Raw genomic sequence first — 45,572 nt, 5'->3', positions numbered from 1 at the left:
TTATGGTCTACGTTGTAATTTGTTGTCAGCAATTTACAATCATGAGTTAGCTCTAGCCGATTAAAATTAAAACTTCTGATTATAACATATATCTTTTTTGCAAGAGGTCTATTAGAGAACCTTTAACAGAAATGGAATCCTTAATTCCCGGACTTGCCCCAACTTTCGCCCCACAACGGCCGGGAATTCAGACTAACAAAACCTTATTAGATCAAACTCCGGGCTCTTCTCAAAACCCCGAACAACTTAACTTAATAGAACCCGCAAGCGGGCCCGCATCCGAATTCAGTCGAACAGAAGCTGATGCTTTTATTATTAATAAAGCCTCCAATATTAACAGCATACCGGAGGCTAACACCAGCCCTCTGATAACTAACAGCACTCTCAGGGATACAACAAATTCTGAAGTTGACCCCCTAATTGGTAAACTCGACTCGGACTTAGGAGACCCCCTAACCAACCCAAATCGAATTGCCTCAAATAACGTTTCTTCTGATTCTAATAAATCTGCGACTGACATACCTCCAGTCAACTCGTCAATCAGCAGCTCAGAACTAAATAAAACCACAGCAGCTACAACCGCTGTTCCCGATCAATTGCTGGAAAATAAAACACAATTATCGCCAACCGCCTCCACAAAATCAGAACAAGATTCGGACAAAACATTACCAGTTGTAACTGCATCTACCACGAGCGAAAAAGCTTCCGACAAAACGCCATTACCCGCTACCGCTGAAACGACTTCAAAACCCGAAGAACACCAAACGCCTTTATCATCAGAGACTACACTCTTCTTCGAGTCATCACCAAACAAAATATCATCGGCAACTGCATCAACGTCTGACAATTCAGGAGAAAATACAACATCACCCGCAACTGCCTCAGCCACTGAAAACCCTGAACTAGATCGAACATTACCTGCAACTACATCAACGACTGATAAATCAGAACCAGATCGAACATCACCTGCAACTGTATCAACGACTGACAAATCAGAACCAGATCGAACATCACCTGCAACTGCGTCAGCTTCTGATAAATCAGAATCCAACAAAACCTCAGTTGCGACTACATCAACCACTGACAAATCCGAACCCAACAAAACTTCACCTACCGAAATCTCCACCACCAAAAACTTAGATACAGCCACTAATCTAGAACCCAATAAAACCTCAACCCCAGAACCAGATCAAACCTCAACTCCCCCAACCAACATCAACTTTGACTCAAACGCATTCAGTGTCGATGAAAAAGGAATAATCGGCATACAATTCACATCCGACGGCGGCTGGTATAGCGGACAACTAGCCATCGTCAGCCTACTCGGAATGGAAAAATTCGTTCCCGGTTCCGAGGCGTTCATCAAAGAAGCAGCAAGTCGAGCTTTAAGCAACTCGACAAAGGGCTACATCGCAATGGATGACGATTTAGAAGGAGCATATTACACCGATCCTAACAGCTCAGAAAACCTCAATTCCGGGCAATACCTCGGCACAAAAACATTTGCCATGACGCCTGGGGACAAATTCTTCTTCATGCTAGTACCCAACGGCACCGTACAGCAAGTATACGACAACCCCGCAATCGGCGGCGACAAAAAACCCCTATTTTCAATAGCTACAGACAATCCCAGCGACGGCTTCAGTATCGGTCAAATTGCCGATATTACAGGCGAAGGTCAACTCTTCGTCATGGAAGACATGGGGCTGATTCAAGGGAGCGATCGGGATTACGATGATATCACATTCCGAGTCACGGGCGCTATATCTAAAATCATTCCCCTCAGCCAATTAGTTGACCCCTTCTCCGCATCAATTCACTCCCAGTTAATTCAAAAACTGAAGGGTGAATCGGATAAATCCGATCCGAAATTTACCCGAGAATCAACTGTTACCAATTCCGGTGATAAATCCCAGGGAGAAACACCATCGATAACTGCTGATAACGACCAACAAAAACCTCAGCAAACAGAAACATCAACAGTTGGTAAATCCGACAGCCAAGAATCGCCAGCCACAGAAACATCAACAGTTGCTAACTCAGACAGCCAAGAATCGCCAGCCACAGAAACATCAACAGTTGGCAAATCTGATACTCAAGAATCGCAACAAATAGAACAAACAGCCTCTCCCCCAGAGACACCCAGTGTTAGCCCTAATGAATTAAATTCGGAAATAGAACGGCCAGTATCAGCAGAATCAATTGTCAGCGAGTCAGCAGATGCTGAATTAATTAAAACCGACACAACTGCAACTAATCGCATTCCTAAATTGCCGGCTTCAGCCGACTATGCTGTAAATAATGCTGCTTCCCCACCAACCGCTGAAACTCTGCTAATTCCCACTCCCATCGCGTCACAGCCTCCTGCAAAAACATCTGAGATTGCCGATAATTGGGGCGAAGAATTGCCAAGAGAAACCAATGACAATCTTCCTAATACTGCGTCACAATTGCCGACCCAAATTTCTGAGGTTATTCCCGCAGAAAAGGCTGCTGGTACTCAGGAAAATGACCGGGCTGTTACCGAAAACGCAGCCGAATTTGAAACTGAACAATTTTCCACAACAACCGCTGAGATTATTGCTACAGAAAAGGCTGTCGATTTAATTGAACATGATACCGCTTTCCCTGAAATAGCAGCCGAATTAGAAACAGAAAAATTGGCAACAAAAACTGAGTCAATTGTTGCCGCACCCGAAGCGGATGATACGGTTGAACGCGATATCCCTGTTGCTGAAATAACAGCAGAATTTGAAAGCAAACAATTGCCACCAAAAACAGACGACTTCGCTCTTGCAGAATTTACTGCGGATACAATTGATACGGACATGGCTGTCACCTTCACAGCAGCAGAATTAGAGACTGAAAACCCCCCGGGAATTGTCGTTAATTCTCTCGATACCAACCCGCTAATTTCTCACTCAAACTCTAGCGTACAAACCGATTCTCTAATATCGGCACTTTTCTCAACTCCATCAGAAACAGCAGCAGGTACGGCACAGATAGCCTCAGTCGAAACCAGCGTTTCACCCTCAACTCTTAAATCCCCACCCGAACCAAATTCAAACACTTATAATAGCAATTCAACTCCCACAGAAACTACCGTCGTCCAGCCCACGTATTCTGATACCGAAATTGCGCCAAAACCCGCAGATGTATCGAGCGGTTTGCTGCCGTTAGAGGCAGAAGAATCGGCTCAATTTTCGGACGGTATTGCAGACAGTCAATCTTATTCCACACAGAGTACAGGCAACTTCCAAAGCAATATCAATCCCCCAACAAATTTATCAATAACAACAACAGCCAATTTACCAATCCCCGGTACTTTCCTTGTAGATAACCAAGGAAAAGTCAAATTTGACTATGTATTTGATGGCGGCTCCTTTGAAGGCGAACTCGGAATTTTCAGCCTGGCCGGAATGTCCGCATTCACACCCGGTACTCCAGAATTTATCGCCGAAGCATCCCGTAGAGTTTTAAGCAATTCCACCGACGGACACATTGTAATTAGCGACTCTACAGAATCCGCAAAATTTACTGGTGCGATGCCATTCGACGGGGATTGGGGCAGCGGCGAATATCAGGGTATCAAAACTTTCTCCATGCTACCAGGCGACACCTTTGCCGTCATGTTAGTCCCCAATGGTACAGTACAGTCATCGCTTCAATCCTCGTATTCGGGAAATTTGTTCCCCGAAAACCGTCCCTTATTTAGTATCGCCACAGCCAATCCCAACGATACCGCTCATCTGCTACAAATAGCCGACATTACCGGCAGCGGCAACACCTTTGCCCTCGAAGATATGTCGCCTCCTAACTCGGACAGAGATTACAATGACCTAATCTTTAAAATTAGCGGCGCGACCGGAAACGCACCGCTGCTGGATACAGTCATCAACCCTGACAAAGAGTGGCGCAATACTCCGCTAGGACAACAATTACTCGCCGAAGCCAATCCCCCGAATTCTGACAACAATCCGCCCGTTGTTTCGCCGACAAGCGCTCGAACTTACACAGAATTAGAGACAACTATTTCATTAGACAATCTAGCCACAGATGCAGAGGGCGACCCTCTGACAATTAGCGTCCTCAATCCAGTAAACGGTACTGTAATTTTCAATCCCTTAACTAACAAAGTATCGTTTAAACCGGCACCCGGTTTCTCTGGAATTGCCAGCTTTGATTTCCTTGCCAGCGACGCTTTTGGGAGTTCAACTCCCGCGCGGGTAACAGTCAATGTCAGCGATGTTCCGCTGCTGAATCTAGATTTTGTGAAGCGAAATCCCCGACTGGATGCGGGAGAAAGTACGGAATTGATTGTGCTGGGAGATTTTGCCGACCAACAGAATGTCGTGCTGCCGGATTCTTATTTAACTTACACTTCATTCAATCCAGAAATAGCGCCAATAGATGCTGCTGGAAATGTAACGGGTTTGATCAACGGTACTTCAATTTTGAGCGCGAGTCGAAATAACTTGCAAGCAGTAACAGCAGTGCGAGTAGGAGAATTGCCAGCCCCAACCAACGATGCAGAATTCAATCAAGCATTAGCAGAGATTTATGGTTTGAATGTCTATCCCAAGGCAGTCACGATGACAGCCGGAATGGGGCGAGCGCTTTTAGTAGGAATTGACAAGATCATCCAATCCCCCGATTTGAAATTCGGTTCCACAGGAACTCGCTATTTCCCCGGAAACTCCAACTTATTGCAAGTGAATTCAGACGGCATTATTACTGCAATAGAAGAAGGAGTTACTAACGTTACCGTCATTCACGGAGCAGCCGAACAAGTCGTGCCAGTACGAGTCTCCCTGCCTGCCGCCGCCGGAACAATTTTAGGAGTAAATGGCGGTGCAGTTACTGGCAGTGACGGTTCAATTGTGATGGTGCCGCCCGGTGCTCTTGCCGAAAATACAGCTATTAGCTTGACATCTCTAAGCAGCAATGCTCTATCCCTACAACTTCCCGACGGTTTGCAGTTTGCCGGAGGCTTCAATTTAGACTTGGGTGATGAATCTCTGAAATTGCCCGCTCAATTAGCAATTCCAGCCCCCGCCGGCTTATCTCCCGGTACCGAAGTTTTATTCATGCGAAAAGGTTCGCTGCCGGATGCTAACAATATTCAAAACCCAACTTGGCTGATTCAAGAATCCGGCTACGTCGATGCCAACGGCACCATCCGAACCAATTCCCCACCCTTTCCTGGTGTTTTGGAAAGCGGCCAATATGCGATGTTTGCATTGCCCCTGGGGTTAGTAGGCGCTCCGACAGTTCAACAGTTGGTCAATCTCGGCATTTCGCAAGCCGCCACCGGTTCGCTGGCTGCTAGTGGCGGTACAGCAGCAATTAATCTTTCAACTAATTTCGGTCTCCAGAACACATTTTTAGCAGCAAATGCAGGTTTAATCGGTATCGCCGCCGCCACCGGAGCTCAATTCGCCGCGACAATCTTACTCCTTGCTTACTTAGCTAAATACCTGCAATCTGGATTGAAAGTCATCGCCATTCCACAAGTCGGTTTACCTGTAGTCACTCCTGCGGGTGTCGAACTCGATCCTGAAGGGATTCCCAGCGTCACAGCGACTTTAAATGTACCGACATTATTCCCAGCAGACCCCTTCGCACCTCCAGTGCTTCAAGGAGCTGAATTTAAGTTGGAAAATGGCTCCCCAGCAGTCGTCCTGACAGGCAGCAATTTCCTAAATAACTCCAATGATTTGGGCGGTAAATTTGAAGATTTAACAGTCAGTTTCCGCGTCGGTGACAAAACTTATCCCGGCATTTTGATACCGGATAAAAACACCGATTTAGGAGAAAATCTCTACAGAATTGCTGTCAAAATTCCGATTACCGTACCTGTCGGCGAATCCACTATTGTAGTGTCGAGAAAGCAGAAAAAACGCTTCGGAGTGGGTGCGGGAGATTACTCCATTGTGGAACTAGAAAGTGAAGAAAATATCCGCCTCGCCCCTACCTGCGTTGAATTGGCGCTGGTAACAGAACGTACGGGCGACAAAATCAACGTTATTAACCTCAAAGAGCCTTTATCAACTGTTGAAACCCAGACCAGCGATAAATTGGCGGTTGCTATTGACATTCCTGTAGGTAATCCCAATACATCAGACCGACCTGAGTCGATCGCGCCTACCAACAATGCTACCCGCGGCTACGTGACTCTGCGCGACACCGGCCGCGTGTCTGTGGTGGATTTGATAGCGCTGCGGGAGATAGACACTACTCCTGAAACGGAGACTGTAGATGCGATTAGCTTGCCCTCTGGAGCCAGACCGCAAGCTATTGTTATTGACCCCAAAGACAATTACGCTTACATTGCCGACCAGAATCGCCCCAACATCTACGTTCTCGACATCAATCCGAATTCGGCAACTTATCACACCGTTGTCCAAACAATTAACGTCACATCGCCGCTGGGACTGAGCCAGTTAGCTATCAGCAGCGACGGGCGGCGGCTGTTCGCCACAGGTTCCGACAATAACGAACAAACACCTAACCGCCGCATTTACGCTGTCAACATTGACCCCGCCGACAAACCAAGCGCTGAGGGTGCTAACGAGCGTCTGTGGCACCAGCAGATTGGAGTAATTCCCACCGCATCGGAGACAGAGGGCATAGCTGCTACTTCCGACCCGAGGAAAATGGTGTTTACCAACGGATTTGCTAGTGTCCTTGCCATAAGTAATGGGGAACAGATAAAGCTTCAGGATGACGGCAAGGGCTTCGGAGTGCTCGAAATTGAGTCTGATGACCCCCTCAACTTTAGTGCTGAAGTTCGCTACGCTCCTTTGTCGCTGGGCGCGGCTAATGACTACTTCGATGTCAACGAGGCAGTGGCTGTAACAGTAACGCAAGACGGGAAATATGCGTTTGTTGCCGGCCGCAACTCTAGGGCAAATGTAAATACGCGCGAGGGTGGAAATATAGGCATTATCGCAAACCCGCTGGGGCCCAATCCTCAATTGGTGGCTGCAACTCGACCGATTCCTGGCAGCTCAACTAACAACGTAGCGCTTTCGAGCGACGGCAAATATTTGATTGCTTCCTATCCCACCTTCGGTTTGGGAGGAAGTTCCTACGTTTTCGATGTTGAGGAAATGATTAAGGCTATAGAGAATCCGGGTAATTACAAGCTTGACGCCCGCGACAGGGGTGTGGGTAGCGTTGGTTTCGTGACTAACACTGAGCGAAATGCGACTGTTGCTGACCTCGCCCGCGTGCCGATCGATGATATCAACCCTCTTGTCAGTATTGCGGCTGATTACGAAATTACTGGGGGAAATTGGATTAATAACTTTGACTTTAGCGTCCCGGATGGCACGAAACGCGCTCCCATTGGTATCGGTGGAAATCCTAAAGGTTTGGCAATAGCGAATGCTAAAAACTGGTTGGAATTAAAAGGACCGATCGGGGATAGCAAGAATGATAGCAATCCTTTAACTCCTACTTTTAAGTGGGATTTGAAGGGTGAGAATGAACCCTGCGGTCTTCCTGGTTTTAAGCCCGATACTGATGTCGAGAAGGTCAATCTTTATGTAAGCGTTTTTCCGCAAGGGAAGGGCTTGTTGCCGGGCGATCGGTGGGATGGGTTAAATTCGGCTGGCGACAAAGATTACAATCCGAATCGGGTTCTGACTGCTCAATGGAAAAACGGTACGTGGACTTGGGATGGCGGGACTAAGACTGGTTCTTCAGAGGAGTTTACTCTTTCTAGCGATCGAATGTTGACAGCGGGTCAGCAATATCATTGGGCTGTGGAAGCTGTGACGAAGAAAGGGGAAAGAAAAGTCATCACCGACAAGTTTAAAACTTTACTGCCGACTCCCATTTCTGGTAGCAATACTTTCAGCAGCGTTACGGTGTTAACGCGAGGCTTAGAACCTCAACCTAATTTGATAGACCGCCAATTCGAGCAGATGGCTTCTCACCTGACTAAAGAAAATGGTTTGGTCATGCGTTACGATCGGGCTACTAACAAATGGGGGTGGCTGAATTTTGATGGCTCCACAACCTTCTCCCCTCCAACTCATAAATTTGGCGCACCACTGACACTAATCCCTGGATGGGAACAGCCACCAGAAGCAACCGCATTTAACTCTGGCTTTACTGAGGCAGCCGCAGATGCCTTTTTTGCTTCACTGGTAGCTTTAAATCAAGGTTTGGAAAACACCCTTTTCAATTCACCTATGCACTTTATTGGGTTTGGTCAGGGTGCAGCGATCAACAATGAAATTGTCCAGCGTTTGGGAAGTTATTTTCCCCTCGCTGGTGGTATTAGCCTTGTAAACCGCGACCTTCAGATGACAACGATCGATCCTCATGCTTTCGACCCAAATGAGTCGGTAACCTCCTTAAACAGCTTCCGCGATCCAGAAGTGCGAATCTGGGAAAATGTTACCTATGCCGATAACTATTATCAAGACGTTCCCGCTGTAGATACACAGGCAATTAATACCCCTGCTGGTCGGCGAATTGCGGAGGCGGATTGGAACGTACACCTTGGTGGTTCTGATGGCTTGAGCCGGATTGGATTTACTGAAAATAGCACGGATGGAAGGCCTCACCAAGCTCTAACTTGGTATGCAGGAACAGCTAACCTTAGCGGAAGTCAACTTCCCTCAAGGAATGGAGAGAGGATTTACCGTCGGCTTGGAGATCTGGAACTAGATAGTTCAGGCAATCCAACTACACCTACGTGGTACACACCCGACCATACTGATGCTAATTTTACTCACGGCGAACAGCAAGCTCCTTGGGAAGGTATCGGTACTGGCTGGTTTTACTCGGTACTGGGTGGTGGCTCTCAATTACGCCCCTATGATGCTAACGTAAGTAACCGTGTCCCCGTAACTGAGGACAATACCTACACAGACGAAATTATAGGTAACAAGATGCGAGGTGACTATGCAGTTCCCACCCTTTTCAATGGTAATTTTGACGCCAGCAAACGTTTTACATATCAGAGTGTTCCAGGCTGGTCTTTTTACAACTCTTTAAGTGTATCCGACAATCCTAATGTGTCGCAAAGACATCTGCACGAACGGGATGAGATTGATACCTTCTTAACCGAAGAGCAAAGAATATTAAACTACGGTTTGGCTGGACAAAACTATACCTTGAAGATGGGAGGGAATGATGGAGTTAAAGAAATAATTCATAATCTCTTTCTTGTCCCCGATCAAAACAGCTTACACGATAGTTTGAAGTTCAACCTGCACGTACCTGAAGACCAACTCGCTGCGGGAAGAAACATTACGGTTTCTATGCGAGCAGACGTAGCTGGTTACGAACAGTTTAGTTCAATAGGAACTATCAATTTAGAGCGAGGATCTGGAATAAATAGCTCTCCTACAGAGCTCGACAGCAATATTCGCAAGATCGGTTATGGTACTGAAGGCTTGGAAACTTTCTACCTAAATCTCCCGGAAGAACTGCGCGGTAAGGCAGCTTTACTCAAGTTTGAAATCAATGACGGCACTGTTTACCTTGACGATATTTCTTTTGGCAAGAAGTGGGAACCTTCTATGACTCTGGCTGAGGCTGAAGAATATACAAAAAATAGCTACTACAGCGGACGCACGCTCTATCATGGAACTAGCCCAGCGGGTGCTAGTAGTATTACGAATATTGGTGTAAATCCTGGTAGGTTCACAAGAGGTTTCTTCGGAGAAGGTTTTTATTTGACAAATCTGGAGGAGAGGGCTAAGGATTTTAGCAGTGATGAGAATGGCAATCCAACGCAGGGTCCGATATTAAAGATTATGCTGAACGTAAAAAACCCCAAAGTTTATCAGGATTTAACTGAATTTGATGAGCGGGTAGCTAATTACGGTCAGGAAACTGGTCTACAAGAACCAGAGCGGACGGTTAGATATGTAGAGGATCTCAAATCTCAGGGGTATGATGCGATCGCGACTAGAAGCCCAGAAATGATGCAATATCATTTAGTTTTTGACCCCAAACAAGTTGTTGTTGTTGAGGATTAATCAAATGGCTGAATATGCAGGATGCCGTGGCTGCCGTCACTATCTTCGCGTGTATGTAAACGGTATTCCAACTTGTCGCGCCTTTCCTGAAGGAATTCCACCAATTATTATCGTCGGAAAAGAACATACAAAACCTTTACCCGATCAGGACAATACAATTGTTTATGAACCAGCCGAAAAACCTTTTTGGCTGACGGAGTAACAACAAGAGTCAAAAGCCCCACCAAATGATGCAACATCATTTAGTTTTCGACCCCAAACAAGTTGTTGTTGTTGAGGATTAATCAAATGGCTGAATATGGAGGATGCCTTGGCTGCCGTCACTATCTTTATCGCGTGTATGTAAACGAGATGCCAACTTGTCGCGCCTTTCCTGAAGGAATTCCACCAATTATTATCACCGGAACTATACAACATACAAAACCTTTACCCGATCAGGACAATACAATTGTTTATGAACCAGCCGAAAAACCTTTTTGGCTGACGGACTGACAACAAGAGTCAAAAGCCCCATCGGTGGCGGATTTTGACTCTTGTTATTGGCGAGGAAAATATAGAGGAAAACAGGAGGATGAAGGTTGGTATCTTTTGACCAGTGTCGGCACTTTAAGACAATCAATGTAAAACTTGAAACGATCGACGGTCAAAGTAAAGATGTAACCGTCAATCTTGCAGAAGATGCAAATTTTTTGATCGACGCAAGTAACTACAATCAAATTTAGAATATTAAGGATATCTACTCGGATATCGAAAACAAGATTGGGTTTGGCAGAAAAGGATTTGAAACCTTCCAACTTAAGTTAAACCTCACTGATTCAGAAATCGCAGAGTTTCGAGGTAAGCCAGCGAAAATAACTTTTTCTTTAGACGGTGGCGATTCCGTTTACATAGATAATGTTTTCTTCAAGAGCGACCATCTCAAATTTGGCAATCCCACTGAAGCTAGATGGAATCCTAGCAACAGTACATATCAAAACAACTTGCTGCTTGAAAAACCCCAGTACGCAGTGTCTTACAATGCTGACACCAAAATTGCCAACTGGGTTGGTTGGAAAGTAGACAAAACATGGGTTACAAGACCAGAAACACAACCAGGAGAGTTACTAAAAGGATTAAGAGAAAGACCGGAATTTATAACTGACCCCGATCTATTAGCTAGTGGCTTGTCTACCTATGATGGAAATATCTTTACGGGGTTAGGAATGAATCGAGGTCATTTGTCTCCTGACAGAGATAGATTGAGACATCCTAAAGACCAGTTAGCAACTTACCTCACAACTAATTTGATTGCCAGTCAATGGATAATAATCGATTTTTTGTTCAAGGAAGCAACAATGCAGCAGATGCTTCAGCTTGGTTCAATATAGAAAATAAAGTGGTAGCTCCCAGGGTTACTCAGGGGCAAGAGCTTTACATTTTCGCTGGAGCTATTGGTAACGATCCAAATCCTCAAAAGAAAACGAATGTTCCTGAATTGCTTGATGACATTCTAAATGGAGAGTATATCAATCAGGGAAATACAAGCCCTAGCAATTTGTCAAACCGACAAATTCACATCCCTAGATGGACGTGGAAAACAATCATGGCTGTGGAACAACCAGGAGCCGAAGTTACTTCGTCGAACATAGAAGCTTTCGCATATATGACGCCTAACGTAGCCGAACCAGATTGGAATAATGTATCCTCAGATGGGGTTCCAAATCCGCTTAACAATAATGTGTTTTCTCCCTTTTTGGACAGCGCTCGCAGTAACATAACTAATGCAGCGACTTGGAGGAACCCAGATACTTGGCGAGTTACTCTTCCAGAACTCACAAAGATTCTTAACGAACGTAACAAAGTTCGCAACTATGCGTTTGATTTTGATTTGTTTTCAAATCTGCCATAAAATGTTCAAAATGCCTTGAAGGAGCGAGGTAGATAATCTCCTCCTTCTTGACATTTTGCTTCTTTTAGTGGCAGAAAATCATCCTCTAACAACTTTTGATAACCTTGTTATAATTTCATACTTCTCTGTTAGTGTTGTGAGAATAGAGATAGGGATTGAAGGTAAAACCCGGTATGAAAACTCCGTCTTGCCGAATAATGTCCCGAAACTCGCAAGGATCTTCTCCAAAGCCATAGAGCTTAGCACCTTGAAGATTAACTCGGGTGAAATGAACACAAGTTAGATTGCAGCCACTGGTGTTAATTCCACTGAAATCGCAATCAAAAAACCTAGCATATTCCAAATGACTTGAGGTAATTTTAGCTTCCCGGAAGTTACAGTACCAAAATTGAGCCGATCCCAACTCGCACCTATGCAAATTGAGTCGGCTCAAATTAACGTAGTTAAATTGAGCACCACTCAAGTCGCTCTTTTCCAGTTCAACTCCGCTCAAGTCAGCATACTCCAAAATGATGTTTCTAAAATCTCGATCGCCAGCAGCATAGCGCCTGAGCAATTCTTCTACAGTTATTCTTTCTTTTTCCATAACTCGACTCCTGCATCTATTCGCATTTTCAATAATAGCAAACTCATCCCCAAATACCACACAACTCTAGCTTGGCGCTCGGCAGCCGCAGATAGTTTATTTGTCTCAATAGTACAACTCGATTGTTACTTCGTCAAACATAGAAGCTTTCGCATATATGACGCCCAACATAGCAGAACCAGATTGGAATAATGTATCCTCAGATGGGGTTCCAAATCCGCTTAATAATGATGTGTTTTCTCCCTTTTTGGACAGCGCTCGCAGTAACATAACTAATGCAGCGACTTGGAGGAACCCAGATACTTGGCGACTTACTCTTCCACAACTCACAAATATTCTTAACGAACGTAACAAAGTTCGCAACTATGACTTTAAGTTTGATTTCCTGTCAAATCTGCCAGAAGATATTCAGTAAGCTCTGAAGAATCAAGGGAGATATTCTCCTCCTTCTTGATATTTTACTTCTGGGCTAAACGGAACTTAGCCTTACAGGAAGAAGTTCCGTTTAGCCCAGAAGTAATCATACTCTCATAACTTTTTAGGATATTATTATAATCTCATACTTCCCTGTTAGTATTGCTGCAGGAAGAGCGATACAGATTGGAAGTGAAACCAGAAATAAAAACTCCGTCATGGCGAATAACGTCCCAGTAGTTACAAGGGTCTTCGCCAAAGCCCCCAAGCTTCGCACCTTGTAAATTGACTCTAGTAAAATTAACCGAGCTTATGTCGCATCTACTGCTGTTAAATCCTCTCAAGTCACAGTCAAAAAACCTACTGTATTCCAAATGACTTGAGGTGATTTTAGCTTCCCTGAAGTTACAGTACCAAAATTGAGCCGACCCTAACTCGCACCTATGCAAATTGAGTCGGCTCAAATTAACGTAGTTAAATTGAGCACCAGTCAGGTCAATATTTTGCAGTTCAACCCCGCTCAAGTCTGCATACTCCAAAATGATGTTTCTAAAATCTCGATCGCCAGTAGCATAGCGTCTGAGTAATTCTTCTACAGTTATTCTTTCTTTTTCCATAACTCAACTCCTGTATCTATTTACACAATCAACAATAGCACTTTTTTTAATGCTCTATATCCCGACCGCATAACTCATGCAACGGCTTGGAGAAATCCTGATACTTAGAGAGTTACTCTCCTAGAACTCACAGGTATTCTTAACAAACGCAACCGAGAGCGCGATTATAATTTTAATTTTGACTTTCTGTCAAATCTGCCATAAAATATTTCAGATTCTCAACAACCGCCGACTACACAGCCCCCAACAGCCCCATTAATTCCAGCCACATCTAACCCAGTTTCACCTGACACTAATATCAGCGCAGAAGTCTAATCAACCGATTTACAAAACCCAGTACAAACCGCGACTCAATCTTTAACAGACAAACAGAATGATTCAGGAAAAGTTGACCCCCTAGCATTTTTTGGCATCATTGACCCCCAGGGAAACATCGGTCAGTTAATCGACCCGGACAAATTCGTTACCACCCCAGCCTTTACCGTAACTCGCGACATATCTTCAGTACAGGTAGTAGCAATTCCCAAGGTGGGACTTCCCGTCATAACAGAGGTAGGCGTGCAGCGAAACGACGACGGCACTGCAACATTTAAGGCAGCTTTGAATATGCCAGCCCCAACCACCTCTGACCCCACAGCCCCTCCTGTCCTCCAAAAGGCTGAGCTGAAATTCAAGGATGATTCCGGTCAAGCATTTGAGAACAATGAGCCCCTCTTATTTCTGACCGGGGGCAACATTCTGGTCAACAACGCCAGCGACTCCAAAGGCAGTAACTTTGAAGATTTGACAGTTAAATTCTATGCAGGCAACTCTATGTATGAGGGCACTGTAGTACCGACACGCAGCCGCTCTCTTGGGGGCAATCAGTATGAAGTAGCAGTTAAAGTGCCTGATACAGTAGTGCTGGGCGCTTCAGGCGTCGTGCTCGAGAGGAAGCAGAACCAGATCGTCGAGCAAAAAGGCGTTACACCAGTATACAAAGAAATCCAGTACAACAGCAATCCAATTCGGCTGCCACAGGGGGCAGAGTACGTCTTTGCAGCCTTGGGCGGTTCTGACCGAGTAGCGGTTCTCAACGGTAAAAACCCCGAATCAGTGGTTGATACTACAAACAGCAAGGACTTGCTGTTGGCTCAAATTCCTGTGGGGACTAGCAGTGTCACAGATTGGGCAGAATCAACAGCCGTGACTAGCGACGGAAATCGCGTTTACGCAACCTTGAGGAATTCAGGTCAAGTGGCATTGGTCGATCCAATGGTACTGCGACAGGTAGATACTCAGCCAAATACTTCAGGCGTCAATCCCATTGTCCTGCCGGCGGGCGCTAGACCCAAGTCAATAGTCATCAGTCCTAGAGACGATTATGCTTACATTGGCGACTTGAATCAAGCGAAAATTTACGTCCTTGACATCAACCCTAACTCGGCAACTTATCACAAAGTAGTTGAGACTATTAACGTCACTTCACCATTAGGGTTGAGTCAGTTGGCAATTAGTAGTGACGGGCGGCGGCTGTTCGGCACGGGTTCTGATAATAATGAGCAAGTGCCTAATCGTCGGATTTATGCAATCAATATTGACTCTAAGGACCGACCGAAGGATGAAGATTCTAATCCTCGTAAGTGGCATCAACAAATTGGAGTTATTCCTACTATTTCGGAGACCGAGGGAATAGCAGCTACGAATGAGCCGACGAAAATGGTGTTCACGAACGGATTGAATCTGATTAATACTGACCAGAATGACGGGCCTGGTTTTGGGGTGTTGGAAATTACTTCGGACGACCCTCTTAACTTTACTGCTTCTGTGAGTTATGCCCCTTTAAGTTTGGGTTTTCCTACTGATTATTTTGATGTGAATGAGGGGGTATCTGTCACTGTAACGCGGGATGGGCGGTATGGGTTTGTGGCTGGTCGCAATTCTGGAAGTCTTGGCCCTAATGCAGATGTGCGTTCTGGGGGAAATATTGGGATTATTAAAGACCCCTTGGGCCCGAATCCTCAATTAATCGGTGCTACCAGACCGATTCCAGAGGCTCTTACTAACGATTTAGTGCTTTCTAATGACAACAAATACCTTTATGGCTCTTATCCTTCTCTGACTGGTAGCGGGAGCGTTTATGCTTTCGATGTTGAGGAAATGATTAAAACTCTGGACAATCCCGGTCAATTCAAAATTGATAGTCTTGACAGGGGTGTTAAGTCTCCTTTCTTCAATGCTACTACGGCGAGGTCTGTGACTGCGGTTGATTTCACAAGGGTTCCTATTGATGATATAAATCCGGCTATTAGTATTGCTGCTGACTATGGGATTCTTCAGGAGAATCGACCTGCTAATCAGTTTACTTATGGGGTGCCGTTGGGTACAACACGCGCACCAGTCGGTACTGGAGGCAATTTACGGGATTTGAGTTCTGCACCGACTGACTGGCTGGATTTGAAGGGGCCTGGTGCAACGACAAGTGACCTGACTCCGACTTTTCAATGGCAGTTTGCTCCGGGTTGGGAGGATGTAAAAGAGGTCAATCTTTTTGTCAGTACGTTCGAGCAAGGGAAGGGTTTATTGCCCTGGGATAAGGTTGTCGATTTATCAGATTCGGCACTCCTTCCCGGATTCTCGGAAACACAAAAGCGTCAACTTCTTTCTAAGCCTTGGAACGGTTATGACGATTTCAATCCAAACCGGATTCTGACTGCGACTTGGAAGAAAGATACTGGCAAGTGGTACGGCCATGACGGGATTACGCCTCTTGACCAACCTTTAAATGACCCCGCAAATACTAGCACTAACTTCACGCTACCGAGGAGTCTTACTGCGGGGCAGAACTACAATTTTGCTGTTGAAGCTGTGAGTAATAGCGGCGCTGTGACCAAAGATTTGGGGCAGTTTCAAACCATACCTCCTGTTAGCAACAGTCCTTTCAGCAGCGTGAGTGTGTTGACTCATGGTTTTACACTTTTGCCTAACCAGTCTGGGATTCCTGATTCCTTTTTCCAAATGGCCAACAAAATTGCCACTGTTAGCGGCAATACACCGGAAAACAGCGGGTTAATTATGCGCTACGACAAGCCTACAGGCAACTGGATTCCTATAGATTTACAGGGACGGGTGATAACTGATTTGACCGAGGGGCTTAAGACCAGCGAAACAGCTTATTTATCAACTTTGGCAAATAACTTAAAAGCCGGGGTAGTTATAGATGGAAAGGAGATTAAATACCTCAACCAGAACAAACCGTTAGTGTTGCTAACAGAATGGTCGTTGGACAGAGAATCAGTCATTCCTGACGTTGGCTTTTCTGAGGGTGCGGCTGATGCTTTATTTGCTTCTCTGGTGCAGTTGGATCTGGCATTAGGGGGTAAGGTTGGAGAGTATCAAGGCAATCAATTAAACCGGTTGTACAACAGCGAAGGGAAGCTGATTCGCCAGCAGGGGGATTTGTTCAATTCGCCACTACATTTCATGGGCTTCAGTCGAGGGACGGTTGTCAATAGCGAAATTGTACAGCGTTTAGGGACTTTCTTCCCCCAAGCGGGCGGCAAATCTATGGCTGACCGAGACCTCCAAATGACAACAATTGACCCGCACGATTTCTACCAACCTAGTTTGAATTTACAATTACCTGGCTTTATCAGCACAAATTTCAGCGATTTCTACGAACCCAAAATTCAGGTTTGGAATAATGTTACGTTTGCTGATAACTATTATCAGACTGTGGCTGACCCGAATGGTGGTACTGCTACTCCTAACGGTCGTTCTTTGAGTCAACTTCCACAAGAGGAGTTGGATAAGAATCCCAAACCTGCTGGACTGAATTTTCCTAAAGCGTCGGGCGATACTTTAGGGAAGGCAGACCGAGAGATTTTACTCGGTACTCGTAATGGGGAACCAGATCGGATAAATAGTCGGATTGGGTTTACTAAGGATGATAGTATTGGAGGGACGCACAAGCGAGCATTTGGATGGTATGCTGGGACGGTTGATTTAGACCTGGAGGAAGTTTTACTTCAGTATCCTCATGTGGAGGCCTCTGAGAATCCTCAAGCAGTTAACGATATGTTGGGTAAAATGGGTTTACCCGAAATGTTCGATCCGAATTTCCCGGCAGCTAAACCTTGGTATGATAATGGCAATGGTGAAGGGGTTGGTGAGGGTTGGTTTTATTCTGTTTTGGGTGGAGGTAAAGAGCAGCGTCAGTATAGCCCTACTGGGCGCGTTCCGGTGAGTTTTGATAATACTCTTTCTGCTGGTATGCGGGGGGATTATGCGGTTCCTACTCTGTTTAATGGGAATTTTGACCAGTTTATTCCTAATAAGAGTGGGGCTGAAGAATTTGGTCGGAATACTATCTCTAAGGAAATTCCTGGGTGGTCTTTTCATAATAGTGCCACATCAACTTTGGTGTCACCTATCAACAACCTTGTAGAGTGGAATGAGATAGCTCAACAATCTCCCAATTTTTCCAATTACTTGAGCTTATTAGGTATTAACTCTCAAGCTCAAGATTATCAACCCAATTATGCTCTGAAGTTAAAAGGTGGTGAAAGCATCTCCCATAATCGCTTTATGCTAAATGATTGGGGAAATTTGCGGTTTGATATTCACGCTCCCAGCAGAAGTGGAATACTCAATGTAAAACTTGAAGTAGAAGGAGTAAACATACCAATAAAGAGAATAAATCTAGCTCAGGATTCCGTTACTGTAGCTGAGGCCAACAAAGAAGATGTCGATGAAATCAGAAAAATATATAGCCAGAATATCAATAGTATTGGATTTGGAAGAACAGGATTTGAAACTTTTCAGTTACCCTTGCAATTACTGGCTTACGAAGATTTCGCAAAATCTGTAGGAAAACCAGCTAAGCTGACGTTTAGCCTAGAAGGTGATGACAATGCAAATGTTATCATAGATAATGTATTTTTCAAGAGTCCACACCTCAAGCTTGGCAACCCTACTAACGCTAGATGGGATTTAACTCAAGAACAACCAACAAATTTACTGATTGAAAAACCAGGATATGTAGTATCCTACAATACTCAAACAAAACTTTCTAACTGGGTGAGTTGGCAAGTTAATAAATCGTGGACTGTACCATCTAGTACAAGAACAGACATCCAGTTCATAGCAGATCCTTTTTTGTCGCCCACTTCAGCAAATTCTAACCTGCCTCAAATTGATGGTACTATATTTCGGCAGCCTTGGGTAGGAATGGATAAAGGTCATTTAATTCCTGATCGAGACAGAAACAGAAACTCTAAAGATGCCATAGAAACCTATATGGGGACTAATTTAATTGCACAATCTATGGACAATAATAGATTGTTTTCTACAAATCCATTGACTGCCTCTGCTTGGTTTAATATTGAACAAAAAGTACAGGATCGTGTTCAGCAAGGGCAAGAACTTTATATTATTGCCGGTGCTTTAGGAAATAATTGGACTACTCAGAAAAAAACTAATGTTCCAGCACTCTTAAATCAACTAACAAACAATGGTATTTTTATTAACAGAGGGAATACAAACCCCCAAAACTTTGAGAACAATATTCAGATTCCTGAATGGACCTGGAAAACAATTATGGCTTTGCCTAAACCAAATGGTGAAATTACCTCTGAAACACTTATGTTTACATTTATAACTCCTAACCGCTCAGAACCAGAATCTTGGCCTCAAGAACATCCTCTAAATCAACTCTTAGGGGGAAATCGTCAACCCATCGAAAGCCCTGAACAATGGAGAAACGTGGCAACTTGGCGAATTACCTTGCTACAACTTCAAACTCTTCTTAACAACAGGCCTATTCCCGGCTCGAATACACCTTTTGATTTTAGTTTTCTCTCAAATGTTACTGACAAAAGTGTACAAAAAAATCTTTTAGAAAAAGTCTAGATTTTCTGTTTTAGTTTTTGATTGAAGCAGTTTTACTGAGTTGGCTTTGGGTAAAAATAATGAGGATAAAATTTACGCAATTTATAACATTTTAAGATGTGGTAAGGGCGACAGGTCTTCACCCTTACTATATTTAGCGACCTTGCTTAAATCCCATCCTCATAACATTAAAACTCGCCATCTTTTTTGATATGAGTAGTTTTTTGATAGCAATCGCTACATCCAGCCATATATTCCCCATCTGGTAAAGTAACGTTATAGCAGAAAGGAGGTGACTGTCCATGATATAGGAATACACCGCCTTGGAAGCTAACTTCTATAAAACTGGTACAGGTTGCCTCGCCGAAAAGTTGCGCCTCTCTTAAATCAGAGTGAATAAACCTGGTATTAGTAAAATTGCCACCCTTTAAATTAGAACCTCTAAGGTCGCAATAAATAATTCGTGCCGAGTCCCAACTAAAAGGTTCCAGAATAGCATTACGCAAGTTAACTTGACTGAAATGAGCATAGGACAGATCCAGATTAGGTAGGTTAGCACCTTCTAAGTTAACTCGATGTAAGACTATTCCGGTAAATTCTCTCTGTCCATCTGCATAGCGTCTTTTGAATTCTTCACCACTTAAGCCTCGCTCCGAATCCATTTTTCGATTTCCAGAAGGCATAATAGTATGATGAAAAATTGTCGATTTATTAGTTTGAATATTATTTAACTTAGCATCAATTAAGTTAGCACCAATCAATTGAGCTGTGGTTAAATCAGCGCCTGTTAAATCAGCGCCTGTTAAATCAGCACCTGTTAGATCAGCTTGATGGAGATTAGCATCACTGAGATTGGCATTAATTAAGTTAGCATTCATTAAATATGAATCTGAAAGATTAACTTTTTTCAGGTTAGCACCAGTTAAGTTGGCATTAATCAGAAAATTTCTCATTAATAAAGAATCTTCTAAATTGGCACTACGTAAGTTGATGTCCGTTAGAAAAGTATCCATCAGACAGATGTTCCTTAAGTCAGCGCCAATAAAGTCTCTCTCACCAGCAGCATATCGTCCGATTAATTCTTCCGCATTCATAACTTTTACCCTTAATTTGTAATCGTTTTATAGTAATGTTTTCCATTCATCGATCCGTACAATTATCATTTCGGATCGTTCCATCTGGCATTATAGTATTGCACAAAGTAGCGTCTTCCCATTTTCCGCACAGATTGATTGTATTTGAGTCGTCATATTCAGGATCGGGTCTAGCTCCCATCAGATTAGCATTGCACAGATTTGAACCATCAAATGATGTTTCATCCATAATTGCACCACTAAAGTTAGCTCCAGTAAGATCGGAATTCCAAAACCCAGTTTGATGTAGTTTGGTATTACTTAGATTCGCGCCAATTAGAGTTGCTTTATGAAAACCAGCTTCACCGAGGTCTACATCGCTGAGGTCGGCTCCAGTGAGGTTAGTATTTTGGCAGTTGAGCCTAGATAAAAAACCATTTTTCAAATTAGCTCCACGCTCGGTTGGCATCAGTCACGTCAGCATAGTGCAAAGTTGCGTTTTCTAAGCAGGCATTACTTAGATTAGCTCCCGTCAAGTCAGCCCCTTGTAACCAAGCTCCTTTCAAGTTAGCACCACTAAAATTAGCCTTAATCAACTCAGCGCCATCCAAGTTAGCCTCGGTCAAGTTAGCCTCGGTCAAATTAGCGTCGCTCAAGTCAATACAATCCATGTTAGCATCGCTTAAGTTAGCACCACTCAAGTTAGCATTCATCAACTCAGCAGAAATCAAGTTAGCACCACTCAAGTTAGCATTCATCAACTCAGCACCACTCAAGTCAGCATCTGTTAAATTGGTCTTGGTGAGATTGATATCAATAAGCTTGCTTTTCTTCAAATTGGCATTGCTCAAGTCAACCTCAGCAAAGTCTCTCTCGCCATTGGCATATCTTCTAAGTAATTCTTCAGCATCCATAACTTTAACCCTTAATTTGTAATCGGTTGATAGTGTTAATAATACCGCTTTCCCAGTCAAGAATCTATTGGAAATACTTGGGATAGCCTTCCTTATTGAATGTCATCAGCTCAACAGACGGCACATCAACAGTAATGATAGCCCCCGGTGCCTTAAAGCAAGACACAACCGTCAGCATTGCCCCAGTCAACCAACAAAACTTCTCCCTACCGCTGCCGGCGGGATTTGAATTTGCAGGAGCCTTCAACTTAAACTTTGGCGATAACTCCCTGAATATACCCGCCCAGTTGGCAGTACCAGCACCCGCCGGATTAGCACCTGGAACGGATTAAGAAGGTTCCTTTTGAGCGCTTGCTATAAAAGAATGACTTAGGGATTTATTCCTCTGGTCAGTGAGTGGTTCAAATTCAACATTCACTGACCTTCTATTTCTCTAGCTATTTAGAAAATAGAAACTTTCGTGCAGGCATCAAAAACTTACATTTTCACCAATTCAGCATCTGTAAAATTACACCGAATAAAATTCGATTCTATTGCACCGGCTTTCCTAAAGCTAGCCTTGGTAAAATCGCAATCGATAAACGTACACCGTTGAATACACCCTCGATTCCAATTGGCTTTGGTAAAGTTGCATTGCTTGATGGTAGCTGGTCCTATACCTACCTCTCTTAAATCAGCACTGGTAAAATCAACGTCAATAAAGCTAGAAGTCTCTAAACCAGCCCCCTTGAGCTTTGCTTGTTTCAGAATCGTCCCTATGAATTCCGCATCATACGAGACAGCTCTTTCCAAAATAGCCCCACTCAAGTTAGTTTGATGCAGTCGAGCCGAGCTAAGGATAACTTCTCTGAGGTTAGCTCCGCTCAGGTTAGCTTCATTGAGCCTCCCCACCTGCAATATAGCTCCAGTCAAGTTGGCTCCACTCAAATTGGCCCCCATAAAATCAACGGCTTCTAGGTTAGCCCCTTCCAGATTAGTGCCGCTCAGGTTTATACCGCGCAGGTTGACTCCTCCAATTCTGGTGTTTTCTTCAGTTTGATATCGTTTGATTAACTCATCAGCGTAACGTCTACCCAAAAGAATTCCACTTAGGTCAAGACCTGCAAAGTCTCTTTCTCCAGCAGCATACCGTCCGATCAATTCTTCTGCATCCATAACTTTAATCCTTAATTTGTAACCGTCAACCGCCAACAATCAAATAGCTAAAACTGAGGTTTTGCCACCACCCCGTCGCAGAGACGCCGATCGCGATCGCTCACATTAGGATTAGTTCTCAGATAATCTCCCACCCAGTCACAGCCCCTCACCAGCAAATCGTCAAGATCCAAATTCCACAAAATCACCCGATTATCCCGGCCCGCAGAAGCCAGAACCTTCCCATCCGGGCTAAAACTCACACTCATCACACTATCCTTGTGACCCGTCAAAGTTTTCAGCAAAGTCCCGCTGCGACTCCACAGTTTCACCTTATGATCGTAACTACCCGAAGCAACCAACAAACCATCCGGGCTAAAAGCAACGCTAGTCACGCTGTCGCTAGAACCCTTCAGCAGCGTCGCCACCAAAGTCCCATCTACCTTCCACAATTTCACCGAATTGTCGTAACCAGCCGAAGCCAGCATTTTGCCATCAGGGCTAAAAGCAACCCCCAACACAAAACTGTTGTGAGCTCCTTCAAACGTTCTTAGCAAACGACCGTCCCGATTCCAGAGTTTGAGAGTACCATCATCGCTTGCAGAAGCCAGCATCGAGCCGTCGGGACTGAAAGTCACCCCAGTCACCCAGCCTGTGTGTCCCGTCAAAGTCTTAATCAGCCTGCCGTTTCTAGTCCAGAGTTTCACAGTCTTATCCTTGCTAGCCGTTGCCAGAACCTCGCTGTCGGGGCTAAAGCTCACGCTCATCACGCTGTCGGCGTGGCCGTCGAGAGTCAACAGCACAGAAGGCGAACACGGGAATAGCGGAGCCGAAGGACAAGGGAGAATATTATTCATGCCATCTTCTGTCAAACTCCAGACTTTCACCGTTTTGTCGTAACTCCCAGAAGCAAGTAGCTGGCCGTCGGGGCTGAAACTGACGCTGGCGACTCTCTGAGTGTGTCCTTCCAAGGTTTCCAGCAAAACTCCCGTGCGGCTCCAGAGTTTGATAGTGTTGTCCGTAGAAGCAGAAGCCAGCCTTTGGCCGTCGGGGCTAAAAGTAACGCCTTGCACCCGGTTTTGGTGTCCGTCGAGGGTTTTGAGCGGCACGTCATCGAGTCGCCACAGCCTGATAGTTTTGTCAAAACTTGCCGAAGCCAAGGTTTTGCCTTCCGGGCTAAAACTCACCTGAGTAACTCGATCGGCGTGTCCCTCAAAAGTTCTCAGTAAGCGACTCTCTGGTTTAATGTTGCTAGCATCGGTTGGGCGTTTGTCGCCAACACCAGCAAGATTCCAGAGTTTGACAGTCCCGTCTGCACTTCCCGAAGCAAGTGTTTGACCATCGGGGGAGAAACTGACACCAAATACCCACTTGCTGTGTCCCCGCAAAGTTGTTAGCAGTTCACCTTTTTTGGCTTGTGTGGAATTTTCTGTTGGTGGGTGTTTGAGTGCAGCGATGCTCCAGATTTTCACCGTTTTATCTTCACCCGCACTGGCGATCGTTTCACCATCGGGGGAGAAACTGACGGTGTAAATTTTCGAGGGTTGTCTGTTTTCGCTGTGCCATAAATTAGCGATTAACTTACCGTCAGAACTCCACAGTTTCACACTACCGTCATCGCTCGCCACAGCGATTATTTTGCCGTCGCGGCTGAAGCTTAGCCAATTTACGGGAGCAAATTGTTCGATCGTCCGCAGCAGCGTGCCGTCGGTTTTCCAAAGTTTGATAGTTTTATCAGTAGAGCCAGTGGCGATCGTTTGACCGTCAGAACTAAAAGCAACGCTGGTAACGCTATTAGTATGCCCTTTGAAAGTAGCTAACAAACGGCCGTCAGTTTGCCAAATTTTGACAGTTTTATCTAAACTTGCCGACGCTATGGTTTTGTTGTCGGGACTGAACGCGACACAGGAGACACTGTTAGTGTGGTCTTTGAAAGTTGCCAGCAAACTGCCGTCGCGCCGCCAAAGTTTGACGGTTTTATCTACACTGGAAGAAGCTATTGTCTCGCCGTCTGGACTGAAGCTAAGACCCCAAACTACATCGCCGTGTCCTTCCAAGCGGTTGCGTTCTTTGACTCCATAAACTGCCTGCTGGAGGGCTGCAGAAATCAGGATTTCGGTGTCTTTGAGAGTATACATTTGTTGGGAGTGTTCGATCTGTTTCCACTTTTTACCAGCTCTCAAACTTTCCATCATGGCGTCAAATTTGTTATTTGAGAAATAAAGTGCTTCCGAAGCTGCTGTCAGGGTACTGATTTCGGCTCGCTGAGTTTGAGCGACAGCTAGCTGTTTTTGACCCACAGCCCGCCACCAAAAATTTACGGCTGCGATCGTGGAACTGGTGAGCAGCATGACGCCGATCACTGCTACTCCCAGCAGTTGTTTGAGAAAAGTATTGGCTCGGTAGAGCTGTGCTTGACTCATTTTTTTGTCCGCTTCTGCTTTGTGGAGTCTCGCTTCTAAGCCGAATCTTTGGCGAATCGGTCGCACTAAATAGTCGTGTACCAATTGATAGCGGTCTTCGGGCGCTTCCCGTAGCAAAAATAGCAAACCGTGACCAACTAAAATGTCTAAAATTAAGTCCAGGTTGTCGGTTTTCTTGGGTCGGCTTTCAGGGTATGCAGCGAACTGTCGCGGTAGGGAAATTCGGTTTCTGCCGATCGCCGATAATTCGGTTTCGCGGGCATCGGCTGGCTGCGGGCCTGTAACTAACGAGAGTTCGTGTTTGGTTTTTATCAGTCTTACGCCTCTTTCATCTGTCAGGGAAAACAAGATTTTCCAAGCTGCGTCTTCGTTAACGGGCCCGCAGTCAGAGATGACTCTTTCGAGCGATCGTTTCACTAATTCCGCTTTGGGATTGTCCCCCAATTGCTGGTATTGTGCTAGACTGGTAATATCTTCTTCTTGCAGTTGCGCTCCTACTACCTGCAATTCAATTGGTCGCACTTCTTGCAGTTCGTCTGCTAAATCTTCTACGAAGGCATCGATCAGTGCCGGCTCTAAATAAAATTCCGCCCGTTCTGTTAAGTGTCCAATGACAGCCCGCGCGTCTTTGATAGAAAAACTCCGCAGTTGGTAGCGGATGCTTTTGTCGAGAATATTATTGTTAATAGCATCAAGATTTGGGAAGCGATCGCAATCTAGTAAGTAGTGCAAATAATCTTCGCGCAAGCACAGAATTATCTTGACATAAGGCAAGTTCAAAAACAAACGCAAAAAATTATAAAAAAGTTGTCTTTGTGCCACAGAAGTTGAAACAAAGAAAAACTCTTCAAATTGATCGAAAATCAGCACAGTTAACAAATTATTTGTGGCATTTTCGCGCAACTGTTCTATAATAAAAGAAGAGACTTCCGAGCTGCGAGCAGGAATAACCGAGCAACTTCTTTTGTGGATTTCCTGTACTCCTTTCGAGATTAATTTACTTTCCTCTTCGGCTTGTTTGTCGTACAGTGCGCTGTTCAAAGCATTTTCTAACTCCACCAGCCAGTCGGTGTAAACTTTGACTACTACGGGCAATGTATCCCGCGCACCCGGAGTAATATTTTTCAAAGCTGGTACTAAGCCTGCATTGACTAGAGAACTTTTCCCGACTCCGCTGGGCCCGTGAATAATAGTTAATTTATGGTCGTCCCTGCTAATTCTTTCTAGCAAGCTATTGATATCTGTTTGGCGCGAATAAGCCGTCATGGAGGCTGCAATGGCAGCTTGGTTTTGAGCTGAGGGGCCTGAAGGATTGACCGCTTGGCGCTGCTGCTGCAATTGGCTGGCTCCAATAAAAGCTCTAAATCCGTATTGATATTCGATCGAACGCTGGGTTTTTTTAATCCGAAACGCTTTAAGATACTCTCCCTGCTCGAAATAAACCGCTTGCAATTCCGTCAAAATATCGATGTAAAGTCGGGGGTCGTACTTCGGCTCGCTTTGAGATTGAGCCAACTCCAAAGAATGAACCGCCGCTTCCCACTGCCCTAGCTGTCGCAAACTTCGGGCTAAAAGTAAAAGATACGAACTCCTGTCGGATTTAGGATGTTGGATTTTAGATTTGGGTTCGTTACTTAACTCGTTAGGGCCCACAAATTCTGGATAATTTCCCTCAAACCCCAATCTCAAATCTTCAATCAGCAATCTCAAATCATTAGGCGTTTGATCCAAAATCGCCAAAGCCAACTCGGCTAGCTGGCGGGCTTGACTCCACCTCGACTCTTGCAGGGCAACTTCAGCCAAAAAGCCGTAATCTTGAGCTAGTTGGCTGGGAGTACCGTAAGTGAAGTGCAACTGCAAAGAATTTTCAGCTAATGCTTGCAACTCTCCCCAAGCTTTCAAGCGCTGCAGCACTTCTCCGAGGTGTGCTGTCACCTCAGCTACCAATTCCGGGCGTGAGGCAAGGGAGAAAGCGTTTCTAGATTTTTCCAGGCTAATCCAAGCTTGTTCCCAGTGCTGGCGGTTGGCTACCGGGTTTCTGGCTGCTTGCAAGCGGTGACACAGGGCTATGTGAAACAGCACTATGCCTTCTCTCTCTAAAAATAAAATTTTGGGGACAGGATTCGACAAGGAGGAGAAGGTTTCTGGGTTTTCGGAATGTTCCAAGTTGCCGGTTTGCTGCTGCCAAAATACTAAACTTTCTTGGTAATGAATTAAGGCAGTTTCGGTTTGGTCGCTGACATAGTAATCTCTACCGAGAACGAATTCCAGGCTGGCTTTGAGGGCGGGTTCTAATTCTTCACCGCGATTTTGTAAATCTCTTAAAGCTAATTCTAGTTCTCGGCGTGGCAAAGAGCCGATCGCCAAATCGAAGGTATTGCCGGGACTCAATGGCGAATAGGAGTGGATATCTGATTGTCGTCGGTTTTGGGGCCGTGAGTTAAAAGTTAGAAAGCGTTCTCCGGGGCTGATTTCGCGCTCCAGGCCGCGTTTTTCGGACGGGGTTTCGCAGGTCTCACAATTAGTGATGGTGCTGAGGTTGCTGCTGGCGAGTTCTTGATGGAGTTCGCCTATTTTAAATATAGTATCAGCCCGCCTAGCGAGGAAATTAATTAATTCGTCAACGCCCATTTCAAATTTAATTGTGGCGGCGGCCCAACTTTTGAAATCCGGGGCCAGACGAATCATTTTGGTGACGATATCATCTGTTACCCACAAGATCACTGGGCAGGAAAAATTTTTGCGAAATTCGTCTCGCACTTGATTGGTAGAAGCCATCAGTTCGTCGATCGCTACTACTGTTTCTAAACCGAATACCATCAAAGCCGAGGTGGCATCCACAGGCGAGTACCCCTCCTGGAAAGAGCTTGAGAGCAGGGTAGTGTAGAGGGTTTTGACTGAAGCTGGCAGGACGATATCTTGAATTGGAACTGGGGACACTTCTCGCAGCCGCTGCGCTATTTGCTGCCGCAACTGCTCGTAGTTGCAGCGCACCAAAATTAGCGAGAATTGGTGTTGAGACATTGTGATTGACCTGACCAGAGTTTTGAGCGAGCGCTCGTTGTAGTTTGCAGTTTCTTGTACCTTAATTAGATCGGTCATGCGTGCACCTCTTTTGCATTAATCAATTACCTAACGCTCGCCAATCGTGACTGAAAGCGTCTCTACTTAGACATCCCCGTCTCTGTCTGACGCTTTATCTCTGTATAAATACGTAGTTTTCCGTACTTGTCCTATCAATACTTACATATTTATTAGATCCAATGTAAAGATATCATACCTCTCAATCTCAGAGAATGCTAGACTTGCGAATAAAAATTTAAGGTTATCTTAGATTTTTTGATTAAGCGATATATAAAGGACTACAGATCATAAATAGCCAAGTGCTTAGTTCACGATCATACCGACGGCTAGCTATTAGTAAACAACTTCGATATATCTGTAGCAGGCATTTAGCATAACAGCAAAAAAAATGTACTCCGGTATGGGATTATGTGAAATTAAGAGCAACAGCTAAAAACAGACATAGGGGGTCTGACATTGCAGATATGAGAGTTGAGAGTGGGCAAAGTCCTTAGTGGTGGCAAAGTTTTACAGGACAATAAAATACACCGCCTATAGCCAGCATTCAACAGAAATTAGCCAGTGGAAAAAACCGCTGACTGATTTCTGTATTGGATGGTAAGATTTCGGAGTTTTGAGCGATGAATTTTTAGTTAAATTCTTTCTAAATCCCTCGTATTTAAGGGTTTTTAGAGTCACGAAGCTATCTCAAAAATCCCAACTATTTTGGCTCACTGCGCTGCAGCCACTCCTTATATTTTCGGGTTTCTGCTAGGGCTGGATTAATCCCAAACCAACGACCTTCTTGATCGCGGTATTCAAAGACAAACATACTTCGCAACAAAATTTGAGACTCTTCTTCGCCTGTTACACTTTGTCGGTTGACAACTTGAAACAGTAATTCCCATTCCATGTCATTGATGGCTCCCAAAAGGTCATCGCGATATTCTTGAATGACGCTTTCGAGGCATTCGCGAGAGAAGGGAGGGTCTTCGTGCTGCAAACAGCTATACAAAAGCATCAGTAGATTGCGAACATGACCGCCACTAATCCGACAAAGCCTGTCTAAAGTTTCGGGAGAGTCAAACACCTGGGAAATCAAATCAATGCGTTGATGGGGAGCAACTGCGGGGAAAGCTCTGGCTAATACTAGCTGGCGCAGCAGTGCCATTCCTTCGAGGTGGTCTTCGCCCGATCGCACTTGCACTGGTACCATGGGCATCACCTTGGGCTTGACTCCAAATCGACTGGCGAGGCGGCCGAAGTCGTTGGAAAAAATCAAAGTCAAGGGAATCGTGTAGACAACATGGCAATTAAGTTTTTTCAACTGTTCGCCCCGGTCTAAAAACAGGTATTCTGGCTGTGTGCGTCCGCTGGGTTTGAGGGAGGCGTCGAGGCGATCGAGGTTGTCAACGATGACTGCGAGCCCTTTTTTACCTTGCTGCTTGAGTTCGGCGTTAGCTTTGTTGAGGAGTTCTTCGTTGATCGACTGCAAGATGCTGTTGGTGCGGGGTTCGAGATATTGCCTGAGTTGCGATCGCAGTTTGGGAGAGTCTTTAGTTTTAGCAGTCACTCTAGCAATGCCTACAGATAACTCGGCTTCCGCTGACAAATCTATGGGAGTCTGCAAAAATTCTGCCACTTCTGCAAACAGATTGGTAAAATAGCTCGGTCTGAGTTTAATTTTAGCCGATTCCATAGTTTCGCTAACTTGGCGGGCAATGCTCAGCAAAATATCGCTGATATCTACATCCCCCATGTCTAAGTCTTGGGAAGACTCGAAGTAGACGACGCAAAAACCCTCTTGCTCTAACTCAGCTTTTAGTCGAAACAATTCCGTAGATTTGCCACACCCGATATGCCCTGTAAATAGCTGACAGGTTGGCTCATTGGGGGAGATGCGGGTAATGGTTCGCTGTAAAGATTCAATGATTTTGCCGCCACGCACGGAACCAAAATCAATGTAGTATTGATAATCCCCTGGGTCTCCCGCAACAAGGGTCTTGCTGGGGTTGCAGGCTTTATAGAATCTGTCTAATTCGAGTGCGATCACAATTGAAGCCGAATAAAAGTTAAAAAGTTAATCGAAAGTCTAAACTTTCTTTACTTGAGTTTAGTTTGATTTGTAACCTTTTGCCCTGTGGGGTAATGCCCTAAATACCCAAAGAACCTTGAGCTGGTAAGGGGTTTTCCCGGCGCTGGAATTGGGAATTTTTAATTAATAATTTTTTATTACTTAGCGGGATCAGTGATATTACTGATATTGCCCGGAGGATGGGTAAATTTGCGGATATCTGGTTAAATGGTAGGGGAAAACAGGGTTCGAGAGAGAAAGATTAAACAGTTTTGAATTTGTGCTAATCGTTAATTACTATATTGTCAAGAGGTAGATGGCTAGTTTTGGAGCGGTTTCTCAAACAGAGTTAGGGCGCAGGCGCCAAAAGTTGCGGCAGATCCGTCGCGCTCGATTGGCGGCTGTGGTGTGGCAAATGCTGGCAGCAAGCGCAATGGCTGGAGGTTTGTTGTGGTGGATTGCTCAGCCGGCTTGGTTGATTGCCCGATCGGAACAAGTGAAGGTGGAGGGCAATCAGTGGCTATCGGATAAGGCGGTGCGGTCTTTAGTGCCGCTGTCTTACCCGCAGTCGCTGTGGGGGATTCAACCGCAGGCCCTGGCCCAAAAGCTGGAGTCCACCGGGCCGATCGCCAAAGCGAAGGTGACTCGTAACTTGTTTCCACCGAGTTTGACTATAGAAGTGGCAGAACGCTTGCCCGTGGCGGTGGCGCAGCCGACGGCGGTGTTGAGATCGAACAGTGACAAGGAAAAAGTGGGGTGGCTGGACGCTCGCGGAGGTTGGATGCCGTCGGATAGTTATACTGCTGTACGATCGCACAATAGTTCGATCGGGCCCGGCAGCATTGCGGGACCTCCGCCTCAGCGTTCTTTGCCAACTTTAAAAGTCATCGGGCCTTTGGAACAGTATCGCGCGTCTTGGCCGAAGTTTTACCAAGGACTCAGCGCCTTGACGGTGAAAGTGTTTGAGATTAATTGGCAAAACCCGAACAACTTGATCTTGAAAACAGAGATCGGTACCGTACACTTAGGGCCGTACAGTTCCAAGACTGCGGAGCAACTTAAGGTCTTAGACCGAATGCGACAATTGCCAAAACAGATAGATTCAAGCCTCATAGCCTACATTGACTTAAAAAATCCTGCGGAGCCGATCGTCCATTTGCCACAACTCCCCGGCAGTTTGGAGTCGGACTTAATTGCTAAATAGTTTGCTAAACTTATCTAAAGTTGATTGTTGAGAGGAATTTCCATGTTTGCCGTCAAGCGAGCGCTCAAATTGAATAATAGGGAAGCAACCTTGATGGCAAAACACGCAGGATTCCGGCGTGTAGTATTTAACATGGGATTGAGCTTGCGAGTCCAAATGTACGGTGAGGGCAATTTTTCAGACTCAAAGGTCATCAACGAAGTCAAGAAAGTTCTCACCAACCACGTCAAGAAACAACCTGAATGCGCTTGGATGAACCAGTTGTCTTCTCGTGTTTACCAAAACGCTTTGATTGACTTGAAAGATGCGTTCAGTCGGTATCGCTTGGGAAAAGCCGATCATCCGAAATTTGCCAGCCGCCGGGATGGGCAATCATTCACGGTTGATTCGTCTAATGGAAAAGTTTTACTAACTGCTGGCAACACCATTAAGATTCCCACGCAGGGAACTTTTCGACTTCACGAGCCACTGGAATGCGGTTTTGTCTCTCAAACTTTTACCATTTCACAAGAAGGAAATCGCTGGTTCGTCTCTTTCTGTGTTGATGCGGAACTTTTACCAATTCAACAACCCGAAAGCTCTGTAGGGATTGACGTGGGTATTAAATATTTTGCTACCCTGTCAAACAGTCAAGTGTTTGATGCACCAAAGCCATTAAAGCAAGCGAAAACCAAGCTTGCACGGTTGCAGCGCAAGGCATCAAGACAAATAAAAGCCTCAAACAATCAGCGCAAAACTTACAACAAGCTCGGCAGACTTCACGCACGAATAGCTTGCATTCGCAAAGATTTCCTTCAAAAGTTAACGACTTATTTAGCTAAAACTTTCAAGTCAATCAATATAGAAGACTTGAACGTAAGCGGAATAATGGCAAATCACAAGTTGGCTGGGGCAATATCCGACTTAGGGTTTTACGAATTCAGGGGGCAGCTAAATTATAAGTGCAAAATGTATGGAGCGAATTTAGTGCTGGTAGATCGATGGTTCCCCAGTTCTAAGACTTGTGCGAATTGCGGGCATAAAAAAGATATGCCACTAAGCGTTCGGACTTATGATTGTCCTGCTTGTGGCTCCTCAATAGATCGCGATCTCAATGCCAGTTTAAATATTTTAAATTGGGAACCCAAGGCTATTGGGGGATAGCCTGCTTATCTTGGGATGGCCGACCACCCAACAGCGCAGGAAGTCAACTCCGAATTGCGGCTAAAGGTGGCTTTAGCAAAGTTTGGGTAAGTTTGACAAAGCAGAGTTCCACTCCCGCACCCACTCGCGCCCAGAATTGATCCTCTGTCAACAGAAGGTAGAAGGTATCGATCGATAGGCAGAATTTTTGCCCATCAGGATCGATAGGGCTTGAAATCAGCACAGTTTTTGGATAGCGCCCCGCGTCTGGGCCTAGTATCCATTTTTTTTCCTTCTGACGCAGCTTACAATTGCCTTAATCCGGTCAAGTACCTTGATGGCGTCAAGCGAGGTCTAGGCTAGCGAGGTCGGCCAAATCCGAGATTGCTAACATTAAGCATCGATCTGTGTTAGTTTTTCGCGCAACTTAGCCTATAGTTGATTGTGAATTGGCGTTTAGTTAACAAGCTCTAATCTACCATCCCCGACTCTAATGAAGCTTAATAATAGACAGGGGTCTGACCAAGACAGTCCCCCTTCGGAAGAAGTAAAAAATTTTCCGGTGGCAGCAGATTCCGCCAATCCCTTTAGACGCAAGTCTGGTTATGTAAATGTAGATAGTATTGATATCGATCCTATGGTCAATCCCAAAGACATAATGCCCAGCAGTGCCGCCAAAATCAAAGTAATTGGCGTCGGCGGTGGTGGGGGCAACGCCGTTAACCGGATGATTGCTAGCGAGGTTTCTGGTGTCGAGTTTTGGTGCGTGAATACAGATTCCCAAGCTCTGGTTCTCTCAAATGCTCCGAAACGCTTGCAAGTCGGACAGAAGTTGACGCGCGGTTTGGGCGCGGGGGGCAATCCGGCGATCGGTCAAAAGGCTGCGGAGGAATCCCGCGATGAAGTTGCTAATGCTCTGAATCATGCGGATTTGGTATTTATCACGGCCGGTATGGGCGGTGGTACGGGCACGGGCGCGGCTCCGATCGTGGCTGAGGTCGCTAAGGAAATGGGCGCCTTAACTGTGGGCATAGTAACGCGGCCTTTTACGTTTGAGGGACGGCGGCGCACCAGCCAAGCTGAGGAAGGAATCGCGGCTTTGCAAACTCGGGTGGATACGCTGATCGTAATTCCTAACGACAAGCTGCTGTCTGTGATTTCGGAACAAATGCCGGTACAAGAGGCTTTTCGAGTTGCTGACGATATCCTGCGCCAAGGGGTTCAGGGTATTTCTGACATTATTACTATTCCCGGTTTGGTGAATGTTGACTTTGCTGACGTGCGGGCAGTAATGGCGGATGCGGGTTCGGCTTTGATGGGCATTGGCGTGGGTTCTGGCAAGTCGCGGGCTAGGGAGGCGGCGATGCAGGCTATTTCTTCGCCTCTGCTGGAAGCTTCGTCTATTGAGGGCGCTAGAGGTGTGGTGTTTAACATCACTGGCGGTACTGACATGACGCTGCACGAGGTGAATGCGGCGGCTGAGACGATTTACGAGGTTGTCGATCCGAATGCCAATATTATTTTTGGAGCGGTGATTGACGAGCGGCTTCAGGGCGAAATTAAGATTACTGTGATCGCTACTGGTTTTTCGGGGGAAGTTGCGTCGCCTCCGCCTCCGGGGCGCACGCAAAATGTTAATGCTCCTTGGCGGGCTGCAACTGTTCCGGTGACTCCTGCTCAACAGACGCCCGATCCGAAAGCGAAACCGCCGCAGGATTTGGGATTGGATATTCCTGAGTTTTTGCGTAACCGTCGTCCGCCAAGATGATTTTAGATTTTAGATTTTAGATTTTAGATTGGGGATTTGGCGATTGGGGATTTGGCGATTGGGGATTTGGCGATTGGGGATTTGGCAATATTGAATCTCCAATCTCCCATCTAAAAAATCGAAAATATCGAGCATCTAAAATCTAAAATCTAAAAAATCTAAAATCTAAAATCTAAAATCTAAAATTTCCAGGGTTTGGCCTGGTTCGGGTTCGAGGAGTTGGGTGGAGAGGCCGGATTTTGCTAGTAAATCGCGAAATTCGGGGATGCTGCCGATCGATCGCACTAACATTGGTAAAATGCCTGTGGCTCGGATGTCTCCCGTCGCTGTAGGCAGAAAAAACCGAGGTTTGAGAGTTTGGGCGAGCTTGAGGGCTTCCGAAGGCCCGATGATGACTTGTCCGAGGAATGGGAAGATTTGACCGATGACTGGGGCGATCGCTACGTCTACTGTGTCTATTTTCTGTTTAACTTTGTCTAATGGCGGCAGGTGCGGTTCGTAATAAAGTGTCTCGCCGCTGCTTAAATCTTTGAGCAAATAGCCGTTTTCTTCTTGTCCGGGCCCGATTTCGGCTCCGGGTACGGCAGTAATTTGTAACTTTTCTTTAAAATTTAACTCTTGCCAATTTGCTAAAGATGTGATATTAGTGTAGCCTAAACTGCTGAGGACTTTGGCGGCGGTGGGTGAGGCGATCGCGGGAATTGTGCGATCGAGTTGTTGGAGTGTTTGTTTGTGACAGTGGTCGTCTAATCCTTGGGAAATTAGGATGAGGTCGATCGGCGGTAAGCTGCTGGGAGTGAAGGCGACGGGGGTGTTGTGGTAGGCGGTGAACAGCCAGGGTTGACCGTAAAATACGAGGGGATCGACCAGCCAGGGATCTACGAGGATGGTTTGACCGGCGATGTGGAATATCCAAGAGTTGAGGTCGATTCGGGTGATTTTCACGGTTGTTTGCAATAATTCTTTACAATTGGTTTAATCATAGCTAATTTTGTTTGGGAATTTTAAGCCCTTCGGAAGCACAGGCGGGACGCCCGTGCCACGGGGAACCCAGATATTATTGGGATGTGTCTGTGTTTATCGGCGGTTGAAAAAAGATGATTAAATCGAAGATTCCTGTGGCTTTGACTGTGGCGGGTTCTGATAGTGGCGGCGGGGCGGGGATTCAGGCGGATTTGCGGACTTTTGCGTTTCACTGTGTGCACGGTACAAGTGCTTTGACTTGCGTGACGGCTCAAAATACTTTGGGGGTGATGCGAGTTGATGCTTTGTCTGCGGAGGCTGTGGCCGCTCAAATTGAGGCGGTGGTTGGGGATATTGGGGTGCAGGCTGTGAAAACTGGGATGCTGCTGAATCGGGAAATTATGGTGGCGGTGGCTTCACAGGTGGAAGCTTTGCGAATAGGGAATTTGGTTGTCGATCCGGTGATGGTTTCACGATCGGGCGATCGATTGATTGATGACGGGGCGATCGCATTTTTGCGCGATGTTTTGATCCCAATGGCTGCTGTCGTGACTCCCAACCGGTTTGAGGCTCAGATTTTGAGCGGTTTGCAGATTGTTTCTCTAGACGATATGCGATCGGCGGCGCAGCAGATTTATCGTTTGGGTGCGAAAGCTGTTTTGGTGAAAGGCGGCGGGATGGCGGGAGATTTGCGGGGGATTGATGTTTGGTTTGATGGTACGCGCTTGGATGTGTTGAAGACTGAGAATGTTGATACTGGGAATACTCACGGGACTGGTTGTACTTTGAGTGCTGCGATCGCTGCTAATTTGGCTTTGGGGAAAGATTTGTTTACAGCGGTGACATTAGCTAAGAATTATGTTACTACTGCTCTCAAATATGCTTTGGATATTGGGGAAGGCCAAGGCCCAGTAGGTCATTTTTTCCCCCTGTTACAGAAGTAATAAGTTATTTGTTACTTGTTGGAGTCTGCTAATAATATCAAATCCACGATTCATCGAAATTATTCCTCTCTCTCTTCTCTTCCTCTGTGTTCTCTGCGTACTCTGCGGTTAAATCATTCCGATCCAACCGGAATTGATATAACCAATCACATGAGTGAACCGCCAACAGTCAAAAATCAGTTAATTTCTTAATTTTTCAGGCGAAAGAGCGATCGCCACCAAGTCTTCAATTTTCTTAATATTTGGATCGCCCGCCAAATAACCAATCCCTCGGTGCAAGTGCAGGCGAAACTGTTTCGCTAGAGTTTCTTTTTCTGTGCCTAAATTGTCTTGGTGACACCGCTGCTTGAGGGCCATTATCAGGATATCAGCCATATCGCCGCCGAAGACATCCCAGCTTAATTCGACGTTGCTGTCGCTGGGAATTGGTACTGGCGATGGGATGCTGGGCTCGGCGAGCGATCGGCAAAATCCCCACCTGCATAGAATATTCCACTGATCGATTTTTGTCGATCGTTTCAGTTTTGATAGTTGGTCTTTGCCTGTTTGGGAGAGGCGGATGCGATCGACTGGTGGTTCCATGAGTTTGAGATTTTTTGGTATATTGTAAACAGTGTTAATGTTGGGGAAGCAAAGCCTCTAGATAACCCGAAATAATTAACATTTTTTTACACGGCGCGACTTGATTAAATCGGTTTTTTTTGGTATTCTTATTTTAGTAGGATTTATCCTTAATAATGGGATGGTGGCAAAAATAAAATTTTCGCAACCATCCCATTATGATATATATACTACCGCAACTCCCCAGCAAAGTCAAGGGGGTTGCGGCTATTTTTTTGCGCGAATTTTTAGTCCCAGAAGTAACCAGTTTCGACGGTGGTTTGGTGTTTGGCGGAGTCGTATTTGAGGAGGTAGCTGTGGGCGATCGCCTCTAATTCTTGGAGTTTTTCGTATTCTACTTTTCTAATTTCCGTGTCGGTAGAAAGCAGGATGACTTGGTGGCTGGCTGAGGGAAAATAGCGTTCCACTAGGTTGTTTCTGTGGGAGGAGTCGAGGCGGCCCAAGGGTGTGTCGATCGCCACTGGCAATTGTCTCCCGGATACTCTAGCCAATCCCCACAAAAAGGCGATCGCCAGCAATTGTTTTTCCCCGGCAGAAAGTCGGTGTTTGGGTACCGGTTTGCCTTCTGGATCGTAAATGGAGAGGCTAAATGTTTGAGTGTCGATCGCAACTCTGTGCACGAGGTCAGTTTTGTGCAACAGGTAGCGGAAACAGTCGGTAATTTCTATTTCGAGTTTGTTGAGTTTTTTGAGGGTAAGTTTTTCTTTAAAGAGTTTCAGGGTGGCTTGGGCTTTGGCGATCGAAGCGATGACGTGTTGGCTGTTTCTGATGGTGATGAATTCGCTGCTGTAGTTTTCTAGTTCTTTTTGGTTTTTGGCTAATTCTCTCTCTAATTCATCGACGCGGCGGTTGGCTGATTCCAAGGCGGCGGATGCGATAGCGACTGCTTTTTGGGCTTTCCTGACTTCTTCTTCTAGTTTTTCGTAGGCTTCGGGGGAAGCTGCGGCTGCGAGTTCTCTGTCTGTGAAGTCAATTTCTGATTCGATGTTTTTGATTTCTTCTATTTGGTCGCGGGCTAGAATTTGCTGGGCTTTGATTTGGTAGCTAAGAAGGTTTTCTAGTTGCTGGATGCTGTTGTTGTCGGCATTCATCCAGGGCGGGGCATCTGTTCCGGCTTGCTGTTCGAGTTCTTGGTTTTCTTGGCGGATGAAGTCTTGAATTTTATCTAACTGTTGGGGATTTAACGAGATTTCCGCGATATAGTTTAGAAGGCGATCGCTTCTTTGTTTGATAAGATTTTGGGCAATCTTTGCTTGCTGCTGGCTGGCTTCTGTTTCGGCTTGAGTTTTTGCTTCGCTTAGCAAGGGCGAAATTAGGGCTAGTGGTAGCGTATTTGATGCCAATTCCATCATGGTTTGACGGGTTTTTTCGGCCTTATTTCGGTAGTCATTTAGCTTGCTGTCTAGCTGACTGCGATCGGCGGCAATTTTCCCGCCTTGATAAATAAATTTGTCTGATGCTTGTTTCTGATTTTTTTGAGCTTTATCTAATTCGTTTTTAAAGCTAGCTTGTTCTTGCTTAGCTAAGTCTATTTCATCGGTAATTTCCTTAAAAGTTTGTTCGATTTTCTCTAAAGCAGCCAAGTCTTTTTTGCCAGCAATTTCTTTCCGCTTGCGGCCGGCTAATATTTCTAAATCGACGGCGAGGCGTTCTGCTAATTCTAAACCTAAAAGAGATTTAATCGCCCCGACGACAAAATCTGGCGGTGTTTCGAGTTCGGCGAGTTCTTTTACTTGTTCGCCGTCAAACAGAAATAGGTTGGATATTCCGACGGGCAAAAGGGTTTCGATGTATTCGTCCCAGGTGTTAGTAATTGCTTTGTCCGACCACCAATCGCTGACAATCTCGCTGTAAATGAGAATGCTTAGGTTGTCTTTGATATCTAATTTTTTCCAGTATCTAACTATTTTAAATTGAGCTAATTTGTCATCTTGGACTTGTTCAAATGTTAGTTCGACGCGGGTATCTTCTAATGGGGGAGTGTGGCGGTTGACGCATTGATTGAGAAAGTCGCTGTAGCTTAAATTGCCTCTGGTGGAACATTGGGCGCGGCCACCGTAGAGGGCGAGGCGAATGCCGTCCATGAGGGTGGTTTTGCCGCCGCCATTCATGCCGCCAAATAAAATGACTGGGCAGGGATTTCCGTCTTTTTCGGGGCGGAGATTGATGGTTTGGGTGCCTGCATAGGGGCCGAAGTTTTTGAGGACGAGTTCGAGGAATTGCATTGTAGATGTTGTTGAGATGGGATGAAAGTTGGTGGGTGCGATCGGCGTGTCCGAGAGTTCGGGGTCGATCTGTGAGTCCCCCAGTACGACAGGGATTGAAATCCCTGTCTCATAGCTGAAGTCCTCTGAAGAGGACTGAAGTCCGGGCTCGTTTGATTTGGCATCCACAGTCGGTTTTAACCGACTTTCGCTCTCTCGACGGGGATTTCAATCCCCGGCGGGCTTGTGGGTAAGCCCGATCGACTCGATTGGTCGATCGGGGTCGATCTGTGAGTCCCCCAGTCCGACAGGGATTGAAATCCCTGTCTCATAGCTGAAGTCCTCTGAAGAGGACTGAAGTTTGTGACTGTTGAATCTGGGTTTTTAGTCGGTTTTAACCGACTTTCGCTCTCTCGACGGGGATTTCAATCACTCCTAGGATCTTTGGGTAAGCGCGATCGACTCGATTGGTCGATCGGGGTCGATCTGTGAGTCCGAGAGTCCGACAGGGATTGAAATCCCTGTCTCATAGCTGAAGTCCTCTGAAGAGGACTGAAGTTTGTGACTGTTGAATCTGGGTTTTTAGTCGGTTTTAACCGACTTTCGCTCTCTCGACGGGGATTTCAATCCCCGGCGGATCTTTGGGTAAGCCCGATCGCCCCCAAAGTCCGAATAGCTGCATAGTCCGCGAGTCTGAGAGTCGGCCAATGTTTTTCAATTAATTCTCTGCCGAATTCGGGTGCCACCGAGTGGGTGGATGGTCTTGATCCGTGATTTGTTCTAAATGGGAATTGGTGGTTTTTTGCAAGTGATGTTCCTTTTGATTTATCACATAAGCGACTGCTGAGTCTAGTTGTTTTTGTCCTAAAGAAAATACTCCGTATCCTTCTTGCCATGAAAATTTATTGGGATTTTGCAAAGTTTGATTGAGATAACGGCTGCTGCTACCTTTAATATTTTTAACGAATTCAGCGATCGATTGTGTCGGAGGAATGGAAACTATTAAGTGGATGTGATTTTCTGTGCCGCCGATCGCATGAAGGATGCAATTGAGGGTGTCTGCTTTGCCGATGATATAAGAGTAAAGTTCGGTTTCTTTTGCGGGAGATATGAGAGGCTGTCGCTCTTTTGTTGCCCAAACTAAATGATAGTACAGCCGCCACATTGCCATAAAGATTTTTCCTCCTAATTGTTTAGGTTAATTTATCATTTTGTGACCAAATCCGAGAGTGCGATCGGGGTCGATCGGCGAGTCCGACGATCCGAGAGTCCCCCAGTACGACAGGGATTGAAATCCCTGTCTCATAGCTGAAGTCCTCTTGAAGAGGACTGAAATGGGCGATCGTTTGATTTGGTTCTTCAGTCGGTTTTAACCGACTTTTGCTATGAGACGGGGATTTCAATCCCCGGCGGGCTTGTGGGTAAGCCCAATCTTGCAGAGGACAATCGGGGTCGAGAGTGCGATCGGGGTCGAGAGTGCGAGTCCCCCAGTACGACAGGGATTGAAATCCCTGTCTCATAGCTGAAGTCCTCTTAAAGAGGACTGAAATCGGCGATCGTTTGATTTGGTTCTTCAGTCGGTTTTAACCGACTTTTGCTATTAGACGGGGATTTCAATCCCCGGCGGGCTTGTGGGTAAGCCCGATCGACTTGCAGAGGACAATCGGGGTCGAGAGTGCGATCGCGGTCGATCAGCCATTCCCACGATCCGACAGTCCGACAGGGATTGAAATCCCTGTCTCATAGCTGAAGTCCTCTTAAAGAGGACTGAAATCGGCGATCGTTTGATTTGGTTCTTCAGTCGGTTTTAACCGACTTTTGCTATTAGACGGGGATTTCAATCCCCGGCGGGCTTGTGGGTAAGCCCGATCGACTTGCAGAGGACAATCGGGGTCGAGAGTGCGATCGCGGTCGATCGGCCATTCCCACGATCCGACAGTCCGACAGGGATTGAAATCCCTGTCTCATAGCGAAAGTCCTCTTAAAGAGGACTGAAATCGGCGATCGTTTGATTTGGTTCTTCAGTCGGTTTTAACCGACTTTTGCTATTAGACGGGGATTTCAATCCCCGGCGGGCTTGTGGGTAAGCCCGATCGCCCCAAAGTGCGATCAAAAGGACTGAAATCGGCGATCGTTTGATTTGGTTCTTCAGTCGGTTTTAACCGACTTTCGCTATTAGACGGGGATTTCAATCCCCGGCGGACTTGTGGGTAAGCCCGATCGCCCCAAAGCCCGATCGCCCCAAAGCCCGATCGCCCCAAAGCCCGATCGCCCCAAAGCCCGATCGCCCGATCGACATTATTGACCTAATCTTTGCTATTTTCCTCTCCTGAATTGGGCGGTGAAAATTTAATATCCGCCCAAGATAGCTGTCTGCTTTGATTGCTGTTGCTTTCGAGTTCTTCTTTAAGTTTGGCAATATCAACCGTCTCGTTTTTGGCGGAACTGTTGGTTTGGGCGATCGCATCTTTGAATTGCCGAATGTTTTCCGTCGGATTTGCTTTAATATCTTCCACCGCTTTTTTTAAATTGCGTTGATAGTGGGCGTTGCCAATCGCTTCTTCCTTCGATCGCGAACTGGTTTCAAAGCACTTGTCCAAATCGGCGTAAATGCCTGTACGGCGGGGCTTGGTGTAGTATTGGCGTTCTGTATCAAGGAGTTTTGCCATCAATTCGAGGTGCATTTTGTCCTCGCTGCAAATCTCCTCGATCGCAGTCCATTCATCGCTACCGAGGAGTTTTCTTTCAGCGGCGGGACGGGAATCTTCAAAAGGTTCGCCCGTGACTTCTTCGTAAATCCGGGGCAAAGAGTCGTCAAATTCATGCTTTTCTTCCAGCCAAATGCGGCGGATTTCGCTAAGTTCTTCTGGGGTAATTAAGGTGATGTCGCGCATTTCTAGGGGTGCGGTTTTGCGGATTTGGGTTTGTGCTTCCAAGACTCGTCTCAGCCAGTGTTCTCGCCAGAATTTGGTGTAGGGCCCTGGGATGGGTTCGACGGAGGTTGTGTCGTCGCCCATGTTGCGTTCAAACAGTTCTACTCTACCGTAGATGCGGCGGAAGTCTCTTTTTGGGCGATCGTCTTTTATGTCTAATTCGTTGCGAATATCGAGGAGAGGCTGCATCCATTCTTTTTCCTCATCGTTTAAAATCATTGCCTGCATAGATTTATCTTGGTCTACCATTGTACAAACCCAGCAGCCAAAGCGAGAATCTCCACAGCTAGGCGTAGAAGTATCAACGACTAGAGGGCATTCGTTATCTGCTGTCGCACCGCGATACATGGTAAACAAGTCTTTATTGTCACCTCCCCAAGGGTTAGGATACTGCATTAAATAAAGCCAAACTTCATCATCCCGCCAGTCTTCCACAGGAGTGTAAATTAGAGAGTTAATTAAACGAGAATTAGGACTTAAGCGCTCGCGCACTCTACCTGCTTCATGCCTTTTCATTGTTGCAGCGCGTTTGCTGCTTTCAGCCTTTCGAGTACCTAAAACAACAATAGTTTCACCGTGAGATCTAACCATTTCACGAATAAAATGATTGACAGGTTGAATTTTCATGCGATCGGTACACCAGCGAAATCCATTTCGAGGTGCTGGATAGCCTTTTCCCATTAAGCATACCCAGAATGTTTCTTGAACGGAAGGATGAAGCAGATGAGGTTCAACTGGCATTTTTTGCTGGTTAGCTGCTAGCTTAACCTGTTTAATGCAATTGCGAACCCAGGTAGAAATTATCGGATTTTCAACCAGCGTATCTGTTGTAATTAAATGAATTGTTTTTGTGCGCTTTTCCAGTGGAAGTGCTGCGATCGCATACCATATTAACTGCAATACTGCGCTCGAATCTTTTCCAAAAGATACACCTAAAATCCAGGGAATTTCATCGCTACAATACAAATCCTGAATTTCTTGAGTTAACTTTTCTACATCATCCACTAATTGCTTAACGCTGCGCGGTGGGAATAGTGGCATCTGCTGAGCTTGTGTCATTTTACCAATCTCCCCTTGCCAAGCAGCAACACTTGTGCTGTGAATTCCCCGCTGTGACGCAACATAATTGTTTGCCCTTGATCGTTGAGCTTTCAACGTAATAGTCTGCCTAACTACTATAACCCGTGATGATTTACAATTAAATATTAACCTTTAAATTAATTTACAAGCTATGGCTAATGACAGCTCGACTCAGCCAGAACTCAACCAGCGACTAGATGAATTTCTTGAGCCGTACTTCGCCAGATACCACCGTCAGAAGTGCTATCCGGGCTTAATTTTTGAGCATGGAAAGCGAAAAATGGTACAATTCAACGTGCCTGCTGATGACTTGCCTACTCTTCTCCAAGCAAGACCTTCTACCAATAACGAGCCTGAGTCTGGTAAAAACCGTCCAGAGATTAAGGGCCATGCTGAGGAAGTCAAGGAGTACATTCTCAAGCGCGTTAGAAAAGACCAACCCTGGATTGTGGGTACACTCACTGCCAATGTCGATCCAGAGAAGATTCAAATTATCGAACTAAGTCGGGGAATTTGTTTAGTAGTTATCCCTCGTGGCGTTAAGTTAGATATTACCGACGGACAGCACCGCAAGCGAGCGATTCACGAATTGATTGAGAGTGCTAACGGCGAGTTAATTGGAAATAATGATTTCCCAATTACGCTAGTTTTAGAAGGCAACTTTAATCAGTGTCAAAGAGACTTTAGAGATATGGCGCAAACAAAAGCGCTGGATAAATCTTTACTCTTGTCCTTTGGCGAAATGGAAGGTCGAATAGGTATTTGCAAACAGTTAATTGAACAAGTGCCAATTTTCAAGGGCAAGACAGAGAAAGTTAAAGGTTCTCCATCATCTAAAGAAAAGCGAATATATACAATGAATTATGTAGCAAAGGCTGTTAGTTGCGCTTTTGCTAACGATCCGAATAACGAACTCAAAGATTATGATTTATCAGAATGTTCGGCAGCTATAATTAGTTGCCTCAATCAATTTTTTACAGAATGCAGTCTAACTCAATACATTTATGAGACAGATGCGGATGATTTGACAGTCAATGAAATTGATAACTTTAAAGAAAGTTGTTTATTGGGGAGGAGTGTGGGAATAGAAATATTAGGAAAGTTACTCTACTGCACTTATGATGCTGATAGCTATTGCTTCGATCAAGAACAAGTATCAGAACTTGCTCAACTTGATTGGTCAAGAAAAAGCCACCTTTGGGAAGGAAATGTGGTTTTGTCGGACAATAGTCCAAATAATCTAGTTCGTAACTATAGAATAACAGCTAGTGTTAATGCTGTAAAAATGGCAGTAAATCAAGTAAAAGCCCACCTAGAATGGATTTAACTCATATTATCCACCTTCATTGTGGCACGGGCGTCCCGCCTGTGCTGCATCTGCGGTTTCCAAACCCAACCGATTTTTCAAATAATCAGTCATCCAACTAACACTCGCCCTCGACTTAGAAATCCCCCCTTTCAACAAAATCCCACCCTCCCAATCAGGATTAGAAATCGACCAATCAACCTGCTGCAAAAGGCTCAAACGTTCCTCCCAACTCTCAGGAAAAACCGACAGCAAAGCCGCCCCAACTTCCCCCAAACTCTCAAGCACAACACTGTGACAGTGCACGCAATCCCGGCGCATTTCCCCCGCCGCAACTTGCTTGTGCAGAACTAATTGCCAATCTGGAATAAAACTGCAAACCGCATTCCAATAACTAACCGCCCGTTGTATTTTTTGAGCAAGTTCTTCCTCTTTCTGTTCTTTTTTGGTGCGAGAACCAGAGGGTTTTGCCTGTTCGCTGCCGTGAATATTAGACAGCAAAGCCATGATAGCACGATCGATCGCACTCAGCGTAAACAATTTGTGCGATCGCCCGTTCAAACTCCCCCTCTCCATCTCAGTCAAACACCGGAAAACCTCAACCTGCTTAACAACCGCCTTCACCACAAAAGCGCGATCGTCCCGGTGGTTGTAAAGTAGACTTAGCGACGACTCCAAAGGAACTTGAAAATTGTTCAAATCAGCAAACATCTGCTGCGATTTTTCCAACCCAATATCGAGAAACAAAATCAGCGCCACCGTCTCATATCCCAACTGCGGATTTTCCCTCAAAGCCATCTCAAAAGCCGCCCGCCGATGCTGTCCGTCATTAATAGTAAACTTAGCATCCATCGGCACTCGCAAGCGACCGATTTTCCGTTCTTCTGCCTCATTTCCCACTGCTTCAAAAGTAATATCCGCATCAATCGAAGCAGCAATAGCCCCACAAGTATAATTTGTAGGATTCTTAACAAAATACTCAGCTATTTCGGGAATCCTAGCTTTGTTAAGCGCGCGTTTCGCCCGCAGAGACGGCGGCAAATCTTCAGATTCAAAGGGAAACAATTTCGGCAAAAAACGCACCGGACACATCGACACGTAATATTCGCGGCCCGCTTGAATTCCCCGAATTACCGGCAAAATGTATTCAAAGGAAGGAGTAGACATATGTTTTTGTTGTTGCAGGTGCGAAGTATGAAGAAATCAGGGGCAAGTGCCATCGTCAATTCACTCGCTTCCCCGATATTCCGCCGGGGGTTGAAACCCCCGTCTCATAGCGAAAGTCGGTTAAAACCGACTAAACATAAACCTCGAAATTGATTCATATTCAGTCCTCTTCAGAGGACTTTCGCTATGAGACAGGGGTTTCAAC

Annotated in this window: 30 protein-coding genes; 13 read left to right on the top strand and 17 right to left on the bottom strand. The window is 45.6% G+C overall.

Annotated features, from left to right (window positions below):
• The first annotated feature begins 131 nt into the window (after positions 1 to 131).
• The 5 genes from QT973_RS10835 (at position 132) to QT973_RS10815 (ending at position 11,889) form a co-directional block, all read left to right on the top strand.
• Complete coding sequence (locus QT973_RS10835) at positions 132 to 10,001, top strand: DUF4114 domain-containing protein (protein WP_333391309.1); 9,870 nt, start codon at positions 132 to 134, stop codon at positions 9,999 to 10,001.
• Positions 10,002 to 10,005: 4 nt separating this feature from the next.
• Positions 10,006 to 10,203: a cytoplasmic protein gene (locus QT973_RS10830; protein WP_333058353.1), complete on the top strand. Its 198-nt coding sequence runs from the start codon at positions 10,006 to 10,008 to the stop codon at positions 10,201 to 10,203.
• An 86-nt stretch (positions 10,204 to 10,289) separates the two neighbouring features.
• Positions 10,290 to 10,493 (top strand): cytoplasmic protein, encoded by a 204-nt coding sequence (locus tag QT973_RS10825; RefSeq protein WP_333058352.1) that lies wholly within the window; start codon positions 10,290 to 10,292, stop codon positions 10,491 to 10,493.
• Positions 10,494 to 10,726: 233 nt separating this feature from the next.
• Entirely contained in the window at positions 10,727 to 11,368 is a 642-nt protein-coding gene (locus QT973_RS10820; RefSeq protein ID WP_333058355.1) for a DNA/RNA non-specific endonuclease, read from the top strand.
• Positions 11,369 to 11,376: 8 nt separating this feature from the next.
• Positions 11,377 to 11,889, top strand: coding sequence for a hypothetical protein (locus QT973_RS10815; RefSeq protein WP_333058351.1), 513 nt, complete (start codon positions 11,377 to 11,379; stop codon positions 11,887 to 11,889).
• A gap of 115 nt (positions 11,890 to 12,004) precedes the next feature.
• Here the strand turns inward: QT973_RS10815 and QT973_RS10810 are convergent, their stop codons facing one another.
• The gene (locus QT973_RS10810; RefSeq protein WP_333058350.1) at positions 12,005 to 12,475 is read right to left on the bottom strand and encodes a pentapeptide repeat-containing protein; all 471 of its coding nucleotides are present in this window, start codon (positions 12,473 to 12,475) and stop codon (positions 12,005 to 12,007) included.
• Positions 12,476 to 12,632: 157 nt separating this feature from the next.
• Here QT973_RS10810 and QT973_RS10805 point away from each other — a divergent pair, with 157 nt between their 5' ends.
• A complete protein-coding gene (locus QT973_RS10805) occupies positions 12,633 to 12,890 on the top strand; it encodes a hypothetical protein (protein WP_333058349.1) in 258 nt (85 codons plus the stop codon).
• A gap of 142 nt (positions 12,891 to 13,032) precedes the next feature.
• Here QT973_RS10805 and QT973_RS10800 read toward each other — a convergent pair whose 3' ends face one another.
• Positions 13,033 to 13,506, bottom strand: coding sequence for a pentapeptide repeat-containing protein (locus QT973_RS10800; protein WP_333058348.1), 474 nt, complete (start codon positions 13,504 to 13,506; stop codon positions 13,033 to 13,035).
• A gap of 528 nt (positions 13,507 to 14,034) precedes the next feature.
• Here QT973_RS10800 and QT973_RS10795 point away from each other — a divergent pair.
• Entirely contained in the window at positions 14,035 to 19,395 is a 5,361-nt protein-coding gene (locus QT973_RS10795) for a DNA/RNA non-specific endonuclease (RefSeq protein WP_333391307.1), read from the top strand.
• Between the two features lie 167 nt (positions 19,396 to 19,562).
• Here the strand turns inward: QT973_RS10795 and QT973_RS10790 are convergent, their stop codons facing one another.
• Genes QT973_RS10790 through QT973_RS10780 form a run of 3 tightly spaced genes read right to left on the bottom strand, consistent with a single transcriptional unit; the run spans position 19,563 to position 21,361 of the window.
• Positions 19,563 to 20,468 (bottom strand): pentapeptide repeat-containing protein, encoded by a 906-nt coding sequence (locus QT973_RS10790; RefSeq protein ID WP_333208452.1) that lies wholly within the window; start codon positions 20,466 to 20,468, stop codon positions 19,563 to 19,565.
• A gap of 46 nt (positions 20,469 to 20,514) precedes the next feature.
• Positions 20,515 to 20,916, bottom strand: coding sequence for a pentapeptide repeat-containing protein (locus QT973_RS10785; RefSeq protein WP_333056113.1), 402 nt, complete (start codon positions 20,914 to 20,916; stop codon positions 20,515 to 20,517).
• Complete coding sequence (locus QT973_RS10780) at positions 20,894 to 21,361, bottom strand: pentapeptide repeat-containing protein (protein ID WP_333056114.1); 468 nt, start codon at positions 21,359 to 21,361, stop codon at positions 20,894 to 20,896. The genes QT973_RS10785 and QT973_RS10780 overlap by 23 nt, the downstream gene beginning before the upstream one ends.
• Positions 21,362 to 21,456: 95 nt before the next feature.
• On the opposite strand from QT973_RS10780, the gene QT973_RS10775 reads away from it, so the two are divergent.
• A complete protein-coding gene (locus tag QT973_RS10775) occupies positions 21,457 to 21,693 on the top strand; it encodes a hypothetical protein (RefSeq protein WP_333056115.1) in 237 nt (78 codons plus the stop codon).
• Positions 21,694 to 21,838: 145 nt separating this feature from the next.
• Here QT973_RS10775 and QT973_RS10770 read toward each other — a convergent pair whose 3' ends face one another.
• The 3 genes from QT973_RS10770 to QT973_RS10760 all read right to left on the bottom strand — a co-directional run bounded on the left by QT973_RS10770 (position 21,839) and on the right by QT973_RS10760 (position 30,034).
• On the bottom strand, positions 21,839 to 22,516 hold the full coding sequence (locus QT973_RS10770) for a pentapeptide repeat-containing protein (RefSeq protein WP_333056116.1): 678 nt from the start codon (positions 22,514 to 22,516) through the stop codon (positions 21,839 to 21,841).
• A 47-nt stretch (positions 22,517 to 22,563) separates the two neighbouring features.
• A complete protein-coding gene (locus QT973_RS10765; protein WP_445305690.1) occupies positions 22,564 to 28,020 on the bottom strand; it encodes an nSTAND1 domain-containing NTPase in 5,457 nt (1,818 codons plus the stop codon).
• A gap of 682 nt (positions 28,021 to 28,702) precedes the next feature.
• Entirely contained in the window at positions 28,703 to 30,034 is a 1,332-nt protein-coding gene (locus QT973_RS10760; protein WP_333056118.1) for a P-loop NTPase fold protein, read from the bottom strand.
• A 337-nt stretch (positions 30,035 to 30,371) separates the two neighbouring features.
• Here QT973_RS10760 and QT973_RS10755 point away from each other — a divergent pair, with 337 nt between their 5' ends.
• The 3 genes from QT973_RS10755 (at position 30,372) to ftsZ (ending at position 34,149) form a co-directional block, all read left to right on the top strand.
• Positions 30,372 to 31,259, top strand: coding sequence for an FtsQ-type POTRA domain-containing protein (locus tag QT973_RS10755; protein WP_333056119.1), 888 nt, complete (start codon positions 30,372 to 30,374; stop codon positions 31,257 to 31,259).
• Positions 31,260 to 31,301: 42 nt separating this feature from the next.
• Positions 31,302 to 32,402, top strand: a complete 1,101-nt coding sequence (locus tag QT973_RS10750) for a transposase (RefSeq protein ID WP_333056120.1) — start codon at positions 31,302 to 31,304, stop codon at positions 32,400 to 32,402.
• A 472-nt stretch (positions 32,403 to 32,874) separates the two neighbouring features.
• Positions 32,875 to 34,149 carry a cell division protein FtsZ gene (gene ftsZ, locus QT973_RS10745; RefSeq protein ID WP_333056121.1) on the top strand — a complete coding sequence of 425 codons (1,275 nt, stop codon included), beginning with the start codon at positions 32,875 to 32,877 and terminating at the stop codon, positions 34,147 to 34,149.
• 165 nt (positions 34,150 to 34,314) lie between these two features.
• On the opposite strand, the gene QT973_RS10740 is transcribed toward ftsZ, so the two are convergent.
• Positions 34,315 to 35,094 (bottom strand): MBL fold metallo-hydrolase, encoded by a 780-nt coding sequence (locus QT973_RS10740; protein ID WP_333056123.1) that lies wholly within the window; start codon positions 35,092 to 35,094, stop codon positions 34,315 to 34,317.
• 152 nt (positions 35,095 to 35,246) lie between these two features.
• On the opposite strand from QT973_RS10740, the gene thiD reads away from it, so the two are divergent.
• Positions 35,247 to 36,056, top strand: coding sequence for a bifunctional hydroxymethylpyrimidine kinase/phosphomethylpyrimidine kinase (gene thiD / locus QT973_RS10735; protein ID WP_333056124.1), 810 nt, complete (start codon positions 35,247 to 35,249; stop codon positions 36,054 to 36,056).
• A gap of 180 nt (positions 36,057 to 36,236) precedes the next feature.
• Here thiD and dndE read toward each other — a convergent pair whose 3' ends face one another.
• The 7 genes from dndE to dndC all read right to left on the bottom strand — a co-directional run bounded on the left by dndE (position 36,237) and on the right by dndC (position 42,873).
• Positions 36,237 to 36,638, bottom strand: coding sequence for a DNA sulfur modification protein DndE (dndE, locus tag QT973_RS10730; protein ID WP_015179042.1), 402 nt, complete (start codon positions 36,636 to 36,638; stop codon positions 36,237 to 36,239).
• Between the two features lie 266 nt (positions 36,639 to 36,904).
• Positions 36,905 to 38,902 (bottom strand): DNA sulfur modification protein DndD, encoded by a 1,998-nt coding sequence (gene dndD / locus QT973_RS10725; protein ID WP_333269797.1) that lies wholly within the window; start codon positions 38,900 to 38,902, stop codon positions 36,905 to 36,907.
• A gap of 697 nt (positions 38,903 to 39,599) precedes the next feature.
• Complete coding sequence (tnpA, locus tag QT973_RS10720; protein ID WP_333056125.1) at positions 39,600 to 40,052, bottom strand: IS200/IS605 family transposase; 453 nt, start codon at positions 40,050 to 40,052, stop codon at positions 39,600 to 39,602.
• A 22-nt stretch (positions 40,053 to 40,074) separates the two neighbouring features.
• Positions 40,075 to 40,401, bottom strand: coding sequence for a hypothetical protein (locus QT973_RS10715; protein WP_333056126.1), 327 nt, complete (start codon positions 40,399 to 40,401; stop codon positions 40,075 to 40,077).
• Between the two features lie 304 nt (positions 40,402 to 40,705).
• Positions 40,706 to 40,849 carry a hypothetical protein gene (locus QT973_RS10710; protein WP_333261871.1) on the bottom strand — a complete coding sequence of 48 codons (144 nt, stop codon included), beginning with the start codon at positions 40,847 to 40,849 and terminating at the stop codon, positions 40,706 to 40,708.
• A gap of 80 nt (positions 40,850 to 40,929) precedes the next feature.
• The gene (locus tag QT973_RS10705; protein WP_333056127.1) at positions 40,930 to 41,142 is read right to left on the bottom strand and encodes a hypothetical protein; all 213 of its coding nucleotides are present in this window, start codon (positions 41,140 to 41,142) and stop codon (positions 40,930 to 40,932) included.
• A gap of 45 nt (positions 41,143 to 41,187) precedes the next feature.
• Positions 41,188 to 42,873: a DNA phosphorothioation system sulfurtransferase DndC gene (gene dndC, locus QT973_RS10700; RefSeq protein ID WP_333377853.1), complete on the bottom strand. Its 1,686-nt coding sequence runs from the start codon at positions 42,871 to 42,873 to the stop codon at positions 41,188 to 41,190.
• A gap of 172 nt (positions 42,874 to 43,045) precedes the next feature.
• On the opposite strand from dndC, the gene QT973_RS10695 reads away from it, so the two are divergent.
• Positions 43,046 to 44,221, top strand: a complete 1,176-nt coding sequence (locus tag QT973_RS10695) for a DNA sulfur modification protein DndB (protein ID WP_333056128.1) — start codon at positions 43,046 to 43,048, stop codon at positions 44,219 to 44,221.
• Between the two features lie 6 nt (positions 44,222 to 44,227).
• Here QT973_RS10695 and dndB read toward each other — a convergent pair whose 3' ends face one another.
• Positions 44,228 to 45,367, bottom strand: coding sequence for a DNA sulfur modification protein DndB (gene dndB / locus QT973_RS10690; protein WP_333391303.1), 1,140 nt, complete (start codon positions 45,365 to 45,367; stop codon positions 44,228 to 44,230).
• Positions 45,368 to 45,572 lie beyond the last annotated feature (205 nt).

This window comes from Microcoleus sp. Z1_A1, from assembly GCF_036700305.1.
Classification (GTDB): Bacteria; Cyanobacteriota; Cyanobacteriia; order Cyanobacteriales; family Microcoleaceae; genus Microcoleus.
The sequence above is the reverse complement of the archived record's forward strand: the minus strand, read 5'-3'. Positions and strand labels throughout refer to the sequence as shown.

Coding starts and splice junctions, on each gene's coding strand:
- QT973_RS10835 (WP_333391309.1), top strand. CDS start 132: ATGGAATCCTTAATTCCCGGACTTGCCCCAACTTTCGCCCCACAACGG.
- QT973_RS10830 (WP_333058353.1), top strand. CDS start 10,006: ATGGCTGAATATGCAGGATGCCGTGGCTGCCGTCACTATCTTCGCGTG.
- QT973_RS10825 (WP_333058352.1), top strand. CDS start 10,290: ATGGCTGAATATGGAGGATGCCTTGGCTGCCGTCACTATCTTTATCGC.
- QT973_RS10810 (WP_333058350.1), bottom strand. CDS start 12,475: ATGGAAAAAGAAAGAATAACTGTAGAAGAATTGCTCAGGCGCTATGCT.
- QT973_RS10805 (WP_333058349.1), top strand. CDS start 12,633: ATGACGCCCAACATAGCAGAACCAGATTGGAATAATGTATCCTCAGAT.
- QT973_RS10800 (WP_333058348.1), bottom strand. CDS start 13,506: ATGGAAAAAGAAAGAATAACTGTAGAAGAATTACTCAGACGCTATGCT.
- QT973_RS10790 (WP_333208452.1), bottom strand. CDS start 20,468: ATGAATGCGGAAGAATTAATCGGACGATATGCTGCTGGTGAGAGAGAC.
- QT973_RS10785 (WP_333056113.1), bottom strand. CDS start 20,916: ATGCCAACCGAGCGTGGAGCTAATTTGAAAAATGGTTTTTTATCTAGG.
- QT973_RS10780 (WP_333056114.1), bottom strand. CDS start 21,361: ATGGATGCTGAAGAATTACTTAGAAGATATGCCAATGGCGAGAGAGAC.
- QT973_RS10770 (WP_333056116.1), bottom strand. CDS start 22,516: ATGGATGCAGAAGAATTGATCGGACGGTATGCTGCTGGAGAAAGAGAC.
- QT973_RS10765 (WP_445305690.1), bottom strand. CDS start 28,020: ATGACCGATCTAATTAAGGTACAAGAAACTGCAAACTACAACGAGCGC.
- QT973_RS10755 (WP_333056119.1), top strand. CDS start 30,372: ATGGCTAGTTTTGGAGCGGTTTCTCAAACAGAGTTAGGGCGCAGGCGC.
- QT973_RS10750 (WP_333056120.1), top strand. CDS start 31,302: ATGTTTGCCGTCAAGCGAGCGCTCAAATTGAATAATAGGGAAGCAACC.
- ftsZ (WP_333056121.1), top strand. CDS start 32,875: ATGAAGCTTAATAATAGACAGGGGTCTGACCAAGACAGTCCCCCTTCG.
- thiD (WP_333056124.1), top strand. CDS start 35,247: ATGATTAAATCGAAGATTCCTGTGGCTTTGACTGTGGCGGGTTCTGAT.
- dndE (WP_015179042.1), bottom strand. CDS start 36,638: ATGGAACCACCAGTCGATCGCATCCGCCTCTCCCAAACAGGCAAAGAC.
- dndD (WP_333269797.1), bottom strand. CDS start 38,902: ATGCAATTCCTCGAACTCGTCCTCAAAAACTTCGGCCCCTATGCAGGC.
- tnpA (WP_333056125.1), bottom strand. CDS start 40,052: ATGGCAATGTGGCGGCTGTACTATCATTTAGTTTGGGCAACAAAAGAG.
- QT973_RS10715 (WP_333056126.1), bottom strand. CDS start 40,401: ATGAGACAGGGATTTCAATCCCTGTCGTACTGGGGGACTCGCACTCTC.
- QT973_RS10710 (WP_333261871.1), bottom strand. CDS start 40,849: ATGAGACAGGGATTTCAATCCCTGTCGGACTGTCGGATCGTGGGAATG.
- dndC (WP_333377853.1), bottom strand. CDS start 42,873: ATGACACAAGCTCAGCAGATGCCACTATTCCCACCGCGCAGCGTTAAG.
- QT973_RS10695 (WP_333056128.1), top strand. CDS start 43,046: ATGGCTAATGACAGCTCGACTCAGCCAGAACTCAACCAGCGACTAGAT.
- dndB (WP_333391303.1), bottom strand. CDS start 45,367: ATGTCTACTCCTTCCTTTGAATACATTTTGCCGGTAATTCGGGGAATT.